The following is a 57,671-nucleotide window of genomic DNA, read 5'->3' as shown; positions in this document are numbered from 1 at the left end:
AACCATGCTTACCTTGCTTGTAAAAGTGCAAAAGACATGGAGATCCGTCTGGCAGAGCTGAACAAAGAACTGACAGAGCGAAAACTTCCAAACCTCGCCATTGGTATTGGTATCAACACAGGCATGTGTAGTGTGGGTAACATGGGATCAGAGCAGCGCTTTGATTACACTGTCATGGGAGATAGTGTAAACCTTGCTTCTCGTCTTGAGGGGCAGTCTAAGCAATATGGTGTAACAACCATCGCCAGTGAATTTACAAAAGAAGCTGTTCCAGAAGCAGAATACCTATTCCTTGACCTTGTGGCCGTAAAAGGAAAAACAGAACCTGTTGCTTTATATGAGCTTTTAGAAGTTGATGGCATTCTCTCTGAAGCACATAAACATGACCAAAAAGCTGCAGAAGAAGGATTTGAAGCCTACAAGAATAGAGACTGGGCAAAAGCTGAAAAGCTTTACACATCTCTTGAAGAACATGACAAACTCAAAGAACTTTTCCTTGAGCGTATTGCAGCTTACAAAAAGACCCCTCCTGCAAAGGATTGGGACGGCGCATTTATCAGCCAAACAAAATAGTTTTATCTTTCCGTTATCAAGCCTTGATTTCCTATGTCTTTTTCACTATTTTTTGCCTAAATCATAAGCAAGGCGGAAATAGAAAATATGGCGATTCGTATCGAGCACACAATTGACAATCAAACACAGGCACCTGAAGGAGCTAAAAAGCTCTTCATTAAATCTTATGGTTGCCAAATGAATGTGTATGACGCTGTGCGCATGGGTGAACTCATGAAACCTCACGGTTACGCCATGACAGAAAATCTCGCCGAAGCTGATCTTGTTGTTTTAAACACCTGCCACATTCGTGAAAAAGCCGACAATAAAATGTTCTCAGATATTGGCCGCATGCGCGACGCCACAGGCGGTAAAGCCCTGATTGCTGTTGGCGGCTGCATTGGCCAAGCCATGGGTGAAGATATTATGAAGCGCGCCCCTGAAGTTCGCGTTGTCTTTGGCCCGCAAACATTACACCGCCTGCCAGAGTTTATTAATAAAGCAGGCCTTTCAGGCAAAGGCCGTGCTGTTGATACAGAGTTTCCAGAACTTGAAAAGTTTGACGCCCTCCCGCTACCGGGCGCATACGGACCAACGTCATTTGTAACCATTCAAGAAGGCTGTGACAAATTCTGCACATACTGCGTTGTGCCTTACACACGTGGCCACGAGATCAGTCGTCCAGCTGAACATGTTCTGAATGAAGTACGCCACCTTGCAGGACTTGGCGTCAAAGAAGTTTGCCTGCTTGGTCAAAATGTAAACGCTTATGAAGATGGCGATGTTGATTTTGTAGATCTTATTAACAAAACAGCAGACGTTGAAGGGATTGAGCGCATTCGCTTTACAACCTCTCACCCAAACAATATGACAGATAGGCTTATTAACCTCTTTGCTGAACAAGAAAAACTGATGCCTTACTTGCACCTGCCTGTACAAGCAGGGAGCAACAAAGTGCTGAAAGACATGAACCGCAACCATACAGCCGAAGATTACCTTGCTGTGATTGAAAAGCTCCGCGCGGTTCGCCCTGATATCGCCATTAGTGGTGATTTTATTGTCGGATTCCCGGGTGAAACAGAAGAGGACTTTGAAAAAACACTGATGATTGCCGCAGCAACTGATTACGCGAGCGCTTACTCGTTTAAATACTCACCGCGTCCAGGCACACCAGCGGCAGCGATGACAAATCAAATCCCTGATGAGGTAAGTTCAGAGCGCCTTGCAGGCCTGCAAGCCCTGCTCAATGATCAGCAAGAAGCCTTCAACGCAACCTTTGTTGGTAAAGAGACCACTGTCCTTGTTGAAGAGAAAACACACATTGAAGGTCAGCTACGTGGTCGCAGTCCACACAACATTGCAGTGAATTTTGATGGCAATGAACGGTTGATCGGACACACGATTCGTGTGAAAATTACTGCATCAAAACCAAAAAGCATCATCGGTGAGATTGTTCTCAATGATATGCAACAGAGCGCATAGGAAACCAAATGACAGCTGAAACCGTACAGAACGATAAAAACAAAGCAGAGTCTTTAAGACTTGAATTTGATAACAACCAGCTTCTTCAAGAGCTTTGCGGAATGCACGATGCTCACCTTCAACAGATTGAAGAACGACTTGCGGTTCAAGTGGTCACAAAAGGTAACCAAATTGCGATTCTTGGTAATGTAGACCAAGCCAACAAGGCTAAAATTGTACTAGAAGACCTTTACGAACTTTTGCAAAACGGCATTACAGTTGGCCCTCCACAAGTTGAAGCGGCTCTACGTTTTAGTGACGGCCTGATTAATTCTCGTCTACGTCCATCAGACCTTATGGGTGAAAATGCAGTTGTTGTAACCCCTCTTAAAAAGATTATCCCAAGAAGCGTACAGCAGCACGTGTATGTCAACGCTCTTAAAACAAGCCCACTTGTTTTTGGTGTAGGCCCTGCCGGTACAGGTAAAACGTTCCTTGCAGCCTCATATGCAGTGAGCCTACTTGCTGCAAAACAAATTGATAAAATTATTGTCACACGCCCAGTGGTTGAAGCCGGTGAAAACCTTGGTTTTCTTCCGGGTAGCCTTGAAGAGAAGATTGACCCGTACCTACGCCCAATTTTTGATGTACTGCAAGATACGCTTGGCCCAGATCGCTCAAAAGAGCTTCTTGAAAAGAACGTGATTGAGATTGCACCACTGGCTTACATGCGTGGTCGTACACTAAACAACGCCTTTGTTATTTTGGATGAAGCGCAAAACGCAACAGACATGCAAATGAAGATGTTCCTGACACGTCTTGGTGATAATGCACACGCAGCCATTACAGGTGACCCATCTCAAGTTGACCTCCGTAAAGGCCAACGTAGCGGACTACGTGACGCTGTAACAGTGCTTGAAGGCCTGCGTGATATTGAAGTGATTCGCTTTAATGAAGCAGACGTTGTGCGCTCAACACTTGTCTCTCGCATTGTACAAGCTTACGACGAGCGCGACCGTCAGATTGATATGAAACTCGAAGAAGACGGTACGCCTGTTTAAAACACAGACATAACAAAACCCCCGCTAATGCGGGGGTTTTCTTTTTCGTTTTAAGCAACCTGAAGCAAAGCTTCGGTGATGCTGCCTTCATCGGCATAGTCGAACGGATTGTAGCCATCCACAATGGGATAACGACGATCAAGGTCAAAAGAGTATGGCGACAGAATTGGTCCCAAAGGACCAACACGACGCTTAAACTCCACCAAAACCAAACGGCCATAGATCCACTTCACCGTGTCGTACCATTCCTGTGCGGTGCCTTCATAGGCCATCAAAGGATGCTTTGCGACGTAAATCGGGTCTTCCCCTCTTTCCATCACAAGCTCAAGCACGCTATCCAGAACCGGATAAGGCGGCAAAGAGTCACTGTCTTGCTGACCAGGTTTCAGCTCAGCGGACGGCTCTTTCACAATGATGTTTTCCGGGATACGCTCACCGTTGGTACCAAAGAGGCGGTTCGCCTCATCAGTATTACGCCAACGGGCCAGCCCATAGACCTGCAACTTGTACAAATCTTTGAGTGGATTATAGAACCCGAAGCCATCACCACCAGCCGTGAAGTAGCCCATGGCCAGCTCACTTTTGTTGCCTGTGGTCAGCGCCATAGTTGGGATGCCATTATCGGTGAGTTCATTGGCAATGGCGTTGATGTAGTTCATCCGCAAGCGCGGCTGAAGGTTTTCATCGCCAACCTTTTCAAAAGGCAGTTGCCAATTGTCGCCCATCACAATACCAAGCTGCTTTTGCATGGTTTCGTAAGGCTCACCAATTTTCAGCAGGTAGTTGTGCTTCACACCCAAGTTCTCTGCGAGTGCAATTGCATCAATCAACGAACCTTCACTGGAATATGGCGACGGCAACATGACCAAAATCACATTGTCAGCACCCAGCGCATCCACGGCCATTGCAGCCACTTCAGCACTATCAATTCCGCCGGAAGACCCCAGAATCACCTTCTTCTGCCCTGTTTTGCGCATATAGTCACGCAGACCAGTTACAGCGCCAGAGTAATTGTCAGGTTCAGCATTCCAGATCTGTTTGCGATACGGCTTGTTGCGAATTCTCCGGAAAGCACCTTCAGTAAAAGTACAGTCCATTTCATCCGCCCGCCAAGCATCACACATGCCCTGAATTTGATAACGTCCATCCGGACGCGGGTTTGCCACACAGCTGCGGCCATCAAATTGCAGCTCGTCCTGCGCCCCAAACGGGTTGCAGTACGCTACAGGGGCTCCAGCATTATTGGCAGCTTTACCAATCACATCCAGACGCAGCTTCGGCTTGCCTTCAAAGTATGGCGAAGCGTTCGGCCACAGCATCAAGTCAATGCGTTTTTTGGCCCAACGCTGCGGAACAGCGTCATGCCAGCCATCTTCACAAATCATCACACCAATGCGCGTACTTTTGAAAATCAGAACCTTGGCAACAGCCGGCCCTGCATCAAACACACGCTTTTCATCAAACACACCATAGTTGGGCAGTTCTTGTTTGTGATATTCCTGAAGGACCTTGCCTTTGTAGATGAACATAGCACTGTTGTGACGACCCGTCTCCCGCTGCAGCGGCAAGCCCATCACAAACGCCACGTTCATGTTTTTGGTGAGTTCCGCCAAACGCAGAACCATTGTTTCAGCTGCTTTGACGAAGTGACTTTCAAGGATCCGATCTTTCGGCGGATAGCCCGTGATAAACATCTCGCTGAAAAGCACAATGTCCACACCGTCGGCTTCTGCTTTTTTCAGAGCGCGCAGCGCCATCTGAAAGTTGCAGATCATATCCCCAACGGCAGGATTATCCTGCACCATTCGGATGTTCAATTTTTCACTCATGAGAGATCTCCATAGAAAAGTAAAAAAGAAGATTAGGAATTACTTGCCGTTCTAACGGAATTGCATACAGATTTCAAGAAAAATCGGGCGAGGGTTACGCCCTAAAACTGGTAACGATACAAAAGTGCATCTTCAGCAGGAGAATTATCCTCTGATGTGTAGAATCCTTTACGCTCACCAAAGCACTCTGCGCCAAGCTTATCATAAAAACGCTGCGCCCCTGTATTAGACACGCGTACTTCCCAAAACAGGCGTTCTACACCCTTAGTTTTGACCAAGTCTTCAAACTGTTTAAAAATAGCCTGCGCGAGCCCTTTTCCACGATGGTTAGGATGCGTTGCAATGCTCCAAAGCTCACCTTCATCAAAAATACTATGACCAAGCAGGCAACAAATGAGCTGTTCACCCTCATACTGACCGAGCGCAACAAACCCGTCCATATTGAACATAGGCGTAATCACATCCTCAGGAAAAGAACCAACAGGAAAACATAACTGATCCAAATCAGCGATATCTGCAATATGCTCTTTGGTGAGTATTTGGATCATTTAGCTGCTGCTAAAGCTTCACGCTCAGCAATTGTTTTGTAAGAAAGTGGGCGAATATAAAGCGGGCTAAGACTGCTTCCCTCACCTTTGAGGGATGCTTCATGGCCTAAGCGTGCAAGAACTTCTGCATCAACATAACGGCCTTTTGGCGGATACTCTAGAGATATACAGTCCACAAAATCAGGAACAATAGAGCGTTCCTCAAGCATACCATCTCCGCATAAGAGCTGATCTTTTTCTAACAGAAGAAGTGCCTCTGAACGTTTGATGCAAACAATCTCAGACAACTGGCCTGCTTTCAAGTTTTGCACATAGATATCTTCACCATGAGCTGTCAGCCATACTGTTGCAGGTTTTTCATCTGCAACTGCTTTTAAAATGACTTCTGTCACAGGCAAAGCCACCACAGGAATGCCAAGACTATCCCCAAGGCCCCGCGCTGCACTTAAGCCCACGCGCACCCCTGTAAAGGAGCCAGGGCCTTTACCCGTCACAACCAAAGACAGGTCATGCCTTGTAATAGAGGCTTCTTTCAAAGCTTTTTCTAGCGTTGGAAGCAAAACTTCTGCTTGGCCACGATAAGCCATTTCATGATGTGTAAAGAGCGTTTGGTATGATCCATTTTCATAGCACAGCAAAGCCAGCGAAAACTGGTCGCCTGCTGTTTCAAACCCTAAAATGTAAGTCTTTTCACTCATATACGCTCTATTTGTAGCCGTTCTGGCTATTCTGTCAATGTTAAATCTGGCACATGTCAGCCCATAGATTAATTGTATACAACATAAAAGTAAAGCTGAAGTGGAAGAAAAATGAGCTTGAAAGAATTTGCTTTGTGCTGAGTTTTTAATTTTTAGAAGTTGTGGAAGCGTAAATGTATAAAAATATACATGCGAACCGCAAAAGCTGAGTAAAAATTAAAAAATCTCACAAACAAGCCATTTAACGACACTTATAAAAACAATAAGGGGAAGTTACACAATGATGATCGGTGCCGCACCGGCTATGCCTATGAGCTCTATGCAGCTCTCTTCAATGGGCGTATTTAGCTCAAATCCGCAGTTTGATATTCACTCTATGAATATCGCCAACGGCTTTGCTGGCTTTGATAATAGGCCAGGTTTTGGAGCCATAAACGATACAGACCGTCTTGCGCCACTTCTGGCAGAGTTTTTAACGCCAGATGCTGACAGCGTGCAAGTCAGTGACGCGCTACAACAAGTTGGAGCCATGGACGTTGCACAGTCCACACAAATGTTCCGCTCGTATGAAGCGTCCATTAAGCTCGAAAATGATATTTTGACGACGCACGCCAAGATGATTGGTATCATGATGGCAGGGATGTGAGGAAAAACTCGCGTACAGAGCCATAAGTATAAGTAGAAGCAGAGAACAAGGGGAGTTCTGTTGAACAGTATTACTGCAAACATAAACGCGCTTATTATGGGAAGCACGCCACAACTGTCGAATCAGACAGCAAATTTGGCTGCGGCCTTTAGTAAAGTTTATGCACCGCAAATTCCAGAAGGCCTCGCCTTTGAGAATGCTAGCGGTGAAATGGTTTCTCTTGAAACCATGGTCGCAGCAGAAATGCTCAACCACTCTTCCTCAAGCCTTGTTGATGCTATGAATAACCTTACAGCGTCAGCTTCACTGACATCAGCCCTGCTTGATTCTGTTGGATCAGCCGTAGATTTTTCGGTTTAGGAGGCACGCACATGGATATTACCAACCAAACTGCAAGCCTCGCATCTGCGCTCAATACATCTGTTCGCGGCATTCAAAAGTCATCTCGCGATTTTTCAGCAGCCGCCAAAGCAACAACAGATAGCTTTGCTGCAAGCGCCAATGAACTTGCTGCCTCTTTTAACGAGGAAATCACACTCGATAGTTCAACTTATCTTTCATCGCAAAACACATCGGATCCACTGTTTGGCATTATGGATATGAAATTTGCGGAACATGCCTATAAAGCCAGCCTTGAAGTGATGAAAACGACCGATGAAATGATGGACGAAGCGATCGATACGCTCGCCTAATCGGCGCATGAGACACACCCCCATCTGAGAATCACATAACAACTTTATCTGAGAATTGCGGATTTGCTTCTGCGCGGCACGGTGCAGCGTTTATACTGATAAACAAAGTTATTCATATCTTCGCTAAGCCATAGCGAAAATATTTGGTTTTAAAAACCATCGCGCAGTGTACGTAAATGTACATGAGCAATGGGCTTGCAAAACCAAGGATTTGCAGCACGGCTTAGTAGATGAAATGAGTGAGTTTGCTACATTTAACTAAAAACAAGGAACGCTCACTCATGGGCAAAACTGCGCTGAAAACGGTTAAAAATCCACAAACACTCAACGATTACTGCCAAGGTATTCTAAGCAAAGCGAAGGTGACTGGTAAGAAAGAGCTTGCTGCTTTTGCTGAAGCTTACTTTAGAGGCCTCCCTCTTGTGGAGTATGATTTCTTGAATGATGAGGCTGTAATCAGTCACATCCAAAGCGTTTACAGCGTGTTCCAAACATCTTGGAAAGGCGAAGTGTTTGTACGTGTACATAACCCTCCATACACACGCCATACTGTTGCTGAAGTTCATATGCCAGACCAGCCATTCCTTGTTGATTCTGTTTGGTCAGAGATTAACCGCCGCGGCCTTGATGTGCACCACACATTCCACCCGGTACTCCTGACAAAGCGTACGCCTTCAGGCGAGGTAAAAGACTTTACAGATGTTGGTCAGCGCGCAGAAAAAGATCAAACATTCCAGCCTGAATCTCTTGTTCATATTGAATTTGACCGCATTGAAGATGACAAACTCCTTCGTGATGTAAAAACAAGCCTTGAAAATGTGATGATGAAAGCGCGTGCAGTATCACGCGACTTTCCGAAAATGACAGCAAAACTGCAAGAAATTATTGCTGAGCATGACGCAAAGAAAATGAAGCTTTCAAACGATAGCAAAGAAGACATCACATTCCTCAAATGGCTGATTGATGGCAACTTTGTTTTCCTTGGCTACCGCCACTACGACATTACACATAAAGTGGATGATGACTACCTTGGCATGACAAAAGGGACTGGACTTGGAATTCTCTCTCATGATGAGTCTTCAGTTAAAACGCCTGTTGCCTTTGCAAACCTTGCCCCAAACCTTGCCCATAACATGCGTGACAACCACCTTGTGAACATCACAAAAGGTCTAGATAAGTCTCCTGTACACCGCCGTGTGGATATGGATTACATCGGGATTAAGCAATACGATAAAAAAGGTAAACTCATTGGTGAACACCGCTTTATGGGCCTCTTCACATCTAAGGCTTACACAACGCCTGCCCGTGAAATTCCAATCGTTCGTCAAAAAATCCAAACCATTCTAGATGACGCTGCAAACCAAGGTTCTGATACACACAACTTCAAAGCCCTTGCAAACATTCTAGAAACATACCCGAAAGATGAGCTTTTCCAGATTGATCTTTCTGATCTACGTCGCATTTCAAACGGTATTGTTCACCTCAGTGAACGCCAAAAAGTACGTATGTTTGCACGCCGTGAAGGTCGTGAACGTCTTGTGACTGTTATGGTGTTCCTACCAAGGGACCGTATGAACAGTACCATTCGTAAAAAGATCATTCGCATTCTGATGGACGCTTACAATGGTGAAGATATTGAGTACTCAACAACATATGGTGAGTCTGCTCTGACGCGCCTCTTCTTTAAGATTCGTACAAAGACAACAACCATCAATACAGATGACAGCATTGTTGAACGCCTCATTATTGAAACAGTTCGTAGCTGGGATGATTCTCTACGCACTGAAATGGCGAAGCTTTACGGTGACCAAAAAGGAAACTCTCTATTTATCGCTTATAAAGAAGCTTTCCGCGAAGGCTATAAAGAAAATACACCAGCAAGCATTGCTGCCAAGGACATTAAACACCTTGAAGCGATTCGCGCAGGTAAGTCTCTCCATGTGGGTATTACGCCATGTGGTGGCGAAGTACAAGCACGCCTAAAAGTGTTTAGAGACGGCAAACGTGTCAACCTATCTGACATTATGCCGATCCTTGATAACATGGGGCTATTTGTAAATAACGAACAACCAAATCGCGTACGTGTTGCAAGTGATGCAAACCCAATTTGGATGCACGAGTTTGGGGTAACAAGCCGTATTGGTGGTAACCTTGAGAATCCAGAATCTCTGGGCATTCTCACAGGTGCTTTAGAGTCTGCATGGGCCGGCACACTTGAGAGTGACACACTAAACGGACTGATTGTTGCAGCTGGCATGACAGTGCGTCAAATTGTGATTCTACGCGCGTTTGTTGCGTACCTAAAGCAAGTAGGTGGACGTCACGGCAGTGACTACGTACGTAGCACACTCATTAAACATGCCCATATTGCGAAGAAGCTTGTAGATCTCTTTGATATTCGCATGACTCCTGAAAACATCACAGGTCGTTCAGGCAAAGTCAAAGCTGCCATTAAAGCTATTGAAACTGATCTTGCCCAAGTAAGCGTACTTGATGAAGACACGATTCTGCGTCGCATTATGGAACTCACACAGGCAATTCTGCGTACAAATGCATGGCAACGTAAAAATGATACAGATACAATTTGTTTCAAACTAGACAGTGCAAAAGTACCTGGTATGCCAAGCCCTGCACCAATGTTTGAGATCTTTGTGTATGACAGTCTCTTTGAAGGCGTACACCTACGTGGCGGTAAGATTGCTCGTGGTGGCCTGCGCTGGTCTGATCGTCATGAAGATTTCCGTACGGAAATTCTTGGCCTGATGAAAACACAGATGACGAAAAACTCTGTGATTGTTCCTCTCGGTGCCAAAGGTGGCTTCATCATTAAGCATGACCTACCAAAAGAGCGCGGCGAACTAATGGCTGTGGTTGAGAAGCGTTACTCTAGCTTTATTACACATCTTCTCAGCATTACAGATAACCTGATTGACGGTAAAGTGGTGCCACCACGTGAAGTGATGCGTCATGACGGAGACGACCCATACCTTGTTGTTGCTGCGGATAAAGGAACAGCAACTTTCTCTGATATTGCCAATAGCGTTGCAGAGAACACAACACAGTTTTGGTCAGTGAAGAACAACGGCTTCTGGCTCGGGGATGCTTTCGCATCTGGTGGCTCAAACGGTTACGACCACAAGAAGATGGGGATTACCGCCCGTGGTGCATGGGAATGTGTGAAACACCACTTCCGTACACTTGGTAAAGATATCCAGACTGAAGACTTCACATGTGTTGCCATTGGTGACATGGCCGGTGACGTATTTGGTAACGGCATGCTGCTTTCTAAGCATACGCAATTGGTTGCAGCCTTTAACCACATGCACATCTTTATTGACCCAACACCAAATGCTGCGAAATCTTGGAAAGAGCGTAACCGCCTCTTCCATGAGAAGCACTCACAGTGGACAGATTACAACCCGAAACTCATCTCTAAAGGTGGTGGCGTCTTCTCTCGCCATGATAAATCTATTGAGCTGACAAAAGAAATGAAGAAGATGCTTGGCATCAATAAGGATAAAGCGACGCCAAATGAAATTATGCGCGCCATCCTTATGATGAAAACAGACCTCTTCTGGAACGGTGGTATCGGGACATTCATTAAGAGCAAAACTGAAACACATGCTGATGCCAGCGACCGTGCCAACGATCAGATCCGTATTAACGGTGAAGAGCTGGGTGCTAAGGTCTTTGGTGAAGGGGGTAACCTTGGTGCGACACAACTTGGTCGTATTGAGTTTGCCCGTAAAGGCGGCCTTGTTAACACAGACGCCATTGATAACAGTGCAGGTGTAGACTGCTCGGATAATGAAGTAAACATCAAGATTCTTCTAAATGCTGTACATGAAAAAGGTAAGCTCACAGAGAAGAAGCGCTCTGCACTTCTTGAAGAAATGACAGACGATGTTGCAAAACACGTTCTGCGTGATAACTACCTCCAAGCTCAAATTCTCACAATTGCTGAGCAAGTCAGTATTGAATCTCTTGACACTTACGCACGCCTCACGCGCGACCTTGAGAAAGAAGACTTCCTGGATCGTGAGCTTGAGTTCCTGCCATCTGATGATGAGTTTGCAGATCGTGCTCAAAACAAGAAAGGCCTCACACGCCCGGAACTTTCAGTACTGATGGCTTATGTGAAGATGGATATCTTCAGTATCCTTCTTGATACAGACATGATTGATGACAAAGCGCTTGAGAGCTACCTCTTCCATTACTTCCCAGAAGTTCTGCGCAAGAAGTACACAGCGGAAATTAACAACCACCGTCTAAAGCGTGAAATCATTGCAACAGTTGTTTCTAACGAGCTCGTTAACCGTATGGGGCTGACATACACGTACCGTATGGTGAACGAGACAGGTTCATCTGTAGAGACCGTTGCGAAAGCACATATTGCAGCCTCTCGTTTGCTTGATGCTGAGCGCTGGTACAAAAAAGCCGAAATGCTTGATAACAAGATTTCAGCTGAGCACCAACGCGATATGCTCCGCACAGTGAAGAAGCTTGTTGAAGCGGTAAGTTACTGGTTAATCCGTAATGCTGATATTGAAAACGGCATTAAAGACATCATTGATACTTACAAGCCATCGTTTACCAAGCTTGAAACAATTCTACAAAAACCAGTGACACCTGCTCACGGTAAAATTGTTGAAAAGCGTGCGAAAGAGTGGACGAAGAAAGGCCTACCGAAGAAAGATGTTGATGTGTTTAGCAAACTGCCGACACTCAACAGTATGGCTGATATCAGTAAGATCATCCTTGAAGAAGGGTGTAAGCCTGAGGAAGTGACGAAACTTCACTTCAGCCTTGGTGAAACGCTTAAGCTTGGTACGGTGATTGATATCACGCGTGCGATTCCAGTCACAAACAACTGGGAACGTGTGGCTGTCCTTTCACTGATTGAAGCCATCTACACTGCACAGCGCCAAGGTACACGAGGCGTTATGGCCCTCAGCAAAAACTGTGGTCAAGATGCAGCACTCAAAGAATGGTCAGAGGAAAGGTCTGAACGCCTGGATAACTACCTCTCTATGGTGGCAGAACTCAAGCGCCTTGATGGTGTTGGCATTGCACACATTAACAGCATCATTGGCCAACTGAGAGGCCTAACAGCAAAATCTTAAAATGATTGCCTTTTTAGGCGGGGTCTGGCTTAATACGATCACGTATTAAGGCAGGCCTTTTGCTTTTAATACTGCCCCCAAAAACCTTAACGGTTAAGGTACAAGGCAAAAGCCTTATTTTGGGATAGATTTTTTCTTTTTTGGCAGCTGCAAAGTAGTTCTCCTACTTAAAGTCTGACAAAAACGGAAAAAGGTAACCACACAAATAGGATTTTAGTAATGGGAAACACAGCTACAGCTGAAACATTTACAGACTACAAAGTTAAAGACATTAGCCTCGCAGAATGGGGCCGCAAAGAAATTACACTGGCTGAGCAAGAAATGCCAGGCCTTATGGCATTGCGTAAAGAGTACGCTGGCAAGGCTCCACTTAAAGGCGCACGTATTGCAGGTTGCTTGCATATGACAATTCAAACAGCCGTTCTTATGGAAACACTGATTGACCTTGGTGCTGAAATCCGCTGGAGTAGCTGCAACATCTTTTCTACACAAGACCAAGCTGCCGCTGCTATGGCTGCTGCAGGCATCCCAACTTTTGCTTGGAAAGGCGAAACGGACGATGAGTTTTGGGATTGCATCCGCGACACTGTAAAAGGCCCGAACGGCTGGACACCAAACATCCTTCTTGATGATGGTGGTGACCTAACAACACTTATTCATAAAGAGTACCCTGAGCTTCTTGACGACATTAAAGGTGTAAGTGAAGAAACAACAACAGGTGTTCACATGCTTCAGCAGATGATGAAAAAAGGTGAGCTTAAGCTTCCTGCCATCAACGTGAACGACAGTGTAACAAAATCTAAATTTGATAACCTTTACGGTTGCCGTGAGTCTCTACTTGACGGTATCAAGCGCGCAACTGATGTAATGATTGCTGGTAAAATCTCTGTTGTTTGTGGTTACGGTGATGTTGGTAAAGGCTGTGCACAAGCCCTTAAGAGCCAAGGTTCTCGCGTAATCGTAACTGAAATTGACCCAATCAACGCACTACAAGCTGCGATGGAAGGTTACGAAGTAAACACGCTTGATAGCATTGTTGAAGACGCTGATATCTTTGTAACAACAACTGGTAACATTGATGTCATCACAGCTGATAACATGCTGAAGATGAAAGACCACGCCATTGTGTGTAACATCGGTCACTTTGATACAGAGATCCAAGTTGACGCGCTGCGTAACTTCAAATGGACAGAAGTAAAGCCACAGGTACACATGGTTCACCTGAACAACGGCAACAGCATTGTACTGCTTGCTGAAGGCCGCCTAGTTAACCTTGGTTGTGCAACAGGCCACCCAAGCTTTGTGATGAGCTGCAGCTTCACAAACCAAGTGGTTGCACAGATTGAGCTTTGGAACCACGCTGACAAGTATGATATTGGCGTACATGTACTGCCTCGTCACCTTGATGAGAAAGTTGCACGCCTACACCTCGATAAGCTTGGCGTAAAGCTGACTGAGCTGACAAGCAAGCAAGCGGAGTACATTGATGTACCAGTTGAAGGTCCATACAAGCCAGAAACATACCGCTACTAACACACGGCATAAAAAAAGCGCCCCGTCTGGGGCGCTTTTTAATGAACTTAATTAAAGGACACGTTAACATTTGTAGCAACAGTGGTTGCGCTATTTAATAGCTATAGGGCTTCTGGCAGCTTAATATCCACCTTACCGACAAACCCGTCCACAAGAGGTTTTACAAGAAGCTCACCACCCGGGATGCTCTTGTTTGATGTCATACCTATGTCAGTGGCGCGCTTAAAGCCGGCTTCAGCGTTTTGCTCTGCGTCACCTGCAATCACAATCGCTTCTACGCCGCGCTTTTCAGCACCGTCAAAAACAGCAGGAAGGAAAACTGAGAAATCGAAAGACTCATCCAGAAGGTCAAAAGCAAGCGGTGCCATAAACACAACTGAGCCACCTTCTACAACTGGAGAGCAAAGCGTGTAGGCTTTTAGCGTGCCCTCTTCTTCCCAAACGTAGCCATACGGCTCACCAAACGTTTCATCATCACGCAGAATACCTGTTTTCTCGATAATCTCTGCCGCAGCAGTTCCGTAAGTACGCGCAATCAATGTTGCTACGTTCGCTCTGTCAGCTGATGTTTCCGCTCTTAGCGCCATATAAACTTTCTTTCTTCATTTAACCCACTTATAATGCCGTTAAGAATAAAGGATTGCAAGCCACATGAACCGTATCAGACAAACCTTCACTTTCCTTCTGCTTTTATTTGTTGCAGGGATGCCAAACGCTTACAGCGCACCTGAGGGCTATTTTTATGTCAGATCTGTTTTTGATGGAGATACTGTTCTCCTGAATAACGGTAAAAAAGTGAGGCTTCTAGGTATTAACACACCAGAGATCAACTACAAGAATGGTAAAGCAGAGCCTTTTGCCTATCAGGCTAAATCAAGACTTGAGCGCCTTGTAGATAGGAAGCCTGTCCGTTTAGAGTACGACAAAAGAAAAACCGACAAGTTTGGTAGAGAGCTTGCCCACCTTTATACAAAAGACGGCCTATGGCTCAACAAAGCACTCGTGTCAGAAGGTCTGGCTCATGTGTATAGCTTCCATGAAAACACCAAACATGTAGACACCCTACTTGCTGAAGAAGCAAAAGCACAGCAGGCGAAAAAAGGCCTGTGGTCACATAAAAAATGGCGAACATTCCAAGCGTCAGATCTTTATAACCTTGAAAAGCGTATTGGTGAGTTTGTCATTGTAGAAGGCACTGTCAGCCAAGCCAATCAAGTTGGTGACAAGTTTTATATTAACTTTGGAAAAAACTGGCGTCAGGACTTCACCGTTCAAATCAGTGACCGTTACAAACGCAATTTCTCAAAAGAAACCCTGCAAAAATTCAAAGGTCTACAAGGCAAAAAGGTGACTGTGAGAGGGAAACTCATCCCTATTAATGGCCCCATGATTTCTATCACCCACCCACAACAACTGACAATTTTATCAAAATAATCGCATAATTGTCAGTTTTATGTATACAGATGCTTTTTGCACCCCCTATAAGCAAATGTGGAACGAGAAGGGATTGCTCCAGTAAAATGAAATCTATGTACCTAACACTTGCGATTACGACTGCGTCTATGACGCTGGCAAGTCATGCATCTCATGCTGGAACATATCTCGATCATCTCTCATTTATCGAAAAAATGAAGACGGATGCTAAAACGGCCTTTACAGAGCGCCGTTACAGCCTCGCGGAAGAGCGTCAAAAGCTCTACCAAAACAATCTCACACCTAAAGAGCGCTATACCCTACGTGTGCTCATTACAGAACGTGAGAAAACTCTAAAAGAAAAATTCTCAGAGAAAATGGCCATCCTCGATGCCATGGAAGAAACGGCGAAGCAAAACATTCTTGCTGCTGCCTTTGATAAAGCTCTGGACAGTTATAAAAACGAGACTGTGGGCAACACAGCAACCTATCTCGCACAATCAGATGCGGCTCGGGGCTCTTTCCTGGGTGATCACGCATCTTTTGTCATGCCCTAAAAACCCTAAACACCACCCAACACTTGGCCCGTAGCACCTGCTACGGGTTCTTTTTTGCACTTAATGCCTTTATCCTCCCCTATCAAAACAAAACATTTTCTTTTCATTCAGAACAAACAAACGGGTAGTAAAAAACAACTGAAAATGCTAACGTGAGCCCATGAGTAAAGACACCCCAATGATGCAGCAGTACAAGGCCATTAAAGCCGAGCACCCAGATACACTTCTGATGTATCGCATGGGTGATTTTTATGAAATGTTTTTTGATGATGCGCTTATCGCATCTTCAGTGCTCAGCATCACACTGACACGCAGACGCTCATCTAAGGAAGGCGATGAAGGTATTCCTATGTGCGGCGTACCTTTCCACGCTGCTGAAGGTTACATTGCAACCCTTGTAGAGGAAGGCTATAAAGTCGCCCTTTGCGAACAGGTTGAAACACCAGCTGAAGCAAAAGCCCGCGGCGGCGCTAAAGCACTCGTAAAACGTGATGTCACCCGTCTTTACACCAAAGGTACACTCACTGAAGATGCCATGCTCAAAGCAGATGAAAGCAACTACATTGTCAGCCTGTTTTCACCACGCACAGGTAAACTTGATATGGCTTATGCAGACATTTCAACAGGTGAATGTGGCGTCAAAACAGTTTCTGAGGGTATGCTCAGCACAGAAATTTCCCAACTTGCACCATCTGAAGTTCTTATTCCAACAGAGCTTGAAGGTACGCTAAAACCATTCCAAACATCGTTTAAGTTTTTGCTCAGTGTTCATGACTTTTACTTTGATGAAATGGCAGCAACTGACGCTCTAAAAGCTGCCTATAACACACAATCATTATTTTCACTCGGGCTTGATAGCGACGACCATATTAAAACATTTGGTGCCCTTGTCGGTTACGCAACAAGCACAAACATCGGTAAACCACCAAAACTAAACGCGCCAACCAAAGCCACTGTTGCTGACGGGCTAAAAATGGACGCTCCAACACGCGAAACGCTTGAACTGATGTACACGCAAAAAGGCGAGAAAAAAGGCAGCGTTTACCACACCATTAATAAAACAACCAGCGCAGCCGGTGCCAGAACCCTTGCAAGTTGGCTGCAAAACCCGCTCAGTAATGCAGGGCAAATCAAGGCACGCCAAGACGCAATTGGCTGGCTTACCCGTCATAGCACAGCCCTCACTGATATTCAGACCCACCTGAAAAGCACATGCGACATTGCCCGTGCCCTTACACGTCTTTCACTTGGACGCTCTGGCCCGCGTGATCTAGATATGTTCCAAAAGACGCTGGCAAACCTCCCTGCCCTCTCTGATGCCCTAAAAAAATCAGAAGAAGCAGAGCTATTTAGCCTTATTACAAAACACCTCTCAGGTTTTGAAAAACTACAAACTAAACTATCTTCAGCACTTGAAGAAGACGGTTTACCACTTCTTGCACGTGATGGTGGGTTTGTGAAAAAAGGCTTCTGCGCGGAACTTGATAAATATACTGACCTTGCTGAAAATGGCCTTTCTCTCATTCGCAATTTAGAAGAAGAGCAGAAAGCGCTCACAGGCATCACCACTCTCAAGGTGAAGTACAATAAAGTGTGGGGTTACTTCCTAGAGGTCAGCAAAGGGCAAACAGATAAAGTGCCTGAGCACTATATCCACCGCCAAACAACAACAAACGCACAGCGCTTTTCTCTACCTGAGCTGATGACACTTGAACGTGATCTTGCCAGCGCAGAAACAGAAACAACACGTCGCGAACTAGAAATTTTTGAAGAGCTCTCAGACCTTGTTCTTACTTACACGTCAGAGCTTTCTCTCCTTGCAAATGCGCTAGGAACACTAGATGCCCTTGCTTCAGGTGCCGTCCTTGCACGTGATAATCATTACGTATGCCCAACAGTAGATGACAGCCGTACGTTTGATATTAAAGGCGGCCGCCACGTTGTGGTTGAACAATCTGTGAAAAACTTTATTGCTAATGATACAACGCTTTCAGATGGAAAACTTTGGCTGATTACCGGACCCAACATGGCTGGTAAGTCGACATTCCTGCGCCAAAATGCTCTCATCACTCTACTTGCCCACATGGGCCTATATGTCCCTGCTGAAAGTGCGCATATTGGTATCGTAGATCGCATCTTTACGCGCCTTGGCAGCGGCGATGACCTTGCACATGGCCAATCAACATTTATGGTGGAAATGGTTGAGACAGCCTCAATCATGAACAACGCCACAGATCGTAGCCTTATCCTTCTTGATGAAATTGGTCGAGGGACTGCTACATATGATGGGCTGTCAATTGCATGGGCCTGTGTAGAACATTTAATGACCAATGTGAAAGCACGTGGACTCTTTGCAACCCACTACCACGAACTCACAACACTGAGCGATACTTACCCTGATATTGAAAATCACTCAGTAAGCGTAAAAGAATGGAAGAATACAATCACCTTCCTCTATAAAGTTGTTGAAGGCCAAGCACCACGCTCTTACGGGATCCATGTTGCTAAACTTGCTGGCATGCCAGCAAGCCTGACACAGCGTGCAGACCGCATTCTCAACAAACTAGAAAAAGCATCAGGTACGGGTAAAAACCTATCCCCTGCTGATCTGCCCCTTTTTGAAGCTCAACCAGAGCCAGATAAACAAGAACCAAGCGAACTTGAAACACAAATTATGGCTCTTTCACTAGATGAAATGACACCTAAGCAAGCGCATGACATGCTCTACAATTTAAAAACGCTTGCAAAAAATTAAAGGCTGAAAATCACCCATGTCGATTTTAAAATCTTCTCTTGTTGTTAGCCTTTGGACTTTTGCTTCACGTATTTCTGGCTTCGTGAGAGATATGGTGATTGCTGGCAAGCTTGGAACAGGCGGTGCCGCAGATGCATTCTTTGTAGCCCTAACCCTTCCAAACCTCCTACGCAGACTGTTTGCTGAAGGCGCCTTTAACGTATCCTTTGTGCCAATCTTTTCACGCATTCATGAAGGGGACGGCGCAGACGCTTCAAGTAAGTTTGCGAGCCTTATTTTTGTTATTCTTATGCTGAGTTTGAGCCTCATTACTGTTCTGGCATGGATGTTTATGCCTTGGATTATCGGAACGATCATTGCTCCTGGCATGAAGAACCAGCCTGATGTTATGGAGATGACGGTCTTCCTTGGGCGCATCACCTTCCCTTACATTATCTTTATTTCTGCAGCCAGCCTGATTGGTAGCATGTGCAACACAATTGGCAGATTTAGCGCGTACGCCTCAATGCCAATTTTATTTAACGTAGCCCTTATTTCTACACTTGTTACTCTTCCTTATGGAGGCATTAATCCAGCACTCGCCGGTGCTATTGGTCTTCCAATTGCTGGAATCATGCAGTTTGGTTACATGGCTTACGCCCTCAAGAAAACCCCACTTAGACTCCATAAGCCTGAGTCACGCACACACAAAGAGCTTAAACCATTCTTTAGACGCCTTGGCCCTGCTGCTATGGCGGTCGGCATTTTACAACTCAGCTTTATCATTGATATGCACCTCGCATCTTACCTTGGCGAAAGTGCAATTTCATACCTTAACTACGCCAATAGATTTTACCAACTTCCACTTTCACTGATTGGTGTCGCTATGGCGACAGTCCTGCTCCCGCACTTTTCACGTGCCCTAAAACGTGAAGACTGGGAGGAAATTAGAACAACATTCTTCAATGCCTTGATCTTCGGGCTTATGCTTGGAAGCGCCGCGATGGTAGGGCTGCTTTTCCTTGCCTTTGACCTTATGGGTACTCTATTTGGACATGGTGCATTTGGTGATGAATCTGTGCGCCAAAGTGCGCTGGCCATGATGGGTTACAGCATTGGTCTCCCCGCTTTTATTCTAAGTAAAGTGACGCTCACTGCGTTTTATGCATCAGAAGATACAAAAACGCCCTTCTACATCAGTATCTTTATCCTGATCTGTAATGTGATTCTCAACCTTATCCTCATGCAACACCTTGCGCATGTTGGTATTGCACTTGCGACTGGTATTTGTGGCTGGCTCAATGCAGGTGTACAGATTTACCTCCTCAGAAGAAAGAAGCGCGTACCACTTATGCCTGTGAGCACACTGATCCCAGGGCTTGCTAAAAGCGTATTCCCAGCAATTATTATGGCTATTTTCCTGTTTGGGTTTTCTATCATCATTCCAGCTGCAGAAAGCAAGCTTATTGCAGTCATTCGACTCTTCAGCGTTATTACGCTAGCTTGCGGTGTATTTGTTGCAACTGTCTTTATGACGAAGCTTGCGACACCTGCTGACGTCCGCGCCGCCCTCTCGAGAAAGCGTTCATAACGGCAAAAATATACATAAGTGGCCAAATGGTCGCGATGATAAACCATGTCAGCATATATTCTAAGTGCTGTGAACTATCTGGAAACGGCGTATGAAAGGCATAAATATCTGCATGCGCATTTTGCGTCAATTGCACATAAACAGGCTCCCTCACCACACCCTGACTTTGCTCTACAGCTAATGGATCAAAGAAAAGAAGTGTCCCCTCTTCACCCCCTTCTGTTGGGCCAGAGATCCACCCTTTGCGCTCAGGATAATTTTGAATAATACCTCGCAGAACAGCCGCTTCACCAGATGGCATAAGAGGTGTTTGAGGCAGTTCAGAGACCCAACCCACATCAACCAACACATCGCGCACTGGAGAAATTTGAAAAGCTTTCACCACACGGTAACCACGGCGCATACCTGTTTCGCTGCGAATATTAGCAAGGTACTTTTCCGGCTCTTTTGACCACTGGCCAGCAACACGTACAGGTGTGAACTCAGTAAAGCGACCATCAAAAGGTTTATAATCCCCTTTCAAGGCATCTTCATAAGCTTGCCTTTGCGCATCTTTTTCATGCATACGGTTCCATTGCCATACACCCAAGTTAACCACGGTATATTCAGCAGTCGCAAAAACAATAAATGATAATACAAGACCCACGTAAAAACGCATGAATGACTTTCTCTTTCCTTGATGTTTTAAAAACAGTACTATGAGCCAGACCATTTGTACAAGAAAAGGGTTCAAACATGAACAAAGCTATTACGACAACTTTCTTTGTCTTTGCCGCATTTATTGGTGCGCTTTATCTATTTTCACCAGTGCTCACACCATTTATTGCTGCACTGATTATTGCTTACATCCTTTACCCGATGCATGAAAAAACAATTCGCTACATGGGCAACAGTGGCAGCTCGCTCTTTTGGGTTTTCATCAGCATCTGCGTGTTCATGTGCATCCCTCTTTTCTTCCTGCCAGTTCTTGGTGGGCTCATTACAGATTTAAGCGCTGATAATGCCTTTAACCTAACAAGCATTGAGCTTTATATTTGGGAAATTGCAGATCGCCTTAACTTATCACTTGAGCGTGCAAGCCTAATGGCTATGCTTGAAAACTACACATCATTTATTGTGTCATTCTTTACAACTGTCGCTAAAAACATCTTCCTGTCACTCAACAGTGTTGTTGGCTTTGCCATGATGTTTATCCTAACGCCGTTTGTTCTCTACTTTACCCTGAAAGACTGGCCAGGTATTCTTGAGAATGCTGAAAACAAGCTCCCAAAAGATTGGCGTAAAACAGTACGTAACCTTGCAGGCAAGATTGATTACAAACTTGCAGGCTTCCTGCGTGGCCAAATGATTGTATGCTCACTTCTAGGAATATTTTACGCCATTGGCCTGATCATGGTAGGCCTTAACAACGGGTTTATGCTTGGCCTACTTACAGGCTTCCTATCTTTCATTCCATTTGTTGGCATGCTGCTCGGTTGTGTAACATCTTTCCTTGTCGCTTTTGCACAGTTTGGTATTGAAAGCTGGGTGCCATACATTGGCCTTGCTGTTGTCTTCTCTCTTGGTCAAATATTAGAAGGCTACGTGGTGACACCTAAAATTATTGGAGACCGAACAGGCCTTGGCCCTGTCGCTATTGTATTTGCCCTTATGGCAGGTGGACATCAGTTTGGACTGCTGGGCATGATGCTCGCTGTCCCATTTGCAATTTTTGCCTCTGTTCTCATTCCGTTTGTGATTGAGAAATGGCACGAAAGCCAATAACAAAAAGGGCAGCTGATGCTGCCCTTTTTTACACCCCTAAAAACTGTGACGAGAAAGAGACATACCCTTACATGTTCGCCTTGCCCCCTCTTGCCTAAAATTTAGGCATGCAACATACTAAACATATACAAAAGAGGAGGATAGACATGGAACGATATGTTGTTTTTATCCGTAACAATAAAACTGGTGAAGAATTTGTCACCACAACGATGCAGATGAAAGGCGCTCACAGCCTCGCAGTCTCTTCAGTTCAAAACAAATACCCAACACCGCGCTACACAGTGCACACAGCTTATACTACCCATGAGCTCACCAAAGTGTTGGACCATGTCGCGAACTTTAGCTCCTCTCGTATAACACCAAAACAGCCAGTGCAAGCCACACCATTTAGGACTGCAACGGCATAAGACCTACATCCCTAAAGAGGACAAGACCCTCCTTACGGAGGGTCTTGTCTTATCGCTTGGCTGGCACATAACGTGCCTTCGAGAAATTTTTGACGAGCGGTTTATAGCGCCGTTGACGGCGCCGCCAGCTTTGCCCTTTACGGCGAAACAATTCAAACGGGTTATGAACCTGATGGAAACGCGGTTTGAAGTCAGGCTTCTTTTTGCTGACTGTAAAAAACAGAGCAACCGTCTCTACCTCAAGAAGGTGTTTAACAGGTTTTTGCTTTTTAAAATACAGATGAAGCCCCAACGCATGCTTAAGCAATTGGTGCACAACACTTGAGCTCAGACGCTCACTGAGAGATTTTTGCGAGGTTTTATAATCCATCACAATATATCTACCAGTTTTTGCGCTATACCCCACAAGGTCGGGGCGTCCAAGGTTATAACCAGTTACCGTACCATCATCATTATCGACCTCAAAAGAGAGAGACATCTCTTCTTCAATCCAAACAATCTGGTTCTTCTTAAACCATTTGATGAGTTTCTCCAGACATTTCATCGCCCAACGCTTAATTTCCTTCACTGTCCACATATCAGAACGCTGAGTACTTTTATGAAGCGTAAGGAACCCTTTTGCATTTTCATGTTTAAAAAACCTCTCAAGCGCATTTTGAGCCTTTTTAGAGGCATTTTTGCGGTTAAGGCGAGGGTTTGCTCTCAGAGCTTTGATGTAGTGTTCAAAAACGTAATGTAGACATTCTCCATGCCCACTACGTTCAGGCTCGTCACTGCCTTTAATGTAATAGGCCTTCTCAACCAAATGCTCTGCAAGTACAGATGCCATTGGTATATCCACTTCTAAAACGGGAGAAAGATCTGATGTATGGCGACACTATAGCAAAAGATATCCAGAAACACCAAAAAGAAACACACCCCCAAAAAGGGGATGTGTTCTAAGTCGTTTAAGGGAGCTCTTTTGCCTTGTCACGTGCCCGACGGGCAGCAACATAGCGTTTCACAATAGGTGCACGTTCAACTTCAGTGAGCCGAACACGTACAATATCGTCTTCGGGCCCTGTTGCTTCAGGCGCATGTTCCAAGATATCCAGCAAATCTGCCAGACCAGATTCTACACCACGAGGCAAGTCACACTGACGTGTGTCACCAGTCACAAAGATTTGCGTTCCTTCTGCTGCACGCGTCTGGAAAGCATCCATCTGACGTACGGTTGCGTTTTGAGCTTCGTCCAAGAACATATACGCGTTGCGAATGTTCCGGCCACGAATAAAGGCCAAGGGCGAAATTTCAAACTCAATACCACCAGCAGTGATGATATAGCGACCAAGAATCGCCTTTGCTTCTTGAATTTGATCACCGAAGAAGTAATGCAAAACATCGAAGAAAGGCTGGAACGATGGCGACAGCTTTTCAGCAATCGTGCCAGGCAAGTGGCCAATTTTTTCTTCCACTTCAAGAAGCGGACGAACCAAGAAGAATTTCTTCTTCTCACCATGGGCCTTTTTGCCAAAAGTTTCTTGACGCGCCAGTTCTTTGGACAACGCATGAGCGAACATGATAAAGGTTTTACCTGTACCTGCGTCACCTTCTGCGATATTGAGAGCAAGTCCCAAATCAAGCCTTGCAATCAGCTCTGCCTGACCATCATTTTTGGGATGGATGTAATCACCATCTTTCACTTTGATGCGCAGAAGTTGTTTGTCTTGGCCACGATATTGACCGTTGTCATCCTTAAAGAAAAGGCGCTGTTCTTCGTTGTGCATGTAGCACTCCTCACAGAAAAGAGAACAAAGATATTTGTTATGCAAAACAATGTATACGAAAAAAGCAGCTTTTCCTAGTAAAAAACCAGAAAAAACTGCCCTTTAAAATAAAAACAAAGACTTAAAGAATAACCTGCTCGCGATCTGGAGCAAATTTCTTCAGCATTGACAGGAATGTACGGATCTTACGTGGGTCTGTACTATCCAGCGGTGTATGAACCACCACTGCCTGATCGTCCAGCTTTGCCACACGGCAATCACGCCATGCGTTTGAAATAAATGTTTCAATTTCGTTGTTACGACGCTCGAGAGCATTTTCACCGCGACCTTCAGGAATCACTGTAATACGACGTATGCCTAGAATCTGTTGCATGTATTTAATGTTTACACCACCAGACTCAAGCCATGTGTTCATGTGCTCTTGCTTCATACGCAGAACTGCCCATGAGTTTGATGCACCCATCCAAATACCACTGAGGCTTTCAGGGTGGAAACTTTCCATAACAGCAGCAACAAACTCTTTACCACGGCGTGTCGCCATACGCATACCACGCTCACCACCTTCACGGCTATTAATAAGAACAAGAACTTGTTCAGTGCCAAGAGGAGGACGTGTATGGTAGTCCATAACAGCAAGAAGGTTTTCTGGCACAAAGACCATGTTAGCGCCAACACGGTAGATTACACCACCATCACGGTAACCTGTCACTGTACCGTCAAGTACGCGGCCAGGAGAACCATCGCCCCACTGCACCATCTCCATCACTTTCATGAAGGACTTAATTGTTGGCATAAGCGGGTTACGGATATCTGTCCAAGTGGCGCTTGGGCCATCACCAGTAAAACGACGACAAGCAATCTCACCTTCGTCTAGGTCAACATCAACTTCAACCAACATATCTTGGTCGGCGTAACATAGACGCACAGCTGTTGCGAGTGCTTGCTCAATTTGTGGGATTGCCCAACCGTATTCTTCACCGAGTTGACGGACTTTATCTAGATCAATGCGCATAAACGGAACGTACCCTTGCTATCTCATTGTTACTGTTTGGCGACGGGTACCGTTGCTGAACTCTGCATAATGTTCAAATACTGCAACCAATTCCCAGCCCTCAATCGACTCACCAATCAGGAGAACACCCTCGCGTCCCTGATGGAAGGCTATAATACCTCTATTGGGTACGAAAGATAAAATTTCAAGGGCTACCATATCAGAATTTTCCAATTTTGGACGAATACCACGTGGCATTCTGATACGTGTTTCCTGTTTTTCGTACATGGTTGCTTCAAAATCGGCAAGTGTGCGTACAGTTGGCACTTCTTCCTCACCTGATGGCTCAGGCACAACAGGAAGGTCGTAAGGGTTCGCACCAAAGCGTGCAGTCTCTTGCTGTGGCGGCTGAAGCACCGCCTGTTCTGTGCCACCCTCTGACGCATTCTCAAAAAACTCAGAAGGCTTTGGCTTCTTCAAAGGATCGGACTCACCAGCAAGTGCTTTACGATATTCAGCAAGCTGTTGCTGAAGCTCTAAAGTCATCTCTCTGTTACGTAAGTAAATTTCTTCTTCTGTTGGTTCAGCTTTACCAGCCTCAACATCAAAGCCTTTTTCTTTAGCTTCTTCAACGCTCTTTTCTGTTTGTGCATCACTAATCGCACGCTGAATGTTTGCAAAGAGGCTTAGGTCCTCTGGCATCTCATCGTCATCACCAGCAACAATAGGCTGACCAGCTTCATCAAGTGGCACATCAAGCACTTCAATTTGTGTATCGCCAACACTAAACTCTTCTAGGTCTGGTAGCTCGTCAAAAATTTCAGACTCAACATCATCGCTTTGAACAATCTCTTCATCCTGACCTGGTTGTACAATGTTTTCAGGCTGTACAAGAGCTGTCTTATCTTCAGCTGTCTCAGGTACTTCTTCACTTACTTGCTTGAGTGTCCCTGTCCAACGGGCCAGCATTTCTGTTGCCTTATCACGCTGGTTATACATCTTCACTGCAAATACGATCACAACAAGAGCAATAACAACGGTTACAACTTTACCAATAAGACCTTTTTTACCAACATCTTTTGCAACTTGGAACGCGTCAGGAAGAACTGGCGGGTTATTGTCATCACCTTTAGATGTTCCCGCGTCATTTAGCTTCCAAGGAGGCTGCCCTGCCCCACCAAAAGAAAATGACTTATCTTCTTTTTTAGGCTCTGCAGGTTTTTCTTCTACCTCACCCTCGCCAAAAATTGGCGGAGGTGTCATTGAAGGGGGTGTAATGGGTTCAACACTAAATGGGTTTGCTGCGCTTTCTGGCTTTTCAGGTACTTCGCCGCCACCAAGTGATGGAGGTGTAACATCATCTGTAAGCCAACTTCCCCCAGCAGGTGTTGTGGGTGTTTCCACATTATCTGGAATTGGTGGTTTTTCTTCGATAGCAGGCTCTTTTGGCGCTTCCATTGGCGTTGCCTTTTGCTCCATCCAAGGCATTGCACTTTCTTTATTGTCAGAAGGCGAGGCCATTTCATCGCTTGGCGATACCATAGGCGCAGGAGCACTCTCAGATTCCGGAGGTACTCCGAGAGGGGCTATATCTGGAACTTTAAAATCTGAAGGTGGTGGTGCCTTAACAGGGGCTGTTGGTGCCGGAGCGGCAGCTTGAGGAGTTTCTGGCTTCTCTTGCTTAGGCTCAGCTTTTTTCTGCTCAGGTTTCTTTTCAGCAGCCTTTTTCTCTGCCTTTGGCTTTTCTTCTACTTTTTTAGGAACGTCAGGCTTTTTCGGGGCCTCTGCTTTCTTTTCTTGCTTCTTAGGCTTATCAGCAGATTCAGATTTTTTCGGCATGCTTCTTTTTAGAGGCGTGGCTTTAGGCTTTTCTTTTGGCGCTTCAGGGGCAGGAGCTTCCGCTTGAGGCGCAGGTTTTTCAGCAGGAGCTACAGGCTCAGCAGAAGCAGCGACTTCCGCCGCATCTTCTTTTGCTTTATCCGCATAACGAGAAGGTCGCTGTTCAGCTTCCTCTTTCACCTCTGGCTTTTCAGCAGGCGTTGAGGCTGCAGCATCTTTATTTGCATTTGCTTCAGCGTCATTTTTTGTAGGGAGTTTACGTTTTAGTACCATAGCTTACGCTGCGTCTCCTTCTTGCTGGCGTGCGGCTTTAATCGCGGCGCGAACACCATGCGGGTAGATTTGGCTAAATTGCAATGTTGCTTTCCACCAATCTCCACCATTGTCTTGTCTAAGTCGGTTAATCTCTGCCACATCTTCAGGTGTTGTTGTTGCAATCGCATACGTCAGCTTATCTGTAATTAAGCGACACACAACTTCACCAGATGGTGACATGAGGTAAAATTCACTATAGAAACCAGGTTTTGTTTCAAGCGACTCAATGTTCGCTTGGTGACGTTCACTACGAAGCCCTAGAGTTTCCATGAGAAGAGGAATCATTTCACGACGAGGTTTAAGGACCATACGCTTGGTAATGTTACCAATAATAGCCTGACCAACCTCAGTTGTTAAATCTTCCTCGTTTTGAGAAGCAATACCACACATACAGTTCAAAGAACGATATGTACGGAACGCACGTTTCAACTGGTTAGCAACCTGTGCACCACCCTTAGAGGTAATCATCGTAATCATCTCATCGACCAGAAGGTGCTTCTTAGCCGCACGGTCACCCATGTACATCACGTTATCAAGCATGGTAAAGATCGCGTTTACAATAACGTCTGAAATCTTTTCACTCAGTACGTTTTGCAGGTTAAAGACAACAAGCTTGTCATCTTCAGTAATTGAAGGGAATCCATCAAACAGTTTTCCGTAAATACCATCTTCACAGTATGAACCCACAAGCTCTGCATGGCTAAAGCCAATCGCACGCTGCTCTTCACTTACATAAGGGAACTTGAAGTAAGCCTCACGGATCCATGTTGGACGCAGGACATCACCTTCAGGTACAAGCTCATATGCGTACTGTACAATCTGCTCCGTTAGGCGGCTTTCCATAATGCTAGCTTCAACATCACTACCCTTTTGAATCATCAGCTCAAGAGCTGTAGACCATTGTTGTAAACGGTGCTTTGTAATAGGGCCAGCAAACGGGTTAATGCAAGATGAAACGTTATCAAGGTCAATAATAACCAGTTTACCCATTGTTTGAGCAAAGCGGTCGTAGTCATCCTTAATTGTCATCAGGAACTGTTTCTCAACACCTGCTGCAAAAAGCTGCAGCGTTAAGTCAACCACGGCAAACGATTTACCAGAACCCGAAGTACCAGTAATCGCGTAGTGCCAGTTCACAAAATCTGGAGACGTATGATCAAAGAAGGTAATTTCACCGTCACGGTTCACATAAACTGACTGAGGATAATCGTGACCACCCCAGTGCCCATGGAAAGGTAGAAGGTCCGTGAGGTCATCTGAAAGGACACGACGTGTTCTTGCAAATGGCTTCGTGTAGTTATTACGCCATGAAAGCGGGAAACTATAGCTAATCCCTTGTAGAGACATTGTACGTTCCATATCAGGAACCACAGAAAGTTTCTTAAATGTAGAGTTCATGCGAAGCATCTTGTTCTCAACCTCTTTACGAGACTTACCATGAACAATCACGCCGCACATAATGTAAAGAATTTTACGACCATCAAACATACGGAACTTAACTTGAGAGGCTTCTTCAGCAAAAGCAACAGCTTCCTCTTTAGAAAACATCGTCGCAACACGACTACGCAGTGCTGAAGATACAGATAACGCTGCTCGTTCAAAAATTTGGTTTGCTTGCGCAATATTGACAAAGAATGTGTACTGCGTAATCAGCGTTCTTCGAATCACACCTAGGTAATCAGGGCCAACACTGTCAGGCATAATTGCCATCATCACAAGGCCATGATAATCATTCCCAACCTTGATCATATCAAAGTCCTGTTCAATCGGGAGCGGGAACATTTGGTTGTTCAAATCAACATGAGGGTCAACTGAAACTTGCTGCCCTGGCTCTTTGTAAGATGGCGCATACATTGTCCAGTAATGGCTTTTCATGTCCGCAGGGTCCATACGAGATGGCGCCCCAATACCAAACATTTCATTTAGCGTTGATTCCGCAGACATCACAGCCTCAGAAAATTCAGCCATGTTTTCACGAACCATTTTGGTTAGGAAACCATCCATCATTTTTGAAAGGTCTAAACCTACAGCACTAAACACCGTTGCAAACAATTGGAACAGTGATTCCATAACTGTTGCAAGTAGTCCCATATTTTCAATAAATGTTGGGGAGCGCAGTGTAATCACCATATAAGTATCACGAAGCATTGTGAAACTTGCATCACTCACTTGATACCCATTAAAACCAGCATCTAACAATTTTTCAGCTCGGGAATGGCGAAGAATTTTCCCTTTTTCAGCACCTGACTCAAGAGACAGGTACTTTTTCATCTTATCAGTCAGGTTATTGTGTGAAGTCATCGTAATCTGGACTTCATAGCCCATAGGTACACTTTCAATGAATGTTCTAAATTCATTGTTCGTCTGTAAATACCCTTGGTCATATGAGTACGATGGAGGAATAGCAGTCTTCCAAGCAATACCCAGAGAACCATCTTTTAAGAGATAGTATCCATGGTAGTCAGAATCCTCTTTGTCTTCATATTCAAAATATGGCAGTTGCTCACCAATACGGTTTGGACGTATTGGTGCATGCACATCCTTATCGAGAAGCCCCATAGCCCCCTCCAAATGTCATTTCTTCTGCTGCAACTTCATTGTTTGGTGGAATCCACTCATATCGATCATTAATAAAGATTGTAGACCAGTTACCAAACACACGTGTATTATCATCTGTTACATGAGGGTATGACCATACAAGTAGCGTTTTTGGAGGTGCGACAACCGCAAGCTCTTTTTCAGGTACATATGTTGGCTGGTCAATAGCTGGACGTGTAAGTTTTCTTACGATAGGGCGCTGAATACCGCCTGAAACAGTGTTTCTATCCGTTGCTACATCCAAGGCATCATCCATTGAAACTGGATACTCTGGTGGAACAGCACTACCATAGTACTTACATCCAGAAAGAGAGATCGACACAAGAAGGATCGCACCGAAAATTCTGATTTGTTTCATATTATTTTATACCTTGTTTTTATTGTTTTAAAAGTTTTCATTCTGTTGTGAAGCTTGCTGAGCTTGGGCCTGCTTTGCTGCAGCTTCTGCAGCCTCTGTTGCTGTATCTAAAGCAATACCATCAAACAGAAGTGTCCAAGGGTTTCCTGCTTCACGCAGTTCAATACCACTCAACATAACAATGTGAATATCACGTGTAGAGTCTAAGCGAATAAATGACTGTACACGGTCCAAACGTTCAACCAAATAATCTCTTAACGTTTGAATAGAGTCGTTCACACCACTTGCCAGCTGTGCCTGTACTTGGCTTCCTGTAACTGTTGTTTGCTCATTACCTTCAAGGTCAGATGTTCTTGTAACCTGGCTTTCTTCTACAAGAGAAGCGACACCCGCAAGGAATTCTGCAGCAAAGGCAGCAGCAAGCCTACTTGGATCCCCCTCATAAAACACACCTGGAACCCCAACAATACCATCCTTAGCATCAACAACATAACCTGTTACAGAGTACGTTACAGCACCACGGTCCGGGTACACACATGTCATTTGGCTTGGTTTACCTAATGCACGTTCAGTTGAAATTTCACCTTCAAATTCAACAAGCATTAAACACCCATCAAGATTGACCGTAGAGTTCATAGCTGTTTTATAAACACCAGACATGCGTACAAGCGCTGGAGCTGCAACCCCCGCCCCTGCAAGGGCGTCTACACCGTTAAGAAGCGTGCCTTTAATAAAGCCAAGAGGAGGTAAAAATGGGTTAGGCTCATCAATAATAATTTCTTGAGGGACAGGACCAATAACGTTTCCATTTCTATCAAGGCGCACATTACCACCCGTTGCACCACCAATAATTCCAGGAATAAGCGGTTGGCCACTGATACCGCCAGCAACGCCGCCACTACCTAAAGGGGTTTGAGAAACTCTCTGCCTTCTACGTTCAGGCGTACCACCCATACCCATACCTTGGCGAACACCCTGACGTTGAGCTTCTTCAGCAAGACGACTCATCTGCTCTCTAAACTCAACATTATCTTCTTGCATAGAGCGAATCTGTACCTCAAATGTGCGGATCATCTCATCAAGCTTGGATGTTTGCTCAATCACACGGTTTTGAATTTCTAAAAACTGGGAATCACGTGCATCCATTTCGGTTTTCACATCATCTCTGAGCTTAGATAAAGCAACCTGTTGCTGAGACACAAACCCTCGATACAACGAATCACGCTCCGCCTCAACAGTTGTAAACAAATCCTCTTGAGATGAATTAGCTTTTTCAAGACTTTGAACACTTGCACGAGAGACATCTGATTGTACAACGCGAGGCGCAGGCTGAGAGCCACCGCCACCACCTCTAAATAAAATAACCATAACAAAGAAAAGACCAACCCCGATCAGGGCATACTTACCAGCAGGTGGGAGCTCGTTAAATCGCTGAACAGCTAACTGTAATCCCTCAGCATTTTCTGAAGACTGTTGCTTTTCATATTCATCAGTCATTTAAACTTCTCCTCACACAAAGAAAAACGGTACACAAAAAGCGCCCTCTCTTAAGCTAAAATATAAATTTACACCGTAAGAATACCCCAAAGAAAAAGGGATTGCAATCAGCAACCCCTTTTATTTAGCATCACAAACTTAGAGTTTTACCTATAGAGAACTATTCTCTCCGAAGCACACTCAATAGATTTGACATACCTGTTTGACGCTCACTCAAAGACTCCATGTATTCTAATTGATTATCAATCACCTTAATTAGGGTGTCTAAAGATGCCAAAACATGTGGAGGCGTGGCCCGTCTACTACTCAAAGAACCACCATTTTGCATATCAAGTTGAGCAAACAGTAATTTCTCTTTAATATGCCTATACATCAGCTCTGTTGTTGTTTGCGCAATATTCATACGAATTGCAAGCATAGCACCAATTTTTTCCTCATCAGCAAGCTCAGTTAACTTAATATGATCCATAAGAGACAAACGCGTTTGGTGCTTCATCACACACCGTGTTGCAGTTACTACCATTTGTGCAAACATTCTCGTATGGTACATATCATCTACCAAATCAGAACCAATCTTAGCTGAAACTTGCCCAGCAATCCCAGTATCATCAAGCACGCCACTAGAAAGTACTGCATACAAGTCTGGAGGGGTTACAGCAGGAGCGGATTGCAATGCCCCTAACGTCGTTCCACCAAAGAAACTTACTGTTGTATCAGCATCTAAGTCATCAGTTGTATCTAGGTTAATTGCACGATCAATATATTCATTAAAATCTTCAGCATCGTTTGCTATGGCACCACCTGAAATACAGCCAGAAAAAAGCTTTACTTCATCAACCCTTTGGGTCACACCAGCATCATCTACAGGCCTTCCAGTCATTGGGTTGTATATATTTTCCCCTTTAATCGCAATTTCCTCAGCCAAAGGCGTCCCCACTTCCTCAATTAACCAACGTGTATATGCATCCCTATACCCTAGCTCTAACTCAGAAAATGCAAAGATCAAATCAAACACTTGCTGAGGTGTATAGGTGGCACGTGACATACGCACCTTTCCATCATCTAAACACTCACGGTTATACTTTTGAGAACCTGCACACCACCTTACATTTGGAATAGCTGCCATAAGGGCACACTGTGCATCACCAGTTGCTGAAGTGAAGGCTGTTTCAGCACCACCACCTTCCATTATGCAAAATCCTGTATTTCGAAGTGCATGGAAAAGCGTTCCTGTCCATAAACTTGGCTCATCACCATCAAACATAAGCACATGCTCTCTCATAGCACCTTCAAGAGATGTCGCGGCTGATGGTGCTACATCTGCTCCACCAGGCCCAAAAGCCTGTACACTATCTGATGAAAACGTGCCATCTTGGCCTTGAGAACCGTACAAGCATGTTCTATAAGCAATTGCAATAGACACCGCTTCGTCTTCACTTCTCATACTTCCACTAGAACTTACAGTACCACCTGTATCCAGATTAGCATTTTCTGCAACACAAGCCTGCAAAGCTTGCCAGCGCATCATCCCTTCAGCACTCACAGTTGCATCTGCCTGCATCGCCTGGCAACGGTCCTGCATAAGCTGAACACGCTTAGCACCAAAGGCTTCAACACTGTTAAAGGTTGATGCAATAGCTGGACTATTTAAAAGAGTTGTCAGCATAAACGTTCCCATTGGAGAATCGACATACTCTCTCACATGGTCTTCATTTGTATTTAAGCTTGTAATGGCTGACGCATGGTAGTCCATAGCACTACAACCCATAAGCTCTGTTCTTTCACGTGCTGAATTAGCATCACCATGCAAAAGACCACCAATAGCAGTATCATCTAACTGAAAATCACTTGCAGCAACAGAACTACCACCTGTGACAGGGCGACCAATATTACCAAGTACACCGTACTTTGCCGCGCTATTTACATTCAAGGCCTTACCAGGCGTAATAGGAGCATATCCACCAGAAGAAGAATCATATACATCATGGTTCGCAGGGTCCATTTCCTGCGCATGGACTAATAAAGTAGGTGAAACACCCATTAAAATGGCAAATACAAAAAACAGCCTTGAAAGCATAGCTATACCCTTAAATTACACTCATCCTAAAGTTTATGGTGCCAAGCAAGAGAAAACAAGCCATAAACAACTGACAAGTGCTGATTTTAAACCTTCTTATGGCTCGCTACAGTGACCCTAAAAGTATTCAACGCCTCTTCAAGAGAGTCCATAATTTCATCAATTTCTACCAACTGCTTACGCTTGAGCGGCACTTTATTAATTTCACGAGAGGCTTTTTTCAGATTATGCGTTGCACCTGTGAGGCGTTCAGTCACCCCATAAAAACGCTTAAGGTTTTCAAGCTCTTCCTCAATTGCTTTAGGGTTACCAAACTTCATAAGTTCTGCGGCATCCAGCTCTTTTTTCAAGGCTTCAGAGTCTGCCTTTACCTTATCAAGCTCTTCACGCAGGCTTGTAATCACACCTTCACGCTGCGCGGCCCAGATTTCATTATCTTTCAGGCTTTGCTCATATGTTTTAATGCTGCTTTGCAGTGAAGAAACAAGCTTACTATCAGATTGTGCCATAACAGCTGTAGATGTCTCTACAGGGGCTTTTTGATCGGGCAGCGTCTTATTCAGCTTCGCCTCAAGACCATCAATTTTACCGTTATGAATCGCTTCAAACAGCTCGTTAAATTTGGCACCTTTTGACCAAACCACACCATATTTACGAATAAACGCCGCAATACGGTCCTGTTGATCTTCAGCCAAATCTGCACAGTTACTTGCATTCGTAATCTGAATCAAACCATCCTCATACAAGGCACGCATCTTCAGAGAAGCCTTATCACGCACCTTTACGTAAACAAGAACGTTTGTGCGGCTTGTACCAAGAGCATCTGCAATCTTTTGCTGGGACATACCCTCATCTGAAAGCACACCGATTGCGTAGTACAGATCAATCTTCTTAGGCGGGTGAAGGGCATGGTTCACCTTAATACGAAGGATTTTTTGCTCAAGAGGATCTCTCACACGACGTGTAATACACACGTAAGAGTCTACACCCTGCTCCTTCGCAGCACGTAAACGCCACGCACCATCAATCACAGTCCCGTCTTCAGCCACAAGCGCTGGGTACAGACTGTTATTTGATGCATCAAAGACCTCTAAGAATTGGTCAAAATTTTCCTCAACCTCTGGCGGTCTAAATGTCATTTCAGGAATTTTAAGTGTTTCGATTGGGCGAACTTCAACACCAACAAGCGGGAACTTGTCGTTATCCTCCTCAGTAAAGATGTCCTCGTAAGATGGTGGCGCGTAATGGCTCACCTTCTTCTTCGCAGGCTTTTTCTCTTCAATTTGGGCTTTTTCTTTTTCAGAAGAGATGGCACTAATGGCCTTATCAAGGCCCTTAATACCATTAAATGTTTCACCAATAAGCTGACCGCGCTCTTCACTTGAATTCTTAACCGCTTCTGTAACAAGACGGATAATACGCTTATCGTTAAATTTCAGCTTTTCAAAATCATGAGCAACGCTTTCAAGGCTGCCATCAATCATACGTTGGATGTAAAACGCATCCATAAGCTCGTTCATAACTTGACTAGCACGAGAGTCAGTCACACCAAAATGGTAAGCAATTTCTTGGAAATTATAAACACCACCAACCTTAACGTACATCAGGGCTGCGCGCTTTTTCTCGTCTGTTTCTCGCTCAACAAGCTCTTCAATCTTCTTCTCAAAGAAGCTATCACGAAGAATCTTCATAGCCACATCTGTCTTGCTACCCTCACGAGATTCATACACCTCGTTCTCAAGGCCATCATGCATGTTCATTTCATGGTCAAGGTGCTGCACAAGAAGTGGAGGGTCTTTACGGAATGCTTCCTTCTCCTCATCACTCATATCGTTAATGTAGGCTGCACGTGCTTGGTATTCAGGGTCACGGTTGCGCAGCTCCATCGCGCGCGTTTCAAGACGACTACCAAAGAATGTTGTAAATTGCACAGAAATGATTTTACCAGAAGCCTGTTGAAAGACTGGAGTGAAGTCACGCAGGCAAGTCAGGAGTGTTTCATAAGCTTCTTGGTAAAGCTCATCACGGTCTAAGTGATACTTACGCGCAATTGCGTAAATGGCCTGCTGCCGCCCATCAAGAAACGTCACACTGTCTTCCAGCGCAGCCATGTAATTTTTATCATCTTTTTTCAAAGCTTCCATCTGCTTCGCAGTTGGCATTTTCTTCAAAGTTTTCTTTGCTGCTTTAACGGCCATAATGCACTCCATTTTTTCTGCACCCTACAAGAGTACTGAATTCTCAGCAGCATCCAAACAAAAACTGAACAACTCCCCTTTAAAAGAAGAGCCCCTGTCAGAAATTTGCAACTTAATGGCTTACTTGAGAAAAGAGCGCTTTTAACTCATCCATAAATGGTGAAGGCTCGCCATGGCAAGAGAGGATAATTTGATGTTTTGAACGCGTGATGGCTTGATACATCAAACGACGGTCATGGTGCATATCTTTACCAATGGATGTATAGCCTGTGAACGGGAACATGCCCTCAGAGACAAACGGAATGATTACAACATCACAGACAAGGCCCTGACTTGTATGAACAGGTGATACCACCACTGGCTTATCTTTACTGAAATCACTAAAGGTTTTTCTCGCGACAGATGGCAGGTCTTTAACCTTACCCTCAAACGATAGAACAAACTCGGTCGCAATAAGGGCATCTCTCTTAGCCTCCTCGCCCAAACTTTGCAGAAGGTCAAAAACAATTGATTTAAACACATCACGTGAAGGTGCTTGCTGCTTCACAAGAATTTCATACGGCTTCGTTAATCTAGACCTTACAAGCTGAAGCTCAGAGAAGACATTTTTAGGAAGGTCTAACCCTTTCGGGATTGGCGCACCCTCTGCAAGCCATTTCTCAGACACAAGCCCTTCTCTAAACAGGATTTGCGTTAATGAGTGGCTAATACCAAACGATGTAAGAATATTCATGAGTTGCTGTGGCTTTGCTTGATCAAACAGAAGATCAAGAAGATCTAGTACAAGAATAGCCCCAGGGAACTCCCAAATAGGTGTTGCACGAGAGGCCATATGCGCTCCATAGCCCTTTGTACGAAGCACGCGCTCAATACGCTGAGCCTCTCTATCATGACGCGTTAAAATAGCAATTTTTTGTGAGTCATCTTTTGAAAGAATTTCATGAATCGTACTCATCAGAGCAGAAACTTCATCTGCATAGCTTTTATATATACGCGTTTGAAGCTGCCCTTTTCCTGAACGAGAGAACTGTATTTTCTTTCTCACATACCCTTTAGCGCCTGCAACAAAATTTTCAGCCGCCCGCCCAATGCCCTGATCTTGAACATAATTCGTCTCAAGGTGGAACAATGGAAAACCATGCTCTTCCTGTAAAAGCTTCACAACACCGCCACCTATTGCACCATCATGTACAAACAAGTGCTGATTATCATCTGCAAAACAAGTGAGCTCTGCACTATCATGATGCTTAAGAAGCCACATCAGCTGCACAGGAGTTGCCTCATGTACATGAGGGACAATAATATGCTGATAAGGAACTTTAGAGGCCTCACTTGACTCTAACAAAGCCAAAGATTTGCGAATCAAAGCAAAACGATCAATAAAGCCATATTGCTTCATATAGTTTTGATAAGCTGTAAATAAATTTGCGTGACGTTCATTCTCTTGCGGCTCTTCCATTTGGCCGTAAAACTTACGAATAATATGCTCTGCTTCTTTTACTGTGCCCGCAAACTCTACAGAGCGCATTGCATAACGCAAGATACGTCGCATATCTTGGCCATCTGCCACAGCATCCTCAAGCTCTACATCTTTTAAAGTTTCAAGACAAAGATCTCTTAGCGTGACAACAGTAACGTGCTCTGCACGCTCACCAAGGTATTCACGCAGGGCCACCTCAACATGTAAACAAGCTCTATAAGTAAAAAGAACCACACAAATATCGCGACCTTCAATATCACGATCTAAAAGCTGTTTCACCTTTTCACAAAGAACAGTTGTTTTACCTGTTCCCGCAGAACCCAAAACAAGGCTATGACCTTGATGAGTTGCAGCTTGTTTTTGTTGTGGAGAAAGTTTCAGCATAAAGCCTCACTACACGCTCGGAAGCCTATGCACCTTTTGGTACATTTCCCAAACGTTTTCAATATAGCGCTTTGCGTGCTTTTCTGTACCAGAATGGTAACGACCAACACTACGCCACCAGTCACGATCTTTTTTATGCTTTCTAAGATAGTTCACGGCATAAGTCACATTTTTAGAAGGGTCAAAGACATGGTCGACTTGTTTAAAGTTTTCACCATGGTACATCCAGTTTACCTGTAAAAGGCCAGCATCAAAGTTATTATGTCCTAAAGAAATGAGACTTCTCGCCACGTTTGCAGCTTCGTTCTTCGTTTGATAACGTTTACTAAAGGAATGTATTTTAGCTTTTAAAGGCTTTTCTTTCGGAAGATCTGCAATAACATTTTCAATTTCATCTAGCTTATACTTCTTAGCCTCAGAACCTCTCCAAGATAAACTTACTGAGCGCACGCCAGCACGTTCCATGTATGGAAGTTTCTTTTTAAGATCTTGCTGAGTGACGTAAAGAGTTTTTGTATTTGCATTAATTGTGTAAGGCCAAGGAAGAATGCTCCCTTCCATTGCTTGCCCTGTTTCTACAAGGCTCATAGCCATTAAAAGGCCGCGTGGAATAGAAGCTTGTTTTTCCATTTGATGGAGAACATACCAAGCTTGGTAAGCAACAGCACTATCGTAACTAAACGCCTTTGGACTAACCACTGTTAGTACTAAAGCTAGAAAAATCGTTGTTTTTTGTACCAGTTTCATTTCACCTTGTCCTTATACGAGACAAAAGGTATACACAATTTTCTCCTATCGTGCAAACATCAAATATAGAATACCTGTATCGTTGGCTTTCCCTTTACCTGCAAGGCGCATGTTTTCCATAGCAGCCTTACGCAGCGTTCCCCACTCACTTGTCTTTGGTAGAGAGATGGCTGGAAGATTCACCTCATTTGGAACTGGATAGTCGTTTTTCACATGCACAACAAGCCCTGTAAGCGTTGCTGTTTGCCACACTTCTGAAAGCTCAAAGCTCAGGCCTGCACCTTTAAACCAGTTTGGAATCACATGAGTTTCACGCGTTACACCTGGAAGCTCAGCATCTTCTGACATGGCACGAAGAAGATCTGTCATGTTGAATTTTTTAGAAACTTTGCGTGCAATCTCACTCAAACGGTTACCGTCTTCAATACGCACAAAAGAGCGGTAAGGAACGTCTGTCGTCATAATCACAATGTAAGTATTACCACTTGCACCTGTTAGAAAGGCACGCGTTGCCATCTTGGGGAGGAGTGAACGCATACGAAACGCACGGTTTGCATACCCCTCAACAACAAGAACATCTACATAGTCACTATTTTCAATTGTGATGTTTGTAATTTCTTCAGGAAACTCAATGTGCGAGATATCTGTATCAGAAAGTCCTAGTGTCATTGTTTGAGTTGGGCCGTACCATTTAATCACATCTGCAAAAGATGGGGTAGACACAAACATAAGTGCACTCAACATGAAAACTTTAACGAAACGCATTACGCAGCTCTTTCTATTTTAGCTTTTTCTTTTTCTGTATAATTCAAAATCACAAACCCATAAGGGTTACTGTTAGTGATACTAACAGATTTTAATCGAATTGTAATCTGTAGTGGCAAAGGGTCACTTACCCCCATTCTACCAAACTCATGAACCGTCGCATAAACGATCACAAAGTAATCTTTTTCTCCGCGTCTATGGCGCTCTTTTGCAGGAACTTCATCCACTTCAATTTGAGCATGGTCAATAGAAACATAACTCTCTTTGCCATCAGCAGCTGATGCCACACCTCGGTAGTGGTTATCAGCAGTCACAAGAAGCTCTGGAGAAAAGAAAGGTTGTACAGCTAGGTATTGCTTTAAAAACTTCTCTTTTTCATACATATGAAGTTGCCTTACAACCCATTTTGAGAAATATTTTACATCTTGATATCTCTCATTCACTTGGTAAATTCCACCATATGCACCAGGGCTAATATAAATACGCCCTTCACTACGTACAGTGTCGTAGGATTTTAAAAGTGATTCCATATTTTTAATAAAGGCCACAGACAGAAAAGTCAGCACAAATATGCAAAGAGTTAAAACTCCCAGAAGAAAGCTTTTTCCCTTAAACCTTATGGCAATCACGATGGCGTTTTCTCTATTTCTGTCGCTTTGTATTCTTTAAGCACAAATCCAAACGGGTTGTCCTTACCAATAAAAGCTGGAAGTAATTTCATTTGAATTCTAACAGGCACAGCTTCCACAACAGAGCCACCAATAATATACTGGCTAAGACCTCTCATTGTGACTTGGTAAACCGTTTCATCCAAGTTTCGCCCATCACCAAGAGTTTCAACCTTAAAAGAATCTCTATCTTCAATAAAAATTGAGCTTTGTTCATCATTTCGGACTTGCAAAATTTTAGATTTAAATGCTTGATCCGTCACTTTTCGAAGATCTTTCACAAAAAAGCTTCTCGCTTCTTTATATTGCGACTCAATATTTGCAAATGTATATGTGCTCAAACTTTGTACAACAAATGAAGAGAACTCACGTAGCAGCATATCAGGCTGCGTTGGCTGATAAATACCAGAAATGCTTCCTGGCACAACATAAACCTTAAGTTCGTTTCTCAAACGCTCGTACTCAACTTTAATCTCTGAGTTTGCCTTAACGAAATAGAATAAAATTGCGATTAAAACAAAAATCACACCAAGAAGCACACCAGCAAGACGGTGCGCGCGCTCTAGAGAACTTCCAGCTCGAGCCAAAAAATCCATTTATACAGAAATCCAGTTTTATTTATTATTGGAAATAGTGTCGCCGATATTGGGCTAAATTTCAAATTTTTTTGCTTTTTTTGGGTTTGGCACCATCTTACCAATCGAAAAATAACGATACCACCAACGGAATGCCATTCCTTCAGGCTTGTTTGCTGTAAATTTATACATTACATAAACAGCAAGCCCCCCTGCCCCAATAGAAACAAAAGGCTTATGAATCAGAAACATTAGACCATAATATGTCACAAGGAACGCAACAACGTACTCTGCCATACGGTTAGGCTTATCAATATTTCTAGGGACGGGACGTGTACTACTCATAAATTAACTATAAGCCAAAAAAAAAGTGGCCGCAAGCGGCCACTTTTTTATATGTAGTCTTACTTGGCCACAGCTGCAGCATCAAGAATTGCCGTAGTATCGTCTGTCGCACCAGTCGCAGCAAACATTGTTGCAAAACCGTCCTGCATACCACTGAAGATACCTGGGAATGCTGTAATCGCAACACCACCAACAATCATGATAACGCCCCAGCTAGACTGCTGTACAAGCCATGTGTACAGACCTAATAGTGCAATACCAAGACCAATTAGAGTACCAACGTTACCAGCAATAACATCACGGATATCTCCAAGAGCATCATCACCAGTTGCCGCGTTTGCCATTTCCGGCATCAGTGTAAATAGCACTGCTACAAGACCAGCAAACATCATCATTGAGAATTTTTTTGAAATCATTTTAATATTTCCTCGTTTTTACCTAAACAAAGCATAACCCTAAGGTTTTGCTCTCCCTACATGTAAAAGTATTGGAGTCACACACCCAAAAATCAAGTATGAAGTGTATTTTTTTTATTTTTTCCTTAAAAAACAGCTGCTTTAAAAAAGAAGTGGCGCATTTTAGCCACAAACAGCCTTACTTATCCCAAACCCCTACTAGAAGGAGTTGCGTTGCATCGAACTGTTGGAATGATAACTGAACACCATGTTCTGTTTTTACACGGTTTGCAATATAACTTAACAGCTCATCCAAACGAGACTCAGCCGCAATTGTCCACTTTTCTTCCAGTACGTACTTCCTATTCTCAGGAAGCTCAAACTGAGTGCGCCACCCTGGTGCACGTGTATTAATGGCTGTAAATACACTCTCTAGGATTTCTGGGATCGTTTTATCTTCTTCATAGATGGCAAGCTCAATGTCTTCTAATCGAAGGTTTCCTTGTCTATCTACAAGAGGGATATCTGTCCATTCATTAACAAGAGCTGTCGTGCCTGAAAGCAGCTTAGCCTCAGACCTGTTAAACACTGTCTTAGAAAGAGGTGTTAGCCCTGGAATAATAATCTGACGACCTCCTGATAGCGTATGCGCACGCGCCATAATACTATCGGCCTCATCACGCAGACGCTCAGCCTCACGCTCCATAGATGCCTTTTCTTGCATTTTAGCAGCAAAGGCTAGGCGTTCAGCTTCAGCAATCTTAGACGCTGCCTCCAAAACAAGCTCTTGTCGGCCTTTCTCTGCCATAGCCTCAGCAATCTTTAGATCCGTACTCAAGCGCTCAAGCTGCTGTGTGTAAACATCTTGCTTACGCGCCATCTGATGATCCATAGCTTGTTTTTGCTTCTCTAGCTCAATAATACGAGCTGCTTGCTCTTCAAGCTTAGAACGTAGGTGGCTATGTTCCTGCTCTTGTTGACGGCGACGCGCTTCTGACTCAAGGCGTGTTTTATCAAGCATCGCAAGGGCTTCTTCATTGCGTTCCTGCTTAGATTCATCCTCAACCTCAAGGTTACGCAACTTTGCAAGCAAGCGCTGAATCTCTTTTTGGTGAGCTGCAATAATTGCAGTGTCTTTCATACGATCAAGATCTCTCACGTTAGCCAGCAGCTTTTCAGATTCTTTTAAAAGAAGTGTGCGTTCACGATTTTCCTGCCAATCACTCACAGTCTTTGTGTAAGGATCTGCTGTATTACGTGCAATCTGTACCTTAGCTGCTTGGGTTTGTGGCTTTAGAGAAAAGTCACTCGGAAGAACAGCCTCTTCACCCTCAAGGGCAATAACAATATTTTTAGACTTAGTTTGGCTTTGAATTGGTGCCCCCTTAAAGTCTGTAAACTTAATCTGAATGGCAGGGTCCGCAGATCGTTGCCCTTCTGGAGTTTGGCCATCAAAAATAATTTCTGCGTGACCACAGTGCTCTCTTGCTGATTCATAAAGCTCAGCATGCCTAGACGTACTACTTTGTACTGCAATTTCTAAAGGTAATGTATTATCGCAGTCTTTATACTCTGTTTTTGAGTGCTCGTATTCAACAATCTCAGATTCAGCAACAAGAATACCACCACCATATTTATGTTCACGAGGCTTGGCCTCACTTACCATTTTATGGGGAGCAATAGAGACCCCACCACAGCCAGAAAGCAGCACCAAAGCTGTCATACATACAGATTTTTTAAACATGCTATTCACTGTCAGTTACCAATACAATTCGTTCTTTATCAAACATATTGAAAGAAAGTTTAAATCCACGGTAGTTAAACATATAGCTAGAAATGTAATTTGCAAAGTCTGCAAAGGATGTTTCAGCATTTAAACTGAATTTCTCATTCAAAATATCTTGGTTTTCAGATCTCAACTTCCACTTCAACTCCCACTTACCTGTAAACGGCGTTGCAGAGTGGAGCACATCCCCAAGAATATCTTCCAGAGTATCATTTTCAGCGTGCACAACAACTTGGTAGTCCTGCAAATCAATCCAGTTCTCCATTGAGGTTTCAGCGACATATCCCTCTGGCAAATGTGTTACATGAATATCATTTGTAATATCACCATTCACTGACGGGGGCTGAAGGATAGCAACCCTTAGGTTCTCAGAGCTGATATTTTCACCATTTTGTACAGCTTCAAACTGTGTGCGCTGCTCCAAAAGATCCGCGCTGTTACGTGTAAAGCCTGCAGAGTTCTTAATTGAGAAGATTTTCTCTTCAAGATCTGACTTCAAAGCATCTAGGTCAACTTTACTTGCCATATCAGCCTTTACAGCACCAATATCGCTTTGAAGGGCAGCAAGCCTCTCTTCAACCATTGTCGTCGCATTATCTACATCACTCTTTTGTGCAGCAGCAGCTCTAAGAGCGTGTAGCTCATCTGTAAAGCTATCTAATTTTTGCTGTAAACCTGCTTGTGATTTAACGTAGTTATCAAAACGTACATCGCCTTGACCTTGAACATAATCAAAGTGAGTTCTTAGTGCCTGAATATCTGTACCCACACGTGAAAGCTCACGGTTAAGAGCTAGACGCGCATCAGCATCACGCAAACGATCGCGCTCCATCTGCTCCTGAACCATATTCAAACTCTCATTAATACCGTCAGACGTCACAATCATAAGAGCATTTGTTGCATCAAGTGCATTTTGACTTGCTGCAAGCTGTGTATTCACAAGCTCTCTTGCCGCATCAATATCACTCTTCGTCGCTGAAATTTGACGAAGCGCTGTAAACTCATCATTCAAGCTCGCAAGCTGGTTTTGAATAGAGTCACGTAGTGCACGTGTCTGACCCAACCCATCGTCAAGACCATCTTTCATGTAATCAACAGCCGCATTTAGAGCTGTAATTTCAATACCAACCTCATGAATTTTTTCATCAAGGGCACTTTGCGCACGTTGATCCATCGACTGACCAGAAAGAACTTGGTTTTGTAGAAGAGCAATACTCTCATTCAAGTGATTTGCACGTGCTTCAACAAGTGCACGTGTCGCACCAACATCACCTTTACTTGCAGAAACCTTACGCAGCTCTGTAAATTCATTATTCAAGCTCGCAAGCTGAGCTTGAAGAGCTGTTTGTGCGGCCGCAGAAACACTATTTTGACTATCTAGCTGATATTGAATCGCATCAATGCCTTTAGATAAGGCCGTTACGCGATCAACAACACGGCGCTGCTCATAAGTCATTTCACGGTTTTTATCCGCAAAAGCTTTTACACCTTCAATATGGTTTTGCATTGCAAGAAGACGACCTTCAATCGCACGATTCTGTGCTTGAATATCATCTTTTCTCGCTGCTGCAGTTTCTAAACCATCAATGGTGTAAGAAAGCTTATTAAGCGCCTCTCTTGTCCAAGTATCAGACAAGGCAAACTCGCTACGGCGTACTGCATCTGCGCCAAGAATATCAAGTTGCTTGCTTAAACTTGCCACCATTGTTTCAAATGATTTTGATGTTTGCAGAACATCATCTTCACGAGCAAACTGCGTCAACTCACCTTCAAGATCTGTAATTTTACCAATCAGACTTTTACGCTCAGATTCAAGCATGGCAAGCCTACGCTCATTATCAAGAGCACTACGTTTTTGAAGCTCAGCTGTTTGTAAAAGTTCATGACGGCGAATTTCATCAAGCTTCTTACGAATCTCAAGCTCTTCCATGAAAGATTCTGCACGCGCATCTCTAGCAGCCTGACGACGTTCTTCATTAATACGCTTATCCAGCTCTTGTTTTTGTGCAAGAGCTGCAATCTCATCTTTAAGAACCTGCTTTGAAGCCTCAACCTGCCTCAGGTTAGATTTAAGACCAGAGATTTCACCCACAAGGGCCTGGCGTTCTTTGGCGTTTGCATCAAAGAGCATTTGAATTTCTTTAGCACTTGCGTCAGACATTCTTTGAAGTTTGTTATTAAACCCGGCAAGCGTCTCCGCACGTTCACGCTGATATGCATCTTGCGTTGCTGCAAATTGGCTCTTTAAAGCGCCCACTTCTTGCTTCAAACGTTCAGTTTCTGCAACAACTTCTCTTGGAGGTGCTGCATCTTGCGTTTTACGCATGAAAATTTTGCCTTTTTGAATTGTAGGCTCAATATCGAAAACAACTTCGTTTTCAAAATAATATTTAGAGTAATCTTGGATTGATGGCTTTTTAGGTGTTGCTGTAATTTGAGTTTGTCCAACAACTTCACCCTGAACAGCGCCCTTATTTACAAAAGAAATATTTGGAGAAACCTCTCCAGTATTAGAGGCAGCATCAATAGGGGCTCCACACCCCGCCAATAGCCAAACAGACGCCATCATAGGCGTAGTTACCCATAGAAACTTACGATAAGGCATAGTCATGATTTAAAAATCCGACGTCCTAAATTTTGTTTTTATTATCTGTAGAATACGCAAGATTATACGTTTTGACTACTTATTCCTGATGAATCGCTGTCTTTTTATGCAAAAGATATGAAAACCTATAAAGAGCCAGCCACCAAAATGCCACAGTAATTGAAGCCCACACAAAACTATGTGTCGCAAAATATATAACCGGATAGCCGGCACCTGCCAAAACCTCAATCACAACATAAATAATAGAGAATCGTGCACCACACTTACGACATTTACCACGAAACATAAGGTAAGAAATAACTGGTATTAAATCGATTGCCTTAAGCGTTCGTCCACAGGAGCCACATTGGCTTGGAGGGGTGCGCAAGCTCATACCTATAGCCACCCGATACCCCATACAATGTATAAAAGATCCCATAATAGTGCCGAAAGCGAACAGAGCAAACGCTCCATATAGTGGAAATTCCTGAAGCAATAAATCAAACATCTTTAAGGAGCAACACTCACACGACGCGGGTTAGATTGGTAAAATAATGGCATTTTTTCCCATTTCCTTGTCGTATGATCAAAATATTTATCCAGTGGATTACAACAATAACGGCTTGGAAGACCCAAAATAGACATAAGAGCGACCATACCATCTTTACGGTTACGAATAATAGCTTGGCTTGCGCCATCTGTATTATAAATACGGTTACGCAACGTACCCACAGCACCAGTCGCCGTTCTTACTTCGTCCTGAATATATCGACTCCCTAACAAAACAACATCATAGTCTGCCATAACCTCACCTGTTGAAGGTGGAACAAATATCTGAGTATCCGGCATAACAGTTGCCACAGCATTCCCTGGCGCAGTGTTGGTTCTAATATCTGAATAACAGTTATATATTGAGTATGTGAGAGACACATGGTTATCCTGACACTCTCGCTCAATAATTGTTTCAGCACGCTTCCTTGTCTGATAAGCAAACTGATCCAAAGCCTCTTCTATTGATGAAATCTGCAAGAGGAGCGAGTTATAAGACTGAGTTTTAACGGAGGCATCTGTATATTTGGTAATAATGTCATCTGAGCCTGCTGCCGCAACAAGAGAGTCATAGTCATTAATTGTAAAGGCTGGCGCACCATCAACATCTGCAAGACTTGTTGGCGCTACATTATCACAAGGCGGTGCAGGGTTAGCTTCCACACCAAAACATCCATCAGCTCCAAGAGAGACTACAGCAATGTAGTAGACATTATATGTTCCACCTGCGAAGTTTACAGTTGATGTATCTGTTAAGAGCAAACGAGTTTGATCAAACTCATCCGTTTGCATATCACTTAAAGAAAGGTTTGTTACAGTTGTATCACTCGAAAATACCGTGCTGACACGTGTCCAAGCATTATTAAAGTTAGGAGCATTCAAAATATTGGCAGTTGCCGGAAGTGTTGGAAATTCTCCAACAGCACTTAAGTACGACTCAAACGCATCAACAATCTCAATTTGCCTGTTTAACTCTTCCTTTTCTTTACCTTTCAGCAAGTAACTGCTCAAACTTGGGTAAAGCGATGTAATAAGCACAGCAAGGATTGCCATCACCAGAATTACATCTGGAAGGGTAAAGCCTTTGTTTTTTTGCTGATATGTCATATATGCTACCCCTTTAACCTCTTAGCATCGTGCTTCAATGCTCACAATTGGTGGCTTCTTAATATCTCCAAGCCAAGGCCTGTTCGCACGCACACAATCTGATCCTGAATTTGCAGGAAGTGAGTAATAATAGAAAGGTTCACCGTCTGAAGTACAACAGTAATCATCAGGCAGACCAATAATGCGCATAAGCCTAACCATTGCAGCCCCACGGTTGTTTCGGTTTGCTGCGTTATGTGAGTTTGAAATAAAGTTTTCTGTATTCGCCGTATGGGGATTAAATTCAGCAATAGAGTTTGCAGCAACGTCTACACCATCAGTAAATGTAAGGTTTGTTGCATAAGCCGTGTTGGTACGATCAGACCCTGGGCCAGCACTACGTCCATAAACGTTTCTTCGAGAGTTGTTACTATCCACTTGGTCGGCAGGGTAAAATACAATCTTGTTTTCATCTTGCTGATTACCTGCGGCAAACTCACCTGCATAACACGCCAGAAGATCGTTACTGTATGTCGTCGTACGAGGTGCCGTTGTACACCAGTTTTCTTTCACTGTAATATATTCGGCAAAACGCGCTTCAGCGTAAGCTTCCAAACGCCTCTCAATAGCCTCTAACTTCTTCACCGCGTCATCAATAACCGCAATTTTTTGCGGGTAATCTGTAAATTTAATAAGGTAATCATCACCAGCAGCGGCAAGGTTAGCGTAGTTTGCAGCCGTTAAGTTTGCGCCAAACCCACCAGCACCAGGGAAAGCTGTACCTTGCGCCGTATCACGTGCTTTATTTACCCCAGTTGAAAGGGCTGCAAAGTAGTTTACAGTAATAGAAACACCTCGGTATGTATCAAAAGCAACAGCATGTTCTAACAGAAGTGGCTGCCCCCACTCATCTTCAGCAATACGGTTCCTTGGGAGTCGCGTGTAAGGACTTAGATAGTTAATCAAGGTATTGCTTACATCTGTAAGTACAGCACCATCAGCACGAATTGCATCAGCGTCTTTTGCACGCGCCTCAACAGCAAGCTGAATGTCTTTCATGTTTGCTTCTTGAATTTTAGCGGCATTAAACTGTATCAGCCTTGTAATATCTGGAAAAACCATCGTTAAGAAAATCCCCAAAACCACAACAACTAGAATCATCTCTGGCAGTGTAAAACCTGCGCTTTTCTTTTGCATATCTTTCAAAACCCTACCCCTTAGTTTGAAACAATTGAGCGTCCATCAATCGTACGCATATAGTTAATATTCCACCCAATAAGTGCTGGCGCACCTGCTGCAGACAGATTAATTCCCACTTGAGCAGTAAATGCATTTGTTCTGTTAATCGTCACAACATTAGCAGGTGGCGTAATATTAAAAAGCGGTGCTCCATTAAAGTATACCGACCCACCAACAGCTGCAACGCCAGCCGTTCCGTCTGGTAATGTTGGGTACCCTGCTAGACCTGTAAGTGATGGAGCCGTCAACCACTCATTTAAACTTGCGTTATCAAAGCCAAATGTTGGATCTGCAGCAAAACGCCCCGCGTTATAGGTTTCAATTTGTGGTAAAAATTCCGCATATTGATCTGAATAGTCCGTTTGAATAAGACCAATCACACCATCCACTGCCTTTGTTAAAATATTCCACGTTCTCGCCATTGCATCATACGTGCTAAACACATACAGAATATCATCTGAACCAGCAGAGACCTCCATTGCTGTAATATTATTGGTATTCACAGTTGCCAGCGTTGATGAAGCCTCAAACCCTTTGTTAGGACCTGCAGAAATATATGCAAATGTTGTAATAGGCGCCTGCACACCTGCATCTAAAAATCTATAGCTTGTTGAGTAATAAACGCGCATAGGCGTCCCCCAAGGGTCAGTACGTAACTGATCTTCACTCCAGTTTACATAGTCGAGAAGGGCCGCATTAAAGCCATCTCTAGCTGCCCGCGTTGTCGCATTTTGTGAAAATTCATTCGAAACACCATTTCGAAAATGGTTGTGAAGATATCTAAGATCAGCTTGATTGGCTAAAATACCATTATTTGTGCCGCGCTCAATATCTAAAAACATGCTCTCAACTTGAGCAATACTATCAAGTTTATTCTGCATAGCGGAACGCGTCAAAGTGGTTGTAAGCCCCATAACAATAGAGAATACAAACATAAATACGCCCATGATATAGATAACTTGCACAAAAAACCTCCTTTTACCCTAGTATTTATGAGGTTTCACACTAACTCATATGCTCAAATAAAATGACATATGTTTTGTTATTGTTATCTTTAAAAACAACACTTCTCTCTTCAATACGATCTAAACGAAGTTTAAACCTTCCAATCTCAGCAAGCTTAATATCAATTTTCTGCTGAACGCTCTCAGATAGATCAGGGCTCAAAGATCTCAAGTAGCCGACAAGGCCAACAAGACGGTCTACAGCCTGAACGGGAACTTTAAGCTCTTCTCCAGACCCGACCCACTGGTTATCAATCAGCGCAGAGTTACCTCTTTCACCTTTAATAACACCACTGACAACAACATTACTCAAATCAGGATTGAAGGCTGTCTCTGAAAGAAGGATATCTCTAATTTCAGCTAAAATTTCTGCGGCTTTTTTATTGCGCGCCTCACGTTCAATCAAGCTCGGATCATAAATAATTTCTGGCTCTTTAAAAACTTCAACAATTTCTACCTTTGGAGGCTCTACGTAAGGAAACGGGGATCTTTCTCCATTGTAAGCAGGCATCGAAACGTCTGTTTCATCCGCAAGTACACGCCAAAACGGCTCAGCAGATTGAGAGAAAGAAGAGGCAGCATAACAGGTAAATACTGCGACCAAACATACTTTACGAAGCATTATCTCTTTCTCCTAATAATATTTCTCTTATAGGCTTGCCCTTTATCTAGAGCAAACATTTTGGCTGCAACCTTAACCCGAACAAGTGAGCCTGGTTCATCAACATGCTCAATTTCAATATCTTTCAGAACAATGCGCTCATTTTCATAAAGTTCATCTAGCTTCTTTTGCATTTGCTTGTATGGCATCGTTCCTTTTAGATCAAACCCACGCTCATAAATTTGAACACTCCCTACTGGCAAATATATTTTTGTTCCAGGAACAAACTCAAAAGATCGATCTTCTTCAAGGGATAGGAACTTCAAAATATCCAAACGCGTCGCATCTTGCTCATGAAGTGTTAGCTCATCAATATACTTTAGCTTTTCAGCCATTGATTGAATTGATTCGCGCTGCAAAATAAGAAGCTTTTTAGTTTGTAACTGCGAGTTAATTTGAAGCTGCTTATCTGATGTTTTATTATAAATCAGGTATGAAGCCCCCATAAGCACCACAAGCACTAAAATCCATAACCGTCTAAAACCTGAACGCGTCATTTTTGTGCCCCCAGTTGCATTTTAATAGACAGATCTAGCGTCGCCATATCCGAGCTGGTTCTTGTAATCTCTCTCACATGCTCTCTATTTTTCAAAACAGAAGCCGCCACCCTTTCTTGGTCTACAAGCATTTGGGGCGTCTCTGTACCAACAGTAGCAATTGTTAAAATTTCTTTATTATTTCTATAACCAAGAATTCCAGGAACAGCTTTACCGCCACCCTGACTAACTCTACCATTTACATCCTGATAAGAAACTTTCATTTCTTCCAAATTGCCAAACATTGCTGCAATCGTACCTGTTTCATGAATCAGTGAAGAAGGTTTAACTGTCTTTTCCTGTTTAATTAGCTTTAGTACTGAATCAGGATCTGCAATCTGTCCCAGAACCATCTGCCTCTGCATTTCACGAATCTGGCCTCTAATCATGGCATTTTCTTCTTCAACAGAGGTCAGCTCAAAGTAACTTTTTGCAAAAATACCTGTTGCTGCTGCCATCATAATAAAACCGCACAAAAAACCTAAAAGCATAACAAGACCAAAGTCTCTATGCTGGTAAACAGGCTTAACTTTAGCAACTTTGAGGCTTGAAAATGGCATAACCTCAATATCAAAAGGTTCTAAGTTATCCTTTAAGTTGCCTTCAGATTGAGGGCAGTTTTCAACGGCAACACAAATACGCTCCCTCACCCCTTTTACAAGGCGGTCAGAAATTGTCCCAATTAAAAAGTCTGCGAGGTCCTCACCATCTGCATCAAACTTCGTATAAACCCAACTGGCAACACCTTCATCAGATAGAATTCGCTCACCATATACGACCCAACGATCGTTAAACACGTAGTAAAAAACACTATAACCTTCTGGAAGGAAATCTTTTGGTAAGTAAACAGAAACAGAAGAACGGCGCTCTGTTACACTCTCGTTAACAGATCCATAAAACTCTACACTTCTATCCTCAAACATACGCCATAGCGGTTGCTCAGCACCATCTAGCCCTACGCGAGATTTCACAGCACCTTTTGAAGGGTTTTGAATATCATTATAGCGGCGTGTCACAGCATTATTGGGCACAAACATGCCGACTGCATCACCTTTATCAGGTAATGGAACGTGAACTCCGGCGGATGAAATTAAAAACATTTTATGAGTACTCCATCAGTGCAATCATCGGGGTTACAAGAGTTGTGTACATACTCATAAGGAACATTGGCATAAGAAGCCCCATAACAATCATCATAAGTGCTGATACACTTTTCTTAACAATACGTTCATAATCATTTAGAAATGGTGTCTTTAGATCTTCCACCCTTTCTGCAATCATACCTGTTTTCTCTCCTGCCTCTACAGCACTTCTAAAGGCCCCTTTAAAAGGAACACCCTCTAAAACTTCACCAAGGCGGTATCCTTGTTCGTGATCAATGGCAGCTCGGCTAAAAATACCTTTAATTTTTGAGTTATCTAAAAGTTCTGCAATCGCTTTTAATACCTCTGGTAATGGCATGCCAGCACGTACAAGTGCAGGCATAAAGTACACAACCAATACAGAGTTAAAAGAGATAATAATTTTACGAGCAGGGCCAAAACCCATCATCATTTTTTCATAATGAGGCTTTACAAATGAAACCTTTCTCAAAAGGAAGAAAAGAATAGGTGCAGAGAAGAACCCTGTCACAATCCAAGGGTTAGACCTAATCCAAACAGAAAGGTACCAATAGTAACGGATAATACTCGGGAATGAATCAACCTTTGAAGCATCACGTGAAAGTACAGGCTCCATAACCGTCGGCATCATAAATACCAATACACCAATCGACATAAGAATAAGCATAAAACCACCCACAAGTGGCATTGTCAGTTTACCTTTTAGGCTTTTTGTTGCCTTTGCACGCATTTCAAGGGCTTCTACAAGGGCAGGAACAGCAAGACGAAGCTGGTTTGCTTTTTCAGCAGCATCTAAAATAGCAAGTTCTTGGTGCATAAACCCTAAGTTTGATGAACGCAAACCTGCTGTAATCGTTGTTTGACCAGAATGAAATTCATTATATATTTTATCAAACTTAGACTTTAGTGTGCGATATTCATCACGAGAAAATGAGTCACACGTGTTTTTGAGGGCCTCATGCACAGGCATAGAACCACCACCAGATTGTAACCATGAAGCAAGAGATCGGAAAAATTCAATCCGATCATCTAGCGCTAAACTGGTGCGTCCAATTTCAATACCCATAAGGTGTAAAGACTTCCCTCAAATAAAAGTTATAACCTAACTTCATTCTAGGAAATCTCGGTAGACAACTCCAGTACCTTGTCGCTTAATTCCTCTGCATCGGTGATTCCGTACTTCATATGTAGAGTACCCATGTGACCCATCGGCAACCATCCAGCTCTTTTGGCAATATCTTCGAGCTCATCAAAACGCTCATCAACAGTTGCTTCAATCAGCTCTTTATTCGGAACAAGCCATTCCGCAATGGCAATACGGCCATGGTAACCAGAATAGTTACAACTCGGACAGCCATCATGGTTAGCCTTATAAAGAGTCGCACCCTCCATAGGCACTTCATAGCGCTCAAAAACATAGCGTGTATATTCATCAGCTTCTTCTACAGGCACACGACAGTGTGTACATAGGCGACGCACAAGGCGCTGAGCAGTAATACCGCGAATATATGACAGAAGGAACCCATTAATACCAAGTTCTGTAAGCCTTGAAATCGCATCAATAGCTGTATTGGTGTGAAGGGTTGTAAACACAAGGTGACCCGTGTTAGCTGCTTCAAATACAAGCTCAGCCATTTCTTGGTCACGAACCTCACCAAAGATAATAACATCAGGGTCAGCACGCAAAGAAGACTTCAAGAGCTCCATTCCGCTACGTGCATCATCCATATCTGAGATTTCCATTTGTACCGCATATCCTGGTACACGTTTCTCTGGAGGATCTTCAATTGTATGAACACTCAGGCCGCGCCCCATTGGGTTTACACTCACAACAGCCGAGTGAATTGACTCTGTTTTACCAGAACCTGTAGGTCCCGTCCAAAAGATGACACCGTTTGCAGCAGAGGCTGCAGATTTAATTTTTTCAATAAAGTACTCAGGGTAACCCAGTGTTTCCATCGGCATCACGTCTGGCTGTAAACGACGAATAACGATACGAGGTACTGCTCCTTGACGACCAGAATGGGGCTGAATTTGAACACGCCAGTCAAAACCTGCACGTGAAAACGCACCTTTGTTGGGGTGGTTTTGGTTAACCTTTGGCATACGTGCTAAGTTTTCAATACGAACTTTCAACTTCTCAAGCTGATCCTGCGTGATCACCTCTTTAGACTGTACAGCACCATCAATACGGTATTTCAATACAGCTTTAAGTTCTCCACGAATATTGGGGTCAATGTGAATATCAGATGAACGTGCATCAATTGCGGTCGCAACAATACGGTCAAGAAGCGCTTCAGCTTCCATGTTTGAATCAATATTTTCATCATTTGACCCAGAAAGCCAGTAAGCACCACAAACATCTCGCATCGCAAAGTGCCAGAAGAAACGTGTTCTTGGCATCATGTCGCTCAGCTGAGACTCAATCATAATATTTCTAACGCCTTGGTCATATGCTAAGTGAAACTCTGTATAACCATCATTCTCTTTTTTCCAAAGAGGGATGATACGAGGTTCTCGCAACACATCCAAAATACGCCTATCAAGGCTTGATTTTAAATCTAGCGCTTCTGGCGGCACATCCAAGAAAGACATAATTTCACGTCGATTACGTGTACGCGCCATTGCACGAGCAAGCTGAATGTTATTAATAACCTTATTTGCAACAAGTTCCCTCACAGCAAGCTGAGGAATTTTGTTCTCACGCAAAGCCTCAGATAAGTTTGCCTTTGCTGTTGCATCAACACCCAAGTCTTCTGACTTATAAATAAGTTGAAGAGCTCGCTTATAAAAGTCATTTGCTGACTCAATCTTAACCTCTTCTTCTTTAGGATCGGCAATTTGTGATTCATCAATTTTATCAAAATTGCTTTTCTTACGAGAGAAAAGAGGCTTCGGGGAGGCTTTTTCCTCAACTTTAGGCTCTTCCTTAGGTGCTTCAGCCTTAGGCTCTAACACAGAGTCACCTTCAATAGCTGGGAAAAGAGATTTTACAGAACCTGATGGTTTTTTCACCTGACGGCGATTCATAAGGCTTTCTAAAACATCTTCTGATGGCTTTTTAAGAGTAAGAGGTTCTGATGGTACACCAGAATCCTGAACATCAGCTTCTCGTGCTGAAGAAGGAGAAGCAACCACTTCTTCTTCGAGCCAGTTCTCAAACTGACTATTATCAACAAAAGCCTCCCCAGAGCTTTGCTCTGGGGAGATTTTTGGATCTTGTTTTTCTTCTGTCATTAACGAGACTCTAAATTAGAATCTGTTACCACAGAAAGTAATGTCAGCATCGTTGGCTGTCGCAGCAGCAGGCCAGCGTAGACGACCAGCGGCGTTACCATCACCACCATCCAGAGAAGCGTCAGCACGTACAACCTCATCAAGTGTTAGGTCAGCCATTGTGATTACGTAAACACTCTCAGCAACGTTTGTACGGTCACAAACAGAACCAGCAATCGGGCCCGATTCAACAGCAAGTGTTAGGAAACCTGCAGCAGTGTTACCCAGACCGTGCTCTAGACCGGCAGCGTTATCAACGTATGCAGGTAGGGCAGCTTTGTGTTCAGCGGCTTGGAAGCCACCAGCGTTACCTACACTAGCAACGTTTAAGATACGTGCGTTGTTGGCGTTAGTTGGTGCAGCTTGAGCTTCATGTGGCCAGAGTTCATGGCGAGAGTAAAACTCACCAATAGCGCCCTCAACTTGGCGCAGATGAGAAGCAACTTTTGCACCACCAGCACGTTGTAGAAGGTCCCAACCAACTGTTGCAATAATAATTGTAATCAAGATCGCAATAATCGCGATGATAAGAATCGTCTGATCAATCGTGTAACCAGCATTCATTTGTTTTTTAGAATGAGTCATTTAAAATTCCCCTAAAGTTAAAAATATTTCTACCCGTGAGCTTATGAAGCATCACATTAATGGCTTTATTGTAAACGTCTGACTTGTAAAAGAACAAGGAATTCAACCTCTTCATAAGAGATATCCTCTTCGCTCAGTGCCTTTCCTGCAACAGGAAGATCTTTCAGTAAAGGAATTCCAGATTCATTATCAACAGCGACGGTACGGGTCAAACCACCAATAACTTTGACTTCACCGTCGCGCACACGTACCTTCTGGTCAATGAGGCGAGTTGTCGCAATTGGAATACGGTCTGTAAAGTCTTCACCATCAAATGTGTTTGTAATGCTCTCAAAGCGTACAATATCTGTCATTGGAATTTGAAGAGAAACTGTGTGAGCATCCCCTTCTTCTGCAACTTGAGCTGTAACGCTAAATTGGAGTCCCACAAACTGCACACGTTCATTTGATGTCACATTACGTGTTGTAATACCACTATCATCTGTCTCAACAGAACCTTCGCGAATAAAGTAACGTTCATTACGTCCATCAATCAAAGTTGCTGTTTGACGGTCCATCACCTCAATTGTTGGCTGCATAAGCTGGTAGGTTGTACCAAAGCTTTCTACAAGCCTTACAGCAGCATCAAGGTTACTGCCTCTATGTGTAAACACACCGCCAGATGTATCAATAAGTTGAGCAATACGACCTGTAATACTTGAAATAAAGTTACCATTTGCATCGATGTTAGACATTTGTTGAGTAAATGAATTTACTCCTGGCTCGTAACCTAGGCCAACACGACCAGCTTCTCCTAAAGATTCAACACTCGTACCAAACCTAGCACCACTCTCAAAGTCACGTGTCTTAGCAACTGCAATTACGCGAGCTTCAACCATAAGGCGACGACTTGCAATATCCTGGATACGTTTAACAATTTCATCAGCTTCATCAATTGTACTTTGTGGCGCACGCATTTGCACAAGACCAACAGATCTGTTTACACGTACATAACCACACTCAACAGAACCACCATCCTGTGTCGTACCTTCACTATCTTCACTACTGCTATCATCACTTGAACTTGTATCCTCGAGGGGAATCAAAGCTGTTTCAGTTGGGGGGGCAAGAAGCCCATCACTATTAACAGGTGAAGAAACCGCTGAATTCGGCTCACAAGACATATCAATAAGGTCTGTTAAGTTTTGGTACATTTCATGCCAAAGATCACGAGAATATGTGACTTCAACATTCGCACTTCCACCAATTGTGGATGTTGCCCCCCCTTCATCCTCAGCAGCAGTACCACCAAACTCAGAGGCATAGCTTACAACACGACTCTCTTCACGAACAGGCTCATGCAAATCAACAACCCACTCACGAATTGGGAATCCACCAATTGAGAAAAAGTCACCACGATCAACAAGGCTCATACCATGTGGAGCAAGAACCGCCTCAAAAGCATCACTACAAGAGATGTTTTTAAAGCTTGTTGTTACTGTTGTTGTTGCAATTTTTTGCTTGTTTTCACTAATCACAAGGTTCACGTCACACTGGTCAGCAAGACCGCGAACAACCTGTGAGAGGGATACGTTTGTTCCCGGAGAAAACTCTTCGATACGTTTTTCACCAACAGAAGGAAGAACAAGTACACGGCG

General features: G+C 43.8%; 48 protein-coding genes (1 of these 48 running past the window's edge). 14 read left to right on the top strand and 34 right to left on the bottom strand.

Annotated features, from left to right (window positions below):
- From VX730_04670 to VX730_04660, 3 genes are all read left to right on the top strand, one after another.
- Positions 1-573 carry the 3' portion of an adenylate/guanylate cyclase domain-containing protein gene (locus VX730_04670; protein ID MEC9291677.1) on the top strand. It extends 1,605 nt beyond the left edge of the window, so only the last 573 of its 2,178 coding nucleotides appear in the window; its start codon lies beyond the left edge, outside the window; its stop codon occupies positions 571-573.
- 87 nt (positions 574-660) lie between these two features.
- Positions 661-2,034, top strand: a complete 1,374-nt coding sequence (gene miaB, locus VX730_04665) for a tRNA (N6-isopentenyl adenosine(37)-C2)-methylthiotransferase MiaB (protein ID MEC9291676.1) — start codon at positions 661-663, stop codon at positions 2,032-2,034.
- A gap of 8 nt (positions 2,035-2,042) precedes the next feature.
- Entirely contained in the window at positions 2,043-3,074 is a 1,032-nt protein-coding gene (locus VX730_04660) for a PhoH family protein (protein MEC9291675.1), read from the top strand.
- Positions 3,075-3,124: 50 nt separating this feature from the next.
- Here VX730_04660 and VX730_04655 read toward each other — a convergent pair whose 3' ends face one another.
- The 3 genes from VX730_04655 to tsaB form a co-directional block, all read right to left on the bottom strand.
- The gene (locus VX730_04655; protein ID MEC9291674.1) at positions 3,125-4,903 is read right to left on the bottom strand and encodes an NAD+ synthase; all 1,779 of its coding nucleotides are present in this window, start codon (positions 4,901-4,903) and stop codon (positions 3,125-3,127) included.
- 101 nt (positions 4,904-5,004) lie between these two features.
- Positions 5,005-5,451 carry a GNAT family N-acetyltransferase gene (locus VX730_04650; GenBank protein MEC9291673.1) on the bottom strand — a complete coding sequence of 149 codons (447 nt, stop codon included), beginning with the start codon at positions 5,449-5,451 and terminating at the stop codon, positions 5,005-5,007.
- Positions 5,448-6,149, bottom strand: a complete 702-nt coding sequence (gene tsaB / locus VX730_04645; protein ID MEC9291672.1) for a tRNA (adenosine(37)-N6)-threonylcarbamoyltransferase complex dimerization subunit type 1 TsaB — start codon at positions 6,147-6,149, stop codon at positions 5,448-5,450. Before tsaB ends, VX730_04650 begins: the two co-directional genes overlap by 4 nt.
- A 280-nt stretch (positions 6,150-6,429) precedes the next feature.
- On the opposite strand from tsaB, the gene VX730_04640 reads away from it, so the two are divergent.
- From VX730_04640 to ahcY, 5 genes are all read left to right on the top strand, one after another.
- Positions 6,430-6,795, top strand: a complete 366-nt coding sequence (locus VX730_04640) for a hypothetical protein (GenBank protein ID MEC9291671.1) — start codon at positions 6,430-6,432, stop codon at positions 6,793-6,795.
- 60 nt (positions 6,796-6,855) lie between these two features.
- The gene (locus VX730_04635) at positions 6,856-7,155 is read left to right on the top strand and encodes a hypothetical protein (GenBank protein ID MEC9291670.1); all 300 of its coding nucleotides are present in this window, start codon (positions 6,856-6,858) and stop codon (positions 7,153-7,155) included.
- A gap of 11 nt (positions 7,156-7,166) precedes the next feature.
- A complete protein-coding gene (locus VX730_04630; GenBank protein ID MEC9291669.1) occupies positions 7,167-7,487 on the top strand; it encodes a hypothetical protein in 321 nt (106 codons plus the stop codon).
- A gap of 281 nt (positions 7,488-7,768) precedes the next feature.
- Complete coding sequence (locus VX730_04625; GenBank protein MEC9291668.1) at positions 7,769-12,610, top strand: NAD-glutamate dehydrogenase; 4,842 nt, start codon at positions 7,769-7,771, stop codon at positions 12,608-12,610.
- A 219-nt stretch (positions 12,611-12,829) separates the two neighbouring features.
- Positions 12,830-14,143, top strand: a complete 1,314-nt coding sequence (ahcY, locus tag VX730_04620; protein MEC9291667.1) for an adenosylhomocysteinase — start codon at positions 12,830-12,832, stop codon at positions 14,141-14,143.
- 101 nt (positions 14,144-14,244) lie between these two features.
- Here ahcY and VX730_04615 read toward each other — a convergent pair whose 3' ends face one another.
- Complete coding sequence (locus VX730_04615) at positions 14,245-14,730, bottom strand: hypothetical protein (protein ID MEC9291666.1); 486 nt, start codon at positions 14,728-14,730, stop codon at positions 14,245-14,247.
- Between the two features lie 64 nt (positions 14,731-14,794).
- Here VX730_04615 and VX730_04610 point away from each other — a divergent pair, with 64 nt between their 5' ends.
- From VX730_04610 to murJ, 4 genes are all read left to right on the top strand, one after another.
- The gene (locus VX730_04610) at positions 14,795-15,577 is read left to right on the top strand and encodes a thermonuclease family protein (GenBank protein MEC9291665.1); all 783 of its coding nucleotides are present in this window, start codon (positions 14,795-14,797) and stop codon (positions 15,575-15,577) included.
- Positions 15,578-15,663: 86 nt separating this feature from the next.
- Positions 15,664-16,113 carry a hypothetical protein gene (locus VX730_04605; GenBank protein MEC9291664.1) on the top strand — a complete coding sequence of 150 codons (450 nt, stop codon included), beginning with the start codon at positions 15,664-15,666 and terminating at the stop codon, positions 16,111-16,113.
- A gap of 160 nt (positions 16,114-16,273) precedes the next feature.
- Positions 16,274-18,868: a DNA mismatch repair protein MutS gene (gene mutS, locus VX730_04600; GenBank protein ID MEC9291663.1), complete on the top strand. Its 2,595-nt coding sequence runs from the start codon at positions 16,274-16,276 to the stop codon at positions 18,866-18,868.
- A 16-nt stretch (positions 18,869-18,884) separates the two neighbouring features.
- Positions 18,885-20,438 (top strand): murein biosynthesis integral membrane protein MurJ, encoded by a 1,554-nt coding sequence (murJ, locus tag VX730_04595; protein ID MEC9291662.1) that lies wholly within the window; start codon positions 18,885-18,887, stop codon positions 20,436-20,438.
- Here the strand turns inward: murJ and VX730_04590 are convergent.
- Positions 20,377-21,096: an SURF1 family protein gene (locus VX730_04590; protein MEC9291661.1), complete on the bottom strand. Its 720-nt coding sequence runs from the start codon at positions 21,094-21,096 to the stop codon at positions 20,377-20,379. The genes murJ and VX730_04590 overlap by 62 nt on opposite strands.
- A gap of 77 nt (positions 21,097-21,173) precedes the next feature.
- Here VX730_04590 and VX730_04585 point away from each other — a divergent pair, with 77 nt between their 5' ends.
- A complete protein-coding gene (locus tag VX730_04585) occupies positions 21,174-22,202 on the top strand; it encodes an AI-2E family transporter (GenBank protein MEC9291660.1) in 1,029 nt (342 codons plus the stop codon).
- A gap of 146 nt (positions 22,203-22,348) precedes the next feature.
- The gene (locus tag VX730_04580; GenBank protein MEC9291659.1) at positions 22,349-22,609 is read left to right on the top strand and encodes a hypothetical protein; all 261 of its coding nucleotides are present in this window, start codon (positions 22,349-22,351) and stop codon (positions 22,607-22,609) included.
- Between the two features lie 49 nt (positions 22,610-22,658).
- Here VX730_04580 and VX730_04575 read toward each other — a convergent pair whose 3' ends face one another.
- The 29 genes from VX730_04575 to VX730_04435 form a co-directional block, all read right to left on the bottom strand.
- On the bottom strand, positions 22,659-23,438 hold the full coding sequence (locus tag VX730_04575; protein MEC9291658.1) for a PD-(D/E)XK nuclease family protein: 780 nt from the start codon (positions 23,436-23,438) through the stop codon (positions 22,659-22,661).
- Between the two features lie 118 nt (positions 23,439-23,556).
- Positions 23,557-24,375 (bottom strand): PhoH family protein, encoded by an 819-nt coding sequence (locus tag VX730_04570; GenBank protein ID MEC9291657.1) that lies wholly within the window; start codon positions 24,373-24,375, stop codon positions 23,557-23,559.
- Between the two features lie 121 nt (positions 24,376-24,496).
- Positions 24,497-25,387 (bottom strand): hypothetical protein, encoded by an 891-nt coding sequence (locus VX730_04565; GenBank protein ID MEC9291656.1) that lies wholly within the window; start codon positions 25,385-25,387, stop codon positions 24,497-24,499.
- 18 nt (positions 25,388-25,405) lie between these two features.
- The gene (locus VX730_04560) at positions 25,406-27,478 is read right to left on the bottom strand and encodes a hypothetical protein (GenBank protein ID MEC9291655.1); all 2,073 of its coding nucleotides are present in this window, start codon (positions 27,476-27,478) and stop codon (positions 25,406-25,408) included.
- A 3-nt stretch (positions 27,479-27,481) separates the two neighbouring features.
- Complete coding sequence (locus tag VX730_04555; protein ID MEC9291654.1) at positions 27,482-30,079, bottom strand: hypothetical protein; 2,598 nt, start codon at positions 30,077-30,079, stop codon at positions 27,482-27,484.
- A complete protein-coding gene (locus VX730_04550) occupies positions 30,063-30,476 on the bottom strand; it encodes a hypothetical protein (GenBank protein ID MEC9291653.1) in 414 nt (137 codons plus the stop codon). Before VX730_04550 ends, VX730_04555 begins: the two co-directional genes overlap by 17 nt.
- A 27-nt stretch (positions 30,477-30,503) precedes the next feature.
- Positions 30,504-31,973: a TrbI/VirB10 family protein gene (locus tag VX730_04545; protein ID MEC9291652.1), complete on the bottom strand. Its 1,470-nt coding sequence runs from the start codon at positions 31,971-31,973 to the stop codon at positions 30,504-30,506.
- 160 nt (positions 31,974-32,133) lie between these two features.
- Complete coding sequence (locus VX730_04540) at positions 32,134-34,050, bottom strand: hypothetical protein (protein MEC9291651.1); 1,917 nt, start codon at positions 34,048-34,050, stop codon at positions 32,134-32,136.
- Between the two features lie 86 nt (positions 34,051-34,136).
- Positions 34,137-36,248, bottom strand: coding sequence for a hypothetical protein (locus VX730_04535; protein MEC9291650.1), 2,112 nt, complete (start codon positions 36,246-36,248; stop codon positions 34,137-34,139).
- A gap of 112 nt (positions 36,249-36,360) precedes the next feature.
- On the bottom strand, positions 36,361-38,112 hold the full coding sequence (locus VX730_04530) for an ATP-dependent helicase (protein MEC9291649.1): 1,752 nt from the start codon (positions 38,110-38,112) through the stop codon (positions 36,361-36,363).
- 9 nt (positions 38,113-38,121) lie between these two features.
- Positions 38,122-38,859 carry a transglycosylase SLT domain-containing protein gene (locus VX730_04525; GenBank protein ID MEC9291648.1) on the bottom strand — a complete coding sequence of 246 codons (738 nt, stop codon included), beginning with the start codon at positions 38,857-38,859 and terminating at the stop codon, positions 38,122-38,124.
- A gap of 45 nt (positions 38,860-38,904) precedes the next feature.
- On the bottom strand, positions 38,905-39,624 hold the full coding sequence (locus VX730_04520; protein MEC9291647.1) for a type-F conjugative transfer system secretin TraK: 720 nt from the start codon (positions 39,622-39,624) through the stop codon (positions 38,905-38,907).
- Positions 39,624-40,154, bottom strand: a complete 531-nt coding sequence (locus tag VX730_04515; GenBank protein ID MEC9291646.1) for a hypothetical protein — start codon at positions 40,152-40,154, stop codon at positions 39,624-39,626. Before VX730_04515 ends, VX730_04520 begins: the two co-directional genes overlap by 1 nt.
- Positions 40,155-40,249: 95 nt before the next feature.
- Positions 40,250-40,888, bottom strand: a complete 639-nt coding sequence (locus VX730_04510) for a hypothetical protein (protein ID MEC9291645.1) — start codon at positions 40,886-40,888, stop codon at positions 40,250-40,252.
- 54 nt (positions 40,889-40,942) lie between these two features.
- Positions 40,943-41,212 (bottom strand): hypothetical protein, encoded by a 270-nt coding sequence (locus VX730_04505; protein MEC9291644.1) that lies wholly within the window; start codon positions 41,210-41,212, stop codon positions 40,943-40,945.
- Between the two features lie 59 nt (positions 41,213-41,271).
- Positions 41,272-41,628 carry a hypothetical protein gene (locus tag VX730_04500; protein ID MEC9291643.1) on the bottom strand — a complete coding sequence of 119 codons (357 nt, stop codon included), beginning with the start codon at positions 41,626-41,628 and terminating at the stop codon, positions 41,272-41,274.
- A 178-nt stretch (positions 41,629-41,806) separates the two neighbouring features.
- Positions 41,807-43,351, bottom strand: a complete 1,545-nt coding sequence (locus VX730_04495; GenBank protein ID MEC9291642.1) for a hypothetical protein — start codon at positions 43,349-43,351, stop codon at positions 41,807-41,809.
- A 1-nt stretch (position 43,352) separates the two neighbouring features.
- Entirely contained in the window at positions 43,353-46,004 is a 2,652-nt protein-coding gene (locus tag VX730_04490) for a hypothetical protein (GenBank protein ID MEC9291641.1), read from the bottom strand.
- Positions 46,005-46,077: 73 nt separating this feature from the next.
- The gene (locus tag VX730_04485; protein MEC9291640.1) at positions 46,078-46,485 is read right to left on the bottom strand and encodes a prepilin peptidase; all 408 of its coding nucleotides are present in this window, start codon (positions 46,483-46,485) and stop codon (positions 46,078-46,080) included.
- Between the two features lie 2 nt (positions 46,486-46,487).
- A complete protein-coding gene (locus VX730_04480; GenBank protein MEC9291639.1) occupies positions 46,488-47,633 on the bottom strand; it encodes a type II secretion system protein in 1,146 nt (381 codons plus the stop codon).
- Between the two features lie 21 nt (positions 47,634-47,654).
- Complete coding sequence (locus tag VX730_04475; protein ID MEC9291638.1) at positions 47,655-48,809, bottom strand: type II secretion system protein; 1,155 nt, start codon at positions 48,807-48,809, stop codon at positions 47,655-47,657.
- Positions 48,810-48,829: 20 nt separating this feature from the next.
- A complete protein-coding gene (locus tag VX730_04470) occupies positions 48,830-49,816 on the bottom strand; it encodes a hypothetical protein (GenBank protein ID MEC9291637.1) in 987 nt (328 codons plus the stop codon).
- Positions 49,817-49,856: 40 nt separating this feature from the next.
- A complete protein-coding gene (locus VX730_04465; protein ID MEC9291636.1) occupies positions 49,857-50,477 on the bottom strand; it encodes a hypothetical protein in 621 nt (206 codons plus the stop codon).
- Entirely contained in the window at positions 50,477-51,013 is a 537-nt protein-coding gene (locus tag VX730_04460) for a hypothetical protein (GenBank protein MEC9291635.1), read from the bottom strand. Before VX730_04460 ends, VX730_04465 begins: the two co-directional genes overlap by 1 nt.
- Entirely contained in the window at positions 51,010-52,152 is a 1,143-nt protein-coding gene (locus tag VX730_04455) for a hypothetical protein (GenBank protein ID MEC9291634.1), read from the bottom strand. Before VX730_04455 ends, VX730_04460 begins: the two co-directional genes overlap by 4 nt.
- A 1-nt stretch (position 52,153) precedes the next feature.
- Positions 52,154-53,239, bottom strand: a complete 1,086-nt coding sequence (locus VX730_04450) for a type II secretion system F family protein (protein ID MEC9291633.1) — start codon at positions 53,237-53,239, stop codon at positions 52,154-52,156.
- Between the two features lie 47 nt (positions 53,240-53,286).
- Positions 53,287-55,410: an ATPase, T2SS/T4P/T4SS family gene (locus VX730_04445; GenBank protein MEC9291632.1), complete on the bottom strand. Its 2,124-nt coding sequence runs from the start codon at positions 55,408-55,410 to the stop codon at positions 53,287-53,289.
- Positions 55,411-55,425: 15 nt separating this feature from the next.
- Positions 55,426-56,034, bottom strand: a complete 609-nt coding sequence (locus VX730_04440; protein ID MEC9291631.1) for a hypothetical protein — start codon at positions 56,032-56,034, stop codon at positions 55,426-55,428.
- Positions 56,035-56,099: 65 nt separating this feature from the next.
- Positions 56,100-57,671 (bottom strand): hypothetical protein (locus VX730_04435; GenBank protein MEC9291630.1); only part of this gene is annotated, 1,572 nt, incomplete at its 5' end.

The organism is Pseudomonadota bacterium, assembly GCA_036141575.1.
Taxonomy (GTDB): Bacteria; Pseudomonadota; Alphaproteobacteria; order UBA2136; family JAPKEQ01; genus JAPKEQ01.
The sequence above is the reverse complement of the archived record's forward strand: the minus strand, read 5'-3'. Positions and strand labels throughout refer to the sequence as shown.

Bases quoted from the DNA above. Each gene is read 5' to 3' on its own strand.
- miaB (MEC9291676.1), top strand. From the start codon at position 661: ATGGCGATTCGTATCGAGCACACAATTGACAATCAAACACAGGCACCT.
- VX730_04660 (MEC9291675.1), top strand. From the start codon at position 2,043: ATGACAGCTGAAACCGTACAGAACGATAAAAACAAAGCAGAGTCTTTA.
- VX730_04655 (MEC9291674.1), bottom strand. From the start codon at position 4,903: ATGAGTGAAAAATTGAACATCCGAATGGTGCAGGATAATCCTGCCGTT.
- VX730_04650 (MEC9291673.1), bottom strand. From the start codon at position 5,451: ATGATCCAAATACTCACCAAAGAGCATATTGCAGATATCGCTGATTTG.
- tsaB (MEC9291672.1), bottom strand. From the start codon at position 6,149: ATGAGTGAAAAGACTTACATTTTAGGGTTTGAAACAGCAGGCGACCAG.
- VX730_04640 (MEC9291671.1), top strand. From the start codon at position 6,430: ATGATGATCGGTGCCGCACCGGCTATGCCTATGAGCTCTATGCAGCTC.
- VX730_04630 (MEC9291669.1), top strand. From the start codon at position 7,167: ATGGATATTACCAACCAAACTGCAAGCCTCGCATCTGCGCTCAATACA.
- VX730_04625 (MEC9291668.1), top strand. From the start codon at position 7,769: ATGGGCAAAACTGCGCTGAAAACGGTTAAAAATCCACAAACACTCAAC.
- ahcY (MEC9291667.1), top strand. From the start codon at position 12,830: ATGGGAAACACAGCTACAGCTGAAACATTTACAGACTACAAAGTTAAA.
- VX730_04615 (MEC9291666.1), bottom strand. From the start codon at position 14,730: ATGGCGCTAAGAGCGGAAACATCAGCTGACAGAGCGAACGTAGCAACA.
- VX730_04610 (MEC9291665.1), top strand. From the start codon at position 14,795: ATGAACCGTATCAGACAAACCTTCACTTTCCTTCTGCTTTTATTTGTT.
- VX730_04605 (MEC9291664.1), top strand. From the start codon at position 15,664: ATGAAATCTATGTACCTAACACTTGCGATTACGACTGCGTCTATGACG.
- mutS (MEC9291663.1), top strand. From the start codon at position 16,274: ATGAGTAAAGACACCCCAATGATGCAGCAGTACAAGGCCATTAAAGCC.
- murJ (MEC9291662.1), top strand. From the start codon at position 18,885: ATGTCGATTTTAAAATCTTCTCTTGTTGTTAGCCTTTGGACTTTTGCT.
- VX730_04590 (MEC9291661.1), bottom strand. From the start codon at position 21,096: ATGCGTTTTTACGTGGGTCTTGTATTATCATTTATTGTTTTTGCGACT.
- VX730_04585 (MEC9291660.1), top strand. From the start codon at position 21,174: ATGAACAAAGCTATTACGACAACTTTCTTTGTCTTTGCCGCATTTATT.
- VX730_04580 (MEC9291659.1), top strand. From the start codon at position 22,349: ATGGAACGATATGTTGTTTTTATCCGTAACAATAAAACTGGTGAAGAA.
- VX730_04575 (MEC9291658.1), bottom strand. From the start codon at position 23,438: ATGGCATCTGTACTTGCAGAGCATTTGGTTGAGAAGGCCTATTACATT.
- VX730_04570 (MEC9291657.1), bottom strand. From the start codon at position 24,375: ATGCACAACGAAGAACAGCGCCTTTTCTTTAAGGATGACAACGGTCAA.
- VX730_04565 (MEC9291656.1), bottom strand. From the start codon at position 25,387: ATGCGCATTGATCTAGATAAAGTCCGTCAACTCGGTGAAGAATACGGT.
- VX730_04560 (MEC9291655.1), bottom strand. From the start codon at position 27,478: ATGGTACTAAAACGTAAACTCCCTACAAAAAATGACGCTGAAGCAAAT.
- VX730_04555 (MEC9291654.1), bottom strand. From the start codon at position 30,079: ATGGGGCTTCTCGATAAGGATGTGCATGCACCAATACGTCCAAACCGT.
- VX730_04550 (MEC9291653.1), bottom strand. From the start codon at position 30,476: ATGAAACAAATCAGAATTTTCGGTGCGATCCTTCTTGTGTCGATCTCT.
- VX730_04545 (MEC9291652.1), bottom strand. From the start codon at position 31,973: ATGACTGATGAATATGAAAAGCAACAGTCTTCAGAAAATGCTGAGGGA.
- VX730_04540 (MEC9291651.1), bottom strand. From the start codon at position 34,050: ATGCTTTCAAGGCTGTTTTTTGTATTTGCCATTTTAATGGGTGTTTCA.
- VX730_04535 (MEC9291650.1), bottom strand. From the start codon at position 36,248: ATGGCCGTTAAAGCAGCAAAGAAAACTTTGAAGAAAATGCCAACTGCG.
- VX730_04530 (MEC9291649.1), bottom strand. From the start codon at position 38,112: ATGCTGAAACTTTCTCCACAACAAAAACAAGCTGCAACTCATCAAGGT.
- VX730_04525 (MEC9291648.1), bottom strand. From the start codon at position 38,859: ATGAAACTGGTACAAAAAACAACGATTTTTCTAGCTTTAGTACTAACA.
- VX730_04520 (MEC9291647.1), bottom strand. From the start codon at position 39,624: ATGCGTTTCGTTAAAGTTTTCATGTTGAGTGCACTTATGTTTGTGTCT.
- VX730_04515 (MEC9291646.1), bottom strand. From the start codon at position 40,154: ATGGAATCACTTTTAAAATCCTACGACACTGTACGTAGTGAAGGGCGT.
- VX730_04510 (MEC9291645.1), bottom strand. From the start codon at position 40,888: ATGGATTTTTTGGCTCGAGCTGGAAGTTCTCTAGAGCGCGCGCACCGT.
- VX730_04505 (MEC9291644.1), bottom strand. From the start codon at position 41,212: ATGAGTAGTACACGTCCCGTCCCTAGAAATATTGATAAGCCTAACCGT.
- VX730_04500 (MEC9291643.1), bottom strand. From the start codon at position 41,628: ATGATTTCAAAAAAATTCTCAATGATGATGTTTGCTGGTCTTGTAGCA.
- VX730_04495 (MEC9291642.1), bottom strand. From the start codon at position 43,351: ATGTTTAAAAAATCTGTATGTATGACAGCTTTGGTGCTGCTTTCTGGC.
- VX730_04490 (MEC9291641.1), bottom strand. From the start codon at position 46,004: ATGACTATGCCTTATCGTAAGTTTCTATGGGTAACTACGCCTATGATG.
- VX730_04485 (MEC9291640.1), bottom strand. From the start codon at position 46,485: ATGTTTGATTTATTGCTTCAGGAATTTCCACTATATGGAGCGTTTGCT.
- VX730_04480 (MEC9291639.1), bottom strand. From the start codon at position 47,633: ATGACATATCAGCAAAAAAACAAAGGCTTTACCCTTCCAGATGTAATT.
- VX730_04475 (MEC9291638.1), bottom strand. From the start codon at position 48,809: ATGCAAAAGAAAAGCGCAGGTTTTACACTGCCAGAGATGATTCTAGTT.
- VX730_04465 (MEC9291636.1), bottom strand. From the start codon at position 50,477: ATGCTTCGTAAAGTATGTTTGGTCGCAGTATTTACCTGTTATGCTGCC.
- VX730_04460 (MEC9291635.1), bottom strand. From the start codon at position 51,013: ATGACGCGTTCAGGTTTTAGACGGTTATGGATTTTAGTGCTTGTGGTG.
- VX730_04455 (MEC9291634.1), bottom strand. From the start codon at position 52,152: ATGTTTTTAATTTCATCCGCCGGAGTTCACGTTCCATTACCTGATAAA.
- VX730_04450 (MEC9291633.1), bottom strand. From the start codon at position 53,239: ATGGGTATTGAAATTGGACGCACCAGTTTAGCGCTAGATGATCGGATT.
- VX730_04445 (MEC9291632.1), bottom strand. From the start codon at position 55,410: ATGACAGAAGAAAAACAAGATCCAAAAATCTCCCCAGAGCAAAGCTCT.
- VX730_04440 (MEC9291631.1), bottom strand. From the start codon at position 56,034: ATGACTCATTCTAAAAAACAAATGAATGCTGGTTACACGATTGATCAG.